The sequence below is a fragment of the Algoriphagus sp. genome (genome assembly GCF_024305035.1).
In the GTDB taxonomy this organism is placed as follows: domain Bacteria; phylum Bacteroidota; class Bacteroidia; order Cytophagales; family Cyclobacteriaceae; genus Algoriphagus.
In genome coordinates, this window is record NZ_JAMWZB010000018.1 from 1 (window position 1) to 57,671 (window position 57,671).

General features: G+C 39.6%; 43 protein-coding genes (1 of these 43 running past the window's edge). 4 read left to right on the forward strand and 39 right to left on the reverse strand.

Going from position 1 to position 57,671, the window contains the following annotated elements; genetic code table 11:
• The 30 genes from Q0L00_RS11495 to Q0L00_RS11640 form a co-directional block, all read right to left on the reverse strand.
• Nucleotides 1-619 (reverse strand): hypothetical protein (locus Q0L00_RS11495; protein ID WP_297337024.1); only part of this gene is annotated, 619 nt, incomplete at its 3' end.
• 14 nt (nt 620-633) lie between these two features.
• Entirely contained in the window at nt 634-2,598 is a 1,965-nt protein-coding gene (gene asnB / locus Q0L00_RS11500) for an asparagine synthase (glutamine-hydrolyzing) (protein ID WP_297337025.1), read from the reverse strand.
• Entirely contained in the window at nt 2,598-3,821 is a 1,224-nt protein-coding gene (locus Q0L00_RS11505; protein ID WP_297337026.1) for a hypothetical protein, read from the reverse strand. The genes asnB (Q0L00_RS11500) and Q0L00_RS11505 overlap by 1 nt, the downstream gene beginning before the upstream one ends.
• Before the next feature lie 2 nt (nt 3,822-3,823).
• The gene (locus tag Q0L00_RS11510) at nt 3,824-4,999 is read right to left on the reverse strand and encodes a glycosyltransferase (protein ID WP_297337027.1); all 1,176 of its coding nucleotides are present in this window, start codon (nt 4,997-4,999) and stop codon (nt 3,824-3,826) included.
• 44 nt (nt 5,000-5,043) lie between these two features.
• Nucleotides 5,044-6,906: an asparagine synthase (glutamine-hydrolyzing) gene (asnB, locus tag Q0L00_RS11515; RefSeq protein WP_297337028.1), complete on the reverse strand. Its 1,863-nt coding sequence runs from the start codon at nt 6,904-6,906 to the stop codon at nt 5,044-5,046.
• 9 nt (nt 6,907-6,915) lie between these two features.
• A complete protein-coding gene (locus Q0L00_RS11520; RefSeq protein ID WP_297337029.1) occupies nt 6,916-7,863 on the reverse strand; it encodes a glycosyltransferase in 948 nt (315 codons plus the stop codon).
• Nucleotides 7,850-9,109 (reverse strand): ABC transporter ATP-binding protein, encoded by a 1,260-nt coding sequence (locus Q0L00_RS11525; protein WP_297337030.1) that lies wholly within the window; start codon nt 9,107-9,109, stop codon nt 7,850-7,852. The genes Q0L00_RS11520 and Q0L00_RS11525 overlap by 14 nt, the downstream gene beginning before the upstream one ends.
• A 30-nt stretch (nt 9,110-9,139) precedes the next feature.
• Entirely contained in the window at nt 9,140-10,000 is an 861-nt protein-coding gene (locus tag Q0L00_RS11530) for an ABC transporter permease (RefSeq protein ID WP_297337031.1), read from the reverse strand.
• 281 nt (nt 10,001-10,281) lie between these two features.
• On the reverse strand, nt 10,282-12,630 hold the full coding sequence (locus Q0L00_RS11535; RefSeq protein ID WP_297337032.1) for a polysaccharide biosynthesis tyrosine autokinase: 2,349 nt from the start codon (nt 12,628-12,630) through the stop codon (nt 10,282-10,284).
• A gap of 1 nt (nt 12,631) precedes the next feature.
• The gene (locus Q0L00_RS11540; RefSeq protein ID WP_297337033.1) at nt 12,632-13,459 is read right to left on the reverse strand and encodes a polysaccharide biosynthesis/export family protein; all 828 of its coding nucleotides are present in this window, start codon (nt 13,457-13,459) and stop codon (nt 12,632-12,634) included.
• Nucleotides 13,460-13,507: 48 nt separating this feature from the next.
• Nucleotides 13,508-14,812 (reverse strand): nucleotide sugar dehydrogenase, encoded by a 1,305-nt coding sequence (locus tag Q0L00_RS11545; RefSeq protein WP_297337034.1) that lies wholly within the window; start codon nt 14,810-14,812, stop codon nt 13,508-13,510.
• Nucleotides 14,813-15,042: 230 nt separating this feature from the next.
• Nucleotides 15,043-16,740 (reverse strand): capsule assembly Wzi family protein, encoded by a 1,698-nt coding sequence (locus Q0L00_RS11550; RefSeq protein WP_297337035.1) that lies wholly within the window; start codon nt 16,738-16,740, stop codon nt 15,043-15,045.
• Between the two features lie 11 nt (nt 16,741-16,751).
• Nucleotides 16,752-17,747: an NAD-dependent epimerase/dehydratase family protein gene (locus tag Q0L00_RS11555; RefSeq protein ID WP_297337036.1), complete on the reverse strand. Its 996-nt coding sequence runs from the start codon at nt 17,745-17,747 to the stop codon at nt 16,752-16,754.
• Between the two features lie 4 nt (nt 17,748-17,751).
• Entirely contained in the window at nt 17,752-18,870 is a 1,119-nt protein-coding gene (locus Q0L00_RS11560; protein WP_297337037.1) for a glycosyltransferase, read from the reverse strand.
• Entirely contained in the window at nt 18,867-19,964 is a 1,098-nt protein-coding gene (locus tag Q0L00_RS11565; protein ID WP_363318538.1) for a glycosyltransferase, read from the reverse strand. The genes Q0L00_RS11560 and Q0L00_RS11565 overlap by 4 nt, the downstream gene beginning before the upstream one ends.
• A complete protein-coding gene (locus Q0L00_RS11570; RefSeq protein WP_297337038.1) occupies nt 19,924-20,871 on the reverse strand; it encodes an O-antigen ligase family protein in 948 nt (315 codons plus the stop codon). The genes Q0L00_RS11565 and Q0L00_RS11570 overlap by 41 nt, the downstream gene beginning before the upstream one ends.
• A 229-nt stretch (nt 20,872-21,100) precedes the next feature.
• On the reverse strand, nt 21,101-22,051 hold the full coding sequence (locus Q0L00_RS11575) for a glycosyltransferase family 2 protein (RefSeq protein WP_297337039.1): 951 nt from the start codon (nt 22,049-22,051) through the stop codon (nt 21,101-21,103).
• A 15-nt stretch (nt 22,052-22,066) separates the two neighbouring features.
• Nucleotides 22,067-23,158, reverse strand: coding sequence for a Wzz/FepE/Etk N-terminal domain-containing protein (locus tag Q0L00_RS11580; protein ID WP_297337040.1), 1,092 nt, complete (start codon nt 23,156-23,158; stop codon nt 22,067-22,069).
• A gap of 7 nt (nt 23,159-23,165) precedes the next feature.
• Entirely contained in the window at nt 23,166-24,041 is an 876-nt protein-coding gene (locus Q0L00_RS11585; RefSeq protein WP_297337041.1) for a glycosyltransferase, read from the reverse strand.
• Between the two features lies 1 nt (nt 24,042).
• Nucleotides 24,043-24,933, reverse strand: a complete 891-nt coding sequence (locus tag Q0L00_RS11590; protein ID WP_297337042.1) for a glycosyltransferase family 2 protein — start codon at nt 24,931-24,933, stop codon at nt 24,043-24,045.
• On the reverse strand, nt 24,926-26,092 hold the full coding sequence (locus Q0L00_RS11595; protein ID WP_297337043.1) for a TDP-N-acetylfucosamine:lipid II N-acetylfucosaminyltransferase: 1,167 nt from the start codon (nt 26,090-26,092) through the stop codon (nt 24,926-24,928). The genes Q0L00_RS11590 and Q0L00_RS11595 overlap by 8 nt, the downstream gene beginning before the upstream one ends.
• Complete coding sequence (locus tag Q0L00_RS11600) at nt 26,089-26,691, reverse strand: acetyltransferase (RefSeq protein ID WP_297337044.1); 603 nt, start codon at nt 26,689-26,691, stop codon at nt 26,089-26,091. Before Q0L00_RS11600 ends, Q0L00_RS11595 begins: the two co-directional genes overlap by 4 nt.
• A complete protein-coding gene (locus Q0L00_RS11605; RefSeq protein WP_297337045.1) occupies nt 26,688-27,767 on the reverse strand; it encodes a DegT/DnrJ/EryC1/StrS family aminotransferase in 1,080 nt (359 codons plus the stop codon). The genes Q0L00_RS11600 and Q0L00_RS11605 overlap by 4 nt, the downstream gene beginning before the upstream one ends.
• A complete protein-coding gene (locus Q0L00_RS11610) occupies nt 27,764-29,203 on the reverse strand; it encodes a lipopolysaccharide biosynthesis protein (RefSeq protein ID WP_297337046.1) in 1,440 nt (479 codons plus the stop codon). The genes Q0L00_RS11605 and Q0L00_RS11610 overlap by 4 nt, the downstream gene beginning before the upstream one ends.
• A gap of 1,262 nt (nt 29,204-30,465) precedes the next feature.
• On the reverse strand, nt 30,466-31,785 hold the full coding sequence (locus tag Q0L00_RS11615; protein WP_297337047.1) for a UDP-glucose/GDP-mannose dehydrogenase family protein: 1,320 nt from the start codon (nt 31,783-31,785) through the stop codon (nt 30,466-30,468).
• A gap of 24 nt (nt 31,786-31,809) precedes the next feature.
• The gene (locus tag Q0L00_RS11620) at nt 31,810-34,464 is read right to left on the reverse strand and encodes an SLBB domain-containing protein (RefSeq protein WP_363318539.1); all 2,655 of its coding nucleotides are present in this window, start codon (nt 34,462-34,464) and stop codon (nt 31,810-31,812) included.
• 220 nt (nt 34,465-34,684) lie between these two features.
• Nucleotides 34,685-35,113: an ArsR family transcriptional regulator gene (locus Q0L00_RS11625; protein WP_363318540.1), complete on the reverse strand. Its 429-nt coding sequence runs from the start codon at nt 35,111-35,113 to the stop codon at nt 34,685-34,687.
• 191 nt (nt 35,114-35,304) lie between these two features.
• Nucleotides 35,305-35,688, reverse strand: a complete 384-nt coding sequence (locus Q0L00_RS11630) for a hypothetical protein (protein WP_297337049.1) — start codon at nt 35,686-35,688, stop codon at nt 35,305-35,307.
• Nucleotides 35,685-38,111, reverse strand: a complete 2,427-nt coding sequence (locus Q0L00_RS11635; RefSeq protein ID WP_297337050.1) for a penicillin acylase family protein — start codon at nt 38,109-38,111, stop codon at nt 35,685-35,687. The genes Q0L00_RS11630 and Q0L00_RS11635 overlap by 4 nt, the downstream gene beginning before the upstream one ends.
• Nucleotides 38,112-38,254: 143 nt before the next feature.
• Nucleotides 38,255-38,821, reverse strand: a complete 567-nt coding sequence (locus Q0L00_RS11640) for a DUF2911 domain-containing protein (protein ID WP_297337051.1) — start codon at nt 38,819-38,821, stop codon at nt 38,255-38,257.
• Between the two features lie 210 nt (nt 38,822-39,031).
• Between Q0L00_RS11640 and Q0L00_RS11645 the strand changes: the two genes are divergently transcribed.
• Nucleotides 39,032-40,066, forward strand: a complete 1,035-nt coding sequence (locus tag Q0L00_RS11645) for an endonuclease/exonuclease/phosphatase family protein (RefSeq protein ID WP_297337052.1) — start codon at nt 39,032-39,034, stop codon at nt 40,064-40,066.
• Between the two features lie 56 nt (nt 40,067-40,122).
• Here the strand turns inward: Q0L00_RS11645 and Q0L00_RS11650 are convergent, their stop codons facing one another.
• Entirely contained in the window at nt 40,123-42,426 is a 2,304-nt protein-coding gene (locus Q0L00_RS11650; protein ID WP_297337053.1) for an MMPL family transporter, read from the reverse strand.
• Between the two features lie 186 nt (nt 42,427-42,612).
• Between Q0L00_RS11650 and Q0L00_RS11655 the strand changes: the two genes are divergently transcribed.
• A complete protein-coding gene (locus Q0L00_RS11655) occupies nt 42,613-43,407 on the forward strand; it encodes a thymidylate synthase (RefSeq protein WP_297337054.1) in 795 nt (264 codons plus the stop codon).
• A gap of 172 nt (nt 43,408-43,579) precedes the next feature.
• Here the strand turns inward: Q0L00_RS11655 and Q0L00_RS11660 are convergent, their stop codons facing one another.
• A complete protein-coding gene (locus Q0L00_RS11660) occupies nt 43,580-44,113 on the reverse strand; it encodes a dihydrofolate reductase family protein (protein ID WP_297337055.1) in 534 nt (177 codons plus the stop codon).
• Between the two features lie 613 nt (nt 44,114-44,726).
• Between Q0L00_RS11660 and Q0L00_RS11665 the strand changes: the two genes are divergently transcribed.
• On the forward strand, nt 44,727-45,152 hold the full coding sequence (locus tag Q0L00_RS11665; RefSeq protein ID WP_297337056.1) for a helix-turn-helix transcriptional regulator: 426 nt from the start codon (nt 44,727-44,729) through the stop codon (nt 45,150-45,152).
• A gap of 241 nt (nt 45,153-45,393) precedes the next feature.
• On the opposite strand, the gene Q0L00_RS19695 is transcribed toward Q0L00_RS11665, so the two are convergent.
• From Q0L00_RS19695 to Q0L00_RS11695, 7 genes are all read right to left on the reverse strand, one after another.
• Nucleotides 45,394-45,618, reverse strand: coding sequence for a DUF6597 domain-containing transcriptional factor (locus Q0L00_RS19695; protein ID WP_363318541.1), 225 nt, complete (start codon nt 45,616-45,618; stop codon nt 45,394-45,396).
• A gap of 3 nt (nt 45,619-45,621) precedes the next feature.
• Nucleotides 45,622-47,472: an FAD-dependent oxidoreductase gene (locus Q0L00_RS11670; RefSeq protein WP_297337057.1), complete on the reverse strand. Its 1,851-nt coding sequence runs from the start codon at nt 47,470-47,472 to the stop codon at nt 45,622-45,624.
• A gap of 24 nt (nt 47,473-47,496) precedes the next feature.
• Nucleotides 47,497-48,372: an ROK family protein gene (locus tag Q0L00_RS11675; RefSeq protein WP_297337058.1), complete on the reverse strand. Its 876-nt coding sequence runs from the start codon at nt 48,370-48,372 to the stop codon at nt 47,497-47,499.
• A complete protein-coding gene (locus tag Q0L00_RS11680; protein WP_297337059.1) occupies nt 48,373-49,506 on the reverse strand; it encodes a glycoside hydrolase family 18 protein in 1,134 nt (377 codons plus the stop codon).
• An 87-nt stretch (nt 49,507-49,593) separates the two neighbouring features.
• The gene (locus tag Q0L00_RS11685; protein WP_297337060.1) at nt 49,594-51,159 is read right to left on the reverse strand and encodes a SusD/RagB family nutrient-binding outer membrane lipoprotein; all 1,566 of its coding nucleotides are present in this window, start codon (nt 51,157-51,159) and stop codon (nt 49,594-49,596) included.
• 15 nt (nt 51,160-51,174) lie between these two features.
• Nucleotides 51,175-54,300, reverse strand: a complete 3,126-nt coding sequence (locus Q0L00_RS11690; protein ID WP_297337061.1) for a SusC/RagA family TonB-linked outer membrane protein — start codon at nt 54,298-54,300, stop codon at nt 51,175-51,177.
• Nucleotides 54,301-54,858: 558 nt separating this feature from the next.
• Entirely contained in the window at nt 54,859-57,021 is a 2,163-nt protein-coding gene (locus tag Q0L00_RS11695; protein ID WP_297337062.1) for a glutamine synthetase III, read from the reverse strand.
• A gap of 234 nt (nt 57,022-57,255) precedes the next feature.
• Here Q0L00_RS11695 and mtaB point away from each other — a divergent pair, with 234 nt between their 5' ends.
• Nucleotides 57,256-57,671, forward strand: the 5' end (the start) of a protein-coding gene (mtaB, locus tag Q0L00_RS11700; protein WP_297337063.1) for a tRNA (N(6)-L-threonylcarbamoyladenosine(37)-C(2))-methylthiotransferase MtaB. 910 nt of this gene lie beyond the right edge of the window; the window shows 416 of its 1,326 coding nt (coding positions 1-416); it begins with the start codon at nt 57,256-57,258; the stop codon falls past the right edge of the window.

Below are 57,671 nucleotides of genomic sequence, written 5' to 3' on the forward strand. Positions count from 1 at the left end.
CTTTGGCATAGATATATTCTGATTCGGACTGAACAATTAACTTCCGTTTTTTGGTATAAACCTGCTCAAAAAATGTTCTGGTAAAGCTTTGTTTTTTATAGGATTCTGGAACAATAATAGGGATGGTTCCCTCTGGATCAAAATTATCCAATGCCCTTAATTGAGTCAGCCCATCGATTAAAAAATGATAATAATTTTGCCAACCAAAACGAATACTAGCAGCGCTATCAATATATCGTGTTTTAGACGCTTTTTTTAAAAATTTGAAGGTACTGGGGCGTCTTTTGATTTGATCCCAAGGATCAACTGAATAGGGAAAGGAATACTTAAAGATTTTAAGTGAGGATGGAATGACCCAACCAAAATCAGGGTCAAGCCATACATTCTCTGCCTTAAAACGGTAAGATGAAAAGTTATCCAACATGAAGGAATAGCCTCCTTTGGTAATCTTTTTACTATCCAGATCCGGATAAAACCAATTCAGGTTCGCTAAATTAGTTTCAAATTTTTCCTCAATAATGTTGAGGCTCTGGGATACGATCTTCCATAAAGAATTATCAATGTAGGGCGTAATTATCCTAGCCTGAAGTCGATCACGAAAATTATATTTTCTAGCCATCTTGGATAATTAAATCAGGATTGCTCACTAGTATAATTCCTTTGCATTTGATTATACCAAAGCTTGAAGTTTAATATCCGCCAAGGACCATATTCAAAAGGAATTTTTGATTGACCGATTAGATGAACATAATCCTTCACCTTTTCGGTATTAAAGAATTCTGAATTAAGCCGATCAATAGGAAGATTAATCATCGCATCAAACCATTCTTTTCCTTCTGTTTTCAGCCAAGCTTCCTCATTTGATACAAATCCCATTTTATCCTTTCGGTCTAGAATTTGGTCTGGAACAGATCCTCGAAGAGCCGCACGAAGAATGGTTTTGCGCTCTCCCTTCCCATAAATGAATTCTTCTGGTAAACCTAGACTAAACTCGATCAGCCTATAATCCATAAATGGAGTCCGACTTTCAACCGAAAAAGCCATACTATTTCTGTCCTCATACCTAAGCAATGCAGGCAATGGGGCAATCCTAATTTGATTCGCCAAATTTTGAGTTAAATCGGTGGCTTTCCAATCGTAATCGGAAAAATCATCATGCTTCAACCAATCTTGTTTTGACCCATAGGAATAATTAAACTTCTTTGGAAAAATACGTGCAACTTTAGAGGGGATCAAATTTATCAAACCGCCAAGCAAAAACCCCTTCGGGAAATGACCTGTTGACTTTTTGTAAACCATTGACTCAGCAATAATTCTGGAAAACCTTCCTTTTTTTAATAATCCTGAATATAAAAATAAATCGTTCCCTCCATATCCTGCTAACTGCTCATCAGCACCTTGCCCATCAATCATTACAATCAACCCCGCTTTTTTTGCAGCTTGGAAAACTTTCCATTGTGCAAATTGCGATGAACTTCCAAACGGGTAGTCCATATGCCAAATCAAGGTATCCAACTCAGATTTTAGCATTTCAAAATCAGGAAAAGTCTGATGACTTTTTGCACCTACTTTTTGATTGACTATTTGGGCATATTTTGTCTCATCGAATTGAGGAATTCTACTCGAAGAGGTTACCGTTTGAAGGGTAATATCAGGATTTTGACCCTCCTTGAGAATTTCATCCATCAAACAAACCACTGCGCTACTGTCAAGTCCCCCACTCAAGGCACTTCCTACAGGGACATCTGACCTAAGCCTTAATCTTACTGCATCTTTTAAAAGAAACTTGAATTGTTCTTTCGCCTCTTGGAAAGATCCTTTGAACGGGCTAGGAGTTAGGGAATACCATTTATGGTCGTCCACTTTTCTTTCAGACATGTCGAATGAAAAAAACTGACCCGGCATGACCTGTTTAATTTGATTTTCGAACGTGTATTCGGAATGATCCAAAAAACCATAACGAAGGTATTGATAGGCTATTCTATGGTTCAGACTAAACTTGTATCCGGGTAGAATTCGGAGTTGCTTGACTTCTGAGGAAAAGGCAATAAAGTTTTCATTTTCAAAAAAGTAAAGCGGTTTAACTCCAAACCGATCTCTAACTGCAAAAACTTTTTTGATTTTACTATCGAAAATCAAAAATGCAAACATCCCATTAAATTGGTTCAAACAATTCGGACCCCATTCATCCCAAGCCTGAAGAATTACTTCTGTATCAGTTTGCGTTTGAAAGCTCCTACCTAATAACTTCAGCTTATTTCTGACTTCGATGTAATTATAAACTTCACCATTGAAACAAATACTCAGGTTGTTGAAAACCATGGGTTGATGGCCCTGGGGACTCAAATCCAAAATAGACAACCTCCTATGCCCAAAGGCAAGCTGAAAAGTATCTGAGTCCTTTAACTGTGGAAGTCCATGAAATTTAATGGATTCGGAAGAGGTTTCTTCATCTGCCAAAATCCGAACTCCAAGATCATTCGACCAGAGTAAATATCCTGAATCATCTGGGCCTCTATGCCTAATTACTTGGCAAACTTGACGTAATGGAATTTGCTGGTGCTTCTCTTTAAAAATAATTCCAAATATTCCGCACATTAGTTTTGATTTAAAATCTGGTGATAGTGGTATCGATGCCTAGAAATCATTTGTTCCCAAGTCAGTTTTTTGGCAGATTCCACGGCCAATAGAGATCGTTGATTTCTTGAGGTGGTGCTTAACCAAGAAAGGATTTCCTCAGCAATTTTCTCCATAGGATTTCCTTCAAATTCTTTTTCTAAAATTCCTGGATGATCCGAAATGGAAAGTCCACTCAAATCCGTTTGTGCCAAAACTGGTACTCCTGCTGCCAAATATTCACCAACTTTAACCGGTTGAGCAACTTGATTTACCAAATTTCTTTTTCGGATTAACAAACCTAAATCCACGTCTTTTAAATAATTCTGTACCAGCTTTTGATCAACTGAAAAAATCTCAAACTTCTCTTCCTCCCAAGCAAATCTTGAAATAATTTTTCTGAGCTCATCTGGCTGATGAGTAATAAACCGAAGCTTTACTTGTGAATTGAGCCTAATCAAACAGTCCATAAATGGCAGTACCAAATCTGGCAAATGTTGATAGGGAGCAGTCCCACCTAAATATCCGATCAAAAGTTGATCAGATGAGTTCTTTGAAGTGTTAGTTGAAATTGAATTTTCCGGGATTGCGCAAGGTACTGTCCAGCTGTTTTTCTCAAATCCAGACAATTTTTTAATCACTCTTCCTAACTCTGCTGACACGGTGCTTAAGCCATCCGCATAGTTTAGGTTTTGGTTCATTTGAGAAACTAGTAAAGCTGCTGAAGGGTCAGTAAGGAGTTCTTTCTCGTTAAAAACTACTTTATTTTTATTAAGCAAAAACTCCGCTGGCCAAAGCCCTCGAATATCAGCTACAAACCTATCCTGAGGATAGTTGGATTTAATTTTTAAAAATTGGGAGATCAAGTCGTCTCCTCTAAAATGGAAAATCACTGGTGATTGCCCCAATGATTTTCTAAAATAGAACATTAATTGAGTTTGCGGGAAATTAGCTAAGCGGTCGGCCCCGCCTAGTATTCGAATCGGGAGACTTGGAAAAGTTATCCTTAAATCCTTTAAATAACTGTTGAAATAAGAATCCCAATAAACTCGAAATGGAACTACAATCCAAACCTCTACTACCCTGGGACTATCTTCTCCCTTGATGGATTGTTGAATGGCTGCCTGTTCAAATAACTGGACCCGAACCAAGGGAGTCCGATATTCTTGATAGGATAGAACATGAACCAGATTATAATTCTTCACGTTCAAATAGCTAAAAAATTAAGTAATCGGGATGCATTTTTTTTATAATTCCCCACTTTTTTTTCCACCCAATATCGACTATCTGGCTTTTCAATAGATAGCCACTTGAGTTGATCCAATATTCCATCAACTAAGGCTAACTGATTTTTTGCGGGAACTAAACTTACTGATTTAGCAGATTCAAAAATTTCACGGTGCCCACCTACATCGGTTAAAACCAAAGGCAGATTAGTTGCTGCAGCTTCTAGCGCTACATTTGCCAAGCCCTCATTATAGGATGGAAGCACAAATAAATCTGCAGCTTGGTAAATCTCTGCCAATTCGGAGTGGGGAATTTGACCTAATAATTCCAGTTTATCCTCCATTCCTCGCTCCTTTGCCAAGGCCGCCAAATCTAATTTATCTGGAAAATTTCTTGTGACCGTAACGGCTTTGAGTTGAAGACTTGGATTAATGGATACCAAAATTTTAAAGGCATCCAACAGCTCAATCCACCCCTTTAATTTTACTGGAGTGGCCACACATAGCACTTGAATGTGATTTGGATCCCATCTGAATTTTTCTTTTAGGAGTAGTTTCGCCGGAGTACTTACTGGAAAAAACTTTACTAAGTCAACCCCATTGTATACCACCTCAATTTTTCTGGATTTTTTAGCCCCAAGCAGAGCTTGCGCATCCTGTCCCAGTTGATAGCTGTTGGCCAGGAGTAAATCAGCATGATGGTAAACTTCCTTGAGGTGATTGAATAATACGCTGTTGGACAATGGCCACTCGTGGATATCATCTCCTCTGCAAAAGGCAGCTAAAGGAAGGTTTAATTTTTGTTTTAGTAAAATACCAATCCAAGAGGTTTCCGTCCAAAAATGGGAAATGATCCAATCAAAGGGTTTTATTTCTTTATGGTTATTCAAATAGTTTAAAATCGAATTTGCCTCTCGTTCATAGGGATCTTCATTAAACCATCTTGAAGGCATTTTTATTAAAACCGGTACTTGATGGACTTGCACACCTTCAACATCGGATAAAAAATTAGATTTCAACTCATACCCTTCTCTCCAATAAGGATGAAACCGATGAAAGCCTAGTGGTGGATACCAGTTATAGGTTAGGATGACATGGCAGGAATGCCCTAAATCCTGGAGGGCTTTAATTTGTTGATGAATGAATATCCCATTCATCGGAGCAGATTTTCGCGGGTAATTTGGAGTTAAAAAAAGAAAATTCAATTCTTTTTAAAATAGTTGGCTAAGGATACCAAGCCAAATGCTTGAGAGGCATTAAAATCACCTTTTTTAATTGCAGTTTGAAATGCAATTAATTTTTCTGAATTCATAAAATCAAGGCTTTTTAAAAATTCAATTTCTTGCCCTAATCGAATATTGGTCTTATCATCTTGGGAGATCATTTTCTTTAAAGGTGCATTAAATCCCGTTTTTCCCCGTTCACCAAGATCGGCACCTAAATACTTTGTTACTAATTTTCGTAGAGGAAGTTTCCCATTTAAATCAGATCTTTTGAACTTGGAAGGAATTTCCATGGCTAATTCAACGAGTCGGTGATCAAGAAATGGGACCCTCCCTTCAATTCCTTGATGCATGGTCATTCGATCTACTTTAAAAAGCATTTCATCAACAAGACTTGTTTTTAAATCAACAAACAGCATCTTGTTAATTAGATCCTCATTATCGTACTCATTCCAGATTGATCCCATGCGATTGATATAGCGAAATGGATCAATTTTTTTTTCTAAACTAGCATCTAGAAAACTAGATTGAAATGGACCATAATTTAAATTTAATCGATCTGAATATTTAAAATGACTTGGGCGACCCAATTCTTCAAAAGCCTGATTCAAGGACTCTTTAGCAGTGAGTTTATAGCCCATTTTAAAAAAAAATTTTTGAACTTCAAGAGGCAGAAAATTAACATAAGGAGTAGGTGGAAAATGGCTATGCCTTGCATAACCAGCAAACAATTCATCGGCACCATCCCCTGACAACACAACTTTTACATGAGATTTTGCCATATTCGATATTCGAGATAAGGACAAGGCACTGGAAATCCCGAAAGGCTGATCCAAATATTTAAAGTGAATATCTAATCCATCAAAAAAATCAGAGGCTAGGTTAAATTTATGAAACTCACTATTTATTTTGCCTGCAGTTCTTTCCGCTATAATACTTTCATCCTCGGGTTCTCCTTCAAATCCAGCAGAAAAAGTAGGTATATTTTGATGTGAATTGGCAGCATAATATGAAATTAACGAGGAATCAATTCCTGCAGATAAAAATGAGCCTACGCTTACATCGGCTATCAAATGATCCTTTACAACTCTATTAAGTAAATCATCAATTGATTCAGTAACTTCATCGACACTTTTAAAGTTGTAATTTAATTTCTTAGGTAAATCCCAATAGCGCCATTCTTTTGAAACTCCATGTTGATCTATTTGCAAATAGTTACCCGGGGAAAGTGATTTAATTGATTCATAAATGGTATTGGGCTCAGGGACGTAACCCAAATTAAAATATTCAAAAAGCGAAGAATAGTCAATCTGATCAGAAACTAAGTCACTTTTTACCAAGGGATTTACTTCTGAAGCGAAAGAGAAAAATGAATTAGAAGCACTGTAATACAAAGGTTTAATTCCCATCCGATCTCTAGCCAGAATCAATTTGTTCACACTCTTGTCGTAAAGAGCAAAAGCAAACATACCTACCAGGGAATTCAAGGTAGATTCTATATCGCCTTTCTTTTCCTCGTAAAGATGCAAGATTACTTCACAATCCGAATGAGAACTGAATTGATGACCTAACCCTACCAGTCTTTTTCTGATTTCTAAAAAATTATAAATCTCCCCATTACAGATTAAAATCAAAGTCCCATCCTCATTAAATAAAGGCTGGGTACCATTTTCAGACAAATCAATGATTGAAAGTCTATTATGTACCAAACCAACAGAATCATCCAAATAAGTTGAATGTCCATCAGGCCCTCTGTGATCCAGCAAACTCCTCAATAATGACGTTGATTTAACAACATCTAGCTTTTTTGAAAAATTATAAAATCCTGAAATTCCGCACATACGTGAATACTAAATTGACACCAGAGGTTTAAAAATTTTTGCAAGATAGAATAAAACAAAATTTCGTAGTCGAATAAAAATATGATGGAATACGACCTTATTTTCTCCCTCTTTTAGTAAAACCCATGACCCATTCAAAAAGTCAAGAATTCCATAATTATCGAGTGAGATTTTTATTTTGTAATTCAATTGCTCAAAGAAGAGTTGTTTTTTTATTATTCTTAATTGAGTTTCAGTATACTCTCCACAGATCCTCGCTTCCTTTGAAAATTTAATCATCTGATTAACGTAATAAGACAGCCTTCTTTGAGACATCAACGAACTAGGGATAAACCGATAATAGGTCAACGGTTCATTAATATAGGACCAGGCTCCCATTTTATTTGCAATTCTTGACCACAAGAAGTAATCCTCTACTCCGTTCAAATTCGTATTAAACCCTCCCATTTCCAGAATTACCCTCCTTTTGATCGAAACGGTAGAAGTGCCAATTGGATTTCCTTTAATTAGCATATTAAAATCATGAGGCAAATCGTTTTGAACTTCAACTATCGTACTCGAAATATCAGAACCGAATTTTATAAATGCATGATGGATGGCGAATGCCTCCGGGTTCTGATTGATAAAATCATTTATTCGTTGAAGTTTTTCAGGGACGAAATAATCATCACAATCCAAAAAAACAACCCACTCACCCTTCGCTCTTTCTAATGCCAAATTTCTCGAGGAAGATACCCCTGTACCGAGCGATTGGTCTTTTTGAAAAAATTCCCCAACTAATTCTAATTCCCTTTTTAAGGAAAGGGCATAGTCATAGGAACCATCTGCACTATTATCATCTACGAAAATGACTTCGTAATCTTGAAATAATTGATTTTTAAGCGATAATAAGCATTCCCTAAGGTAGTCCCTTCCATTGTAACAAGGAATAATTATCGAATATTTAGGATCCTTCATACGTGCAGTCAAAATCCAAATTTATCCGGATTGTTCCTGGAGGAGTATTAAACAAACTACCTAATAAAGTATGCGTATTCTCCACTTCAAACACACATAATTCATTAATTGTAAGCAAGGAATATTGTCTATTATGCCCAAAAATTAATTTAAAGGAATAAAAACCTGCATTCAAAAGTTTACCCGGAATTTTACCTTTTAATCTGTACAACCCAAGTCGAGAATCAGAACTGGGAGCAAATTCAAAGGCCTGATGAAAAACAATACTCCCATCCATCATCTTTAATTCCAAGGTCACATCTTGTGTTCGATTAGGAATTAGATTTTCAAATAACATTTCAAAAAATATAGGAGTGTCACAAGTAATGGCATTCCCTCCACCCTGAGGATATATTTTGAAATCGTTTAATCGAATATTCTCATTTATAACCGGGAAAGAAATTTTAAAATCACTTGAACTCAGACTTCCTTGATAGGAATTAATAATTTCCGCGACCGGCCCGGATTCAGTTAATCTCCCATTTTTAAGTAAAATTCCTGTGGAACAAAGTTCTTGTACAGCAGTTAGGTTATGGCTCACAAACAATACCGTTCGCCCAGATTTGGAAAGATCTCCCATTTTCCCTAGACATTTTCGTTGAAATTCCACATCCCCTACCGCCAAAACTTCATCGACAATGAGAATCTCGGATTCCAAATGAGCAGCCACTGCAAAGGCAAGTCTTACATACATTCCCGAAGAATATCGCTTTACCGGCGTATCCACGTATTTCGCGACCCCAGAAAATTCGACAATTTCATCAAACTTACGTTTAATCTCATGTTTCTTCATTCCTAGGATCGCTCCATTTAAAAAAATATTTTCTCTTCCAGTAAGTTCAGGGTGAAAACCAGTACCCACCTCTAAAAGGGATGCTATTCTTCCTTTGACATTAACATATCCTGTTGAGGGCAGGGTAACTCTACTTAAGATTTTTAACAAGGTACTCTTACCAGCGCCATTTCTTCCTATGATTCCTAAAACATCTCCTTCATTTACCTCAAAAGAAATATCATTTAAGGCCCAAGCGTACCCACTTGTGTCAGTGCTTGTTCGATCATTCTCTGATCCAATTATTGAAAAGGGATCTTCTTTACCACGAACTTTGGAAATCCAACGCTGTACATCGTGGGATAAGGTTCCGGTTCCAATTTCACCTAACTTGTAAAGTTTACTTACCTTATCTGCTTTTATAACTGGTCTCACGTAATTTTCTTAATAGTATTTATTACAGAATTATACCGTATCAATAAATGACTTTTCAATTTTATTAAAAATTAAAGCCCCAAGACTTAATATAAATACCGTAAACCCAGTACTGTAAGCGAGCCATAACCAAGAAAAAATCCCTGAGCCTAAAAAGGCGTATTTAAACCCTTCCAAAATACTGGTCAAGGGATTAAACCAGAGTATTTGTTGATATTCAGGGGAAAGTGAGCTCATGGGGTAAATCACTGGGGAGGCATACATCAATAATTGAACGCCGAATGTAATCAGAAAGGTTAAATCTCTATATTTGGTAGTTAAAGCGCTACTTATCAGTCCAAAACCAAGCCCAAGGCCTCCCATTAACACAAGTAAAAGTGGCACAAAAACAATATGATAATTTGGAGATATCTCTGAACCTCTAATGAGGAAAACGATAAAAACAGCTAAAAATAGACCAAACTGAATTCCAAATTTCATTAAATTACTAATCACCTTACTTAAGGGAAGAATTAATCTAGGGAAATACACTTTCCCAAAAATAGTGGCATTTTCCGTAAAGGTTTTTGAGGTTTGAGTGAGCAACTCATTAAAATAATTCCAAATCGTAATACCGGATAAATAAAATAAAATCTGAGGTACTCCATCCGTGCTAATTCCTGCAAGATTTCCAAAGACAAACATGAAAGTAATGGTCGTTAAAATGGGTTGAATAAAAAACCACAAGGGACCTAGAATTGTCTGCTTGTAAACTGTTATGATATCCCGCTTTACAAAAAGAAATAATAAGTCTCTATAACTCCATACTTCCCGTAATCCTAAACGAAATGGTGATTCCGAGGATTGGATTTTAAAATCCCAATCGAATTGTTCTTCTTTTTCTTCTATCATCTAATTTTTTCGAATACCAGGAGTACAAATATTAAATTATGCCTAGTAGAATTAGGGGGGACTAAAAATTAGTAATGAACAAGAGGTGATTTCCCGACATTTTTATGGGCCATAACCTAAGCATACTAGTCAAACAGATGAATCTTTTAATGGTTAGGTATTACCACTCCCATAAAAGTCTCCAAACTAGAACCTATTCCTCAAATTGAGTCTAAGTAAAAAGTGGGGACTTATTTAAACACCCTGAGAAGGTAACCTTCTCCTTGGCCATTTTGGATAATTTATACTTTATCATCATCATAGTAGCCATAGCCGTAGCCATAAGTATACCCGTAGCCATAGGAAACTTTTTTACCATCTACCCCATTGAAAACTCCATAGATATTCTTTATCCCGTTTTTCCCTTTTAAACCGTTTAAGGCATCTACAAATGAGCGTTGGGAAAAATTCTGACGGAAAACAAAAAGGGTTAGATCTACATGGGCCAAAAGATCTAAGGTCTCACTAACTAATCCAACTGGAGGTGTATCCAAAATAATCACTTCATATTGACTTTTCAATTGATCTAATAACTGAGAAAAGCGCTCAGTGAAAAGTAATTCTGCAGGATTAGGTGGCGTAGGCCCTGAAACAAGAACGTCTAAATTTTCGTATTGCGTTTTTTTAATAATCTTGGACAAATCACTTTCCTGCTCACTTAGGTAAGTAGATAGACCCACGTCATTTTTCAGTTTAAAATCATCAAAGATCTTGGGCTTTCTCATGTCACAGCCTATCAAGACCGTTTTCTTTCCAGTCAAGGAATAAACCGAGGCTAAATTCATCGAACAAAAAGTTTTTCCTTCACCTGATATGGTAGAGGTCACCATCATGGTTAGTTGCTTATCGGCAGGTAAAATAAATTTAATGTTGGCCCTTAAAGATCTAAATCCTTCTGCTATCCCTGATTTTCCTTGCTCAAAAACTACCAAATTACTTTTTCGTTTGTTAAACAAAATCGTAGATAAGACAGGAACTTTCAATTTATTTTCCAAATAAGAAACGTCCTCGATTTTGGTTCTCAAAAACTCTCTTAGAAACACAAAGCCAATTGGCAGCATCAATCCTAAGAAAATTGAAATAATCATATTCTTAGCAAACTGAGGTTTAATTTGCTGTAAGGTAGAAGCCGGCTCAATAATTTTATTATCGGCTTTATTGGAAGCCTTCGTAATAGCAGCTTCCGCCCTTCGCTCCATCAAAAAAGTATAAAGACCCTCAGTCAAATCAAACTGTCTCCTAAACCTAATTAAGTTTTGTTCGGTCTCAGGAAGATTTCTAAAAGAGGATTCTATTCCTTCAATTCTTTTCTTTAAATCTTCTATTAAGAACTTGGAGTTTGTATCAACATTCGTTAAGGCTTCTCTTATAGATTCATTCAATTCTCGAATCTTTCGATCCGCTTCAATTACAATAGGAGACTCAGAGGTATTGGTTGCCAATAACTCTGATTTTCGGTTTTGAAGGGCTATTAAATTTGTAATCAAGGTATTTAGAATCGGGTCCTCAATACCTAAACCGGAAGGTACCACCAACTCTCTGTAATTCTCCCCTACTAAATAATCTCTTAATTTGCTGTAATAGGATCTTTTAAATTCCTCTTGACGGAGTTGTGTCTCATATTCCATCAACTGTTCATAGACCAAAGTACCTTCATTCTCCAGATCATAAATTTTATTATCCGAACGAAAGGATTGTAGTTGGCTTTCAAATAACCTTAAGGAATCGGCAACTCCTGCAACTTGTGAATCGATAAAATCCACTGTGCTTGCAGAAATTTCATTCTTTTCTCTTAATTCAATGTCTAAATAGTTCTGCATTAAATTATTCAGATAAATCTCTCCTTTAGCGGGGTTTGAAGTTTCTAAAGAAAGATTAAGAATGGAGGCATTCCTATCTAATCGTTGGATTTGTAATTTCCCTGAGTATTCCCAAACCAAAGAATTTAAATCCCTAAGCTTGATGAAAATTTCTCCTGACTCCTCTATTCCAGTTTTCTCAACTTTAATTTTAATATTATCTGTTTCGACCCAATCACCAAATTTAAAGGACTCTGGCTCGGGTATAATCGAAAGTGGAAAAACATTACCATCCGGAAGTATTTTTTGATAATTATCCTCCTCAAATGATAGCGTATAATTTTCCGAATCTTTCCAAGATAATTTGATTAGAGAATTTATCAATTGGGGTGATTTCCAATCAACCTCTACCAATACCGGAATATTTTTGTAGAGTTCATTATAGATGTAAGTTCCCTCTTGGTAATATTCGACATCAAAATCAAGTTTTTGAAGCGTTGTTCGGGTAATCGGCTTCGACTTAATAATGATCACCTCATTTTGAAGCCCTACATTTCCAGAATTGATAATATTGGGAGAATCAAAAAGCGATAATCCTGATTCTTTCTCTTTGATAAAAAATAAACTTGACACCTTGAATATCGGTGTCGTATACTTTGTCCAAAAGTATCCTCCTACAGAAAAAAGAAAGACAGAAAGTAAAATATACGGCCAAATCCTTAAGATTTTGGGAATAATGGTTTTTAAATCTAAAAAATTAGATTCTTTAAATTCGAATTCTTCTCCTTCCATCTTAATTGTTTGTCAACGTAATAATAAGTGCAATCGTGGATATAGCAGTGGTAAGAAAAGTTAAAGTCTGCAACACATTGGAACCAGTCCCGATTTCTCTAACTTTTAAAGGTTCTGCGTACAATACATCATTGGGTTTAATAAAATAAAACTCAGAATTCAAAATATTCCGATCATTCAAATCTAATTTATGAACCTTCGAGCCCTCTGGGTATTGTCTAATTAAAACAATTTCATCTCTTTTAGCTAAAATACTCAAATCACCTGCCGTGGCAATAGCTTCGAAAATTGTTGCTCGATTCTGAAGAATAGCCTGTTTTCCTGGATTATTAAATTCACCTAAGGCACTGAATCTGATTCCTCCCAATCTTACTCTTACAAAATAATTTCCTGGAGTTACAAAACGTTCGATTCTTTCTTCTATTAATTGCTTTGCTTCTTTAAGATCTTTTCCAAGAAGGTTAATTTCACCTACCAAGGGTAATTCGACATATCCATCTTCATCTAGGGAATAGCCGTTAATAAAAAAAACATCTCCACCGTTTTGTCCTCCCATCATTCCTCCATTCACATTTTCGGAGCCTGAAATTTGCAAAAGCCGATTTAAATTTTCGTCTTTTGTGGTCATTTGGATATCTACAATATCATTTGGCTGAAGTTGATATTCCACCGAATTGTATGGGAAATTCTCAGAGGTACTTACTAAAGCCCCTGATTCACCCTTTTCTTGCAGGTAAATAACTTTCTTATTAGACACACAGGATGAAAGGAAAAAAATGAAAATTAGGACTACACAAAATATTTCTGTGCATTTTTTGATGAAATTCATAACTATTTAGTGATTTAAGCCGCTCAAAATTAAAAACATTTTATTCGATCACAATCTTGCATCTATAAATTCTTTGTTCAAAATCCCTTTTACATCGTAAACCACATTCATGGTTGATTTTCTAATTGGAAGGTTTTGAAAATCCTTATGGGCAACAGCAAGAATGATGGCAGAGTAATGGTCAAGATTGATTCCGCTTTCTTTTGAAAGGATTTCAATTCCATATTCATGTCTTACTTCCAATGGATTAGCCCATGGATCGTAAACATCCACCTCCATATCGAAGGATCGTAATTCCTTATATATATCAATTACTCGGGTATTTCTCACATCAGGACAGTCCTCTTTGAAAGTAAAGCCCAAAATTAGCACCTTTGAATCAATCACTTTGAGATCTTTTCGCATCATCAACTTGATTACTTCAGTCGCTACATGTTTCCCCATACTGTCATTCAGCCTTCTTCCAGCAAGAATTATCTCGGGATGGTACCCCACTTCTTGAGCTTTTTGTGCAAGATAAAAAGGATCCACTCCAATACAATGACCTCCGACTAATCCAGGCTTGAATTTCAGGAAGTTCCACTTGGTTCCAGCGGCTTCCAAAACCTCTTGGGTATCAATCCCCAGCAAATTAAAGATTTTTGAAAGCTCATTGACAAAGGCAATATTTATGTCACGCTGGGAGTTTTCAATTACTTTTGCAGCTTCTGCTACTTTGATTGAAGACGCTTTATGCGTTCCGGCAATAATGACAGTTTTATAGAGTTGATCCACATATTCGGCTACTTCAGGAGTACTTCCTGAAGTTACTTTTAGGATTTTGGAGACTGTATGCTCCTTATCTCCAGGATTGATCCTTTCGGGGGAATACCCCACAAAAAAGTCTTCATTAAACTTTAAACCGGAAGTCCTTTCCAATACAGGTACACATTCTTCTTCTGTTACCCCTGGATAAACAGTAGATTCGTAAATTACTACATCACCTTTCTTTAGATATTTACCAATATTCTCTGACGCTTTGAGCATAGGGGTCAATACAGGGCGGTTGTGTTTATCCGTTGGAGTGGGTACGGTTACAATGAAAATGGAACAATCCTCCAAAAAATCTGAGTCATTGGTATTATAAAGGCCCACTTCTCCTACTTTTAGATTTCTTTTGGAAAGGACACCTTGCAAAAGCCCATCCTCAACTTCAAGTGTGAAATCATGGCCTTCCTTTAAGCTCTTGACACGTTCCTGATCTATATCGAAACCTATCACAGGGAATTTCTTTGCAAACTCTACTGCTAATGGTAGTCCAACATATCCAAGACCAATGATGGCAATTTTTGACTCATTTAATGGTTTAAGCATAACCTGGTTAAATAAAATTCGGTAAATAAACTAATAGCTTCGCCCTTTCAGTCCCAAGACTTAGCTCTAGATAATCACATTTAATTGATTGTAAGATTCTTATAAAATCCATTGTAGCAAGGATGGTGTAATACTTTTTGAAGGTAATAAAAAGTGAGTACCAAAATTGCTCAGAAATCAATTGTTGGCAAAACTAATGGATTTTTGGTGAAATAAAATCTTAAAATAAGCTAGTTTTTATGGAGGGGATAAATCAGATTAAACTGAGCAAATAAGGCTGTTTTATGAGTTCCTGAGGAAAAATCATTGGTTGACAGCTCATTGGATTCCCATTGGTAATTTGAACTTCGGATCAGTTGTATTTTGGAGCTGAGTAATAGGCGATTCCATTGATGATTCCAAAGTAATCCCAGACTGAGGTCAATCCAAGGCTTTTTTTCTGAGTTTTGACCAAATGCTCGATAAAAGAAATCTTGGTGATTTGCAAGACGCTCTAAAACTATCCCCTTTTTATTTAATCCATCAATCAGACTGACTTCTATAGTCTGTACATTTGAGCCTATCCCGGATCCGACTCCCAATGGCTGACCCTGGTTGCTAAATCCCCGCGCTCTATTGTGGGTATGCCATGCATATCCCCCTAAAAGTCCAGGGTACCGGATGTACCTATTAGTGGAAGATTGAGTATGGGTCATCTCACCACGAATTTGAAAATACCGATCCGCTGATTCAGTACGAATTAATTTATTAAATCCAAGTAAATAGGCTCTGGCATGTTCTGGATTTAAAATTGCCTCTCTCCAATTAAAGGCATGGTCTCTTCTTCCAAATTCCCCATACAATTCAAACCCTTTATTCGGAATTAAGAATCTAAAACTTACCGAGAGTTGCTGATCAAATCCATTGTCATCATATTGAACGGTATTTCCATTTTCGAAAAACCTTTCCTTTTGAAAAGCTTCAAAAACAGGGAAATAATCATTGAATGAATTACCCATAAATTGGGAATAGCGTTGAAAGGTACGCGAGAAGCCAAGGTAAAGACCTTTGATCCACTTCGGTTGGTAGGATATGGAAAGTCCATTTAGGTATTTATAATCTCCGTTAAACTCCTCAAAATACAACTCATTCAACTCGGAATTTTGTGAACCCTCAAAACCGGAATCTTTCAATTTTCCCGAAATTAGTTGACCCTCAAACTTTCCAAGAAAAGTTTTAACCGGTCTTACAGTGTTTAAACTAATGTGAGGAAATCCTTGCGCATTATTAGATAGGGTCAAAGAATTAAATTGACCTGGCCCCCACCAGATATTACGCGTGGAAACGCCAAGTTCAACCGAATGAAATCGGAAAGACAACCCAGACTGCCCCCACCAACTGGTAAAATAACTTCGATCTCCGAATCTTTCAGGTGCATCCCCGAAATTCCAATAATGAAACCTTGCCAATAAGGTTCCTCTGCTAAATTGATCTGAGAAGCCCTGAAAAGGTTTATTTTGAGCCCAGACAATTTCAGGCTGAATCTGAAAATGAATAAATGTAATGTTACCTGCAATGCCTCCGGAAAACAATTGCTGAAAACCCACATTTGGAATCATGGATAAATCTCCCCATCCATAGGGTCGATTGGAATTATATTGAGAAATTGAGCGAAATGGAAGAACAATAAAATTTAAATTTTTCTTTGGTGTTTTTTGAATGGAGTCATTTAAAAAATACGGATTGGAAAGATAAACCGGTCTAATCAAAAGAGAAAAATCGGTTGTCTCTTGATAATTGATTAGTTGATTCCTTCTGAATACTTCTTCATAAACTGGATCTCCAGCAGTGATGTACTGAGCATTAACAAGATGATGGCTAAAGAGATAAAAAATTAGAAGAAAAAACCCCTTTAAACCACAGGCTTTTCCTTCAGAAGAAAATCTCATTGAATCCAAATCTATTCGGTGTAAAAAAGCTCGTCCTGATGTTGATCAACAAATTCATACTTAACTGTATTGACAATGCCAGTTTTTAAATCAACAGGCGGAATAAAGCCGGATTTTTCAATGTTGCTTGAAAAGGCCGTATTGGAACAAAATTTTTTAACTCGAATTGCACTAATTGGGAATTTCCTGCCTGAAAGAGAGGACACAAAGTCTAAAGATTTGCCCATCATTAAACCTACTGAATACGGAATTTTTATATTCAATTTGGTTGATTTACCTAGAATTTTGTTAACTAAATCAACCAAAGTATTCATGTCAAGATCTGGCTTATCAATATAGTTATATAAATGAACACCCGCTTCAAAATTAATACTGTATTGTAAAAGGGCAGCAATGTTTTCCACATAAGCCATTGATTTTACATTTTCCCCACTCCCTACCATCATAAATCTTCCTGAAGCAATTTGATTCAAAAGATTGTAAACGTTTCCTCTATTTTGTTCACCAAAAACAACAGTAGGTCTTAAAATGGTAAGTGTCCGGTTGGAAGGATCTTTAGATTGCCAAGATCTAAAAACCTGTTCCGCTTCATATTTAGTTCTTCCATAATCATTGAAATAATTAATTTCACCCGACTCATCCGTATTTATTGGAGCAAAACCATATACTGCAACTGAACTTGTAAAAATAATTCGCTGAATATTCTTTGCTTCAGCAATTTCACATATCTTTTTTGCCCCCAATACATTAACTTCATCATAAAGTGAGATAGGAGTAACATTATCTCTATGCTCGGCAGCAAGATTTATCAATACATCACCGGTTATTGCTTGAAAGAGCTCGGCGTAATTTCTGACATCAGCCAGTGCCGTTTTATCCGGAAAAGTTTTACTGACAACTTTATCAATGATTTCAAAATCAATGGAGGATTGGGTAAACCTTTTGCAAAGTCGGGTACCAATAAATCCAGACCCGCCAATTACAGAAATTTTGTATGGTTGTAGCATCGTTTTATGAAATCATTTCGGATTGATAAACATCATCGTATTTATCGCACATCGTTTCAAAATCAAACCTTGAATTTAAAAGATTTTGCTGTGCATCCAGTTCAATATTCAGAGCTTCCTGATCCTGAAATTTTCTAAAAACCAGTTCCACAGCATTTTCTATAGTTGAAAAAAGGATTCTCTCTTGGGAGATATCAGGGACAATCAGCCTATGTGCCTGAATATCGGATAAAACTATAGGAAGCCTAACGGACATACCTTCCAAAACAGATATTGGCAATCCTTCATCTCTGGAAAGCGATAAAAATAGATCTGCACTTTTTAATTCCTGAAAGACATCATCAACCTTACCAAGGTATTTAATTTTACCGTTTACCAGGTCATTATTCTTGCTTATAACCTCAACCAATAAATCTTCATCCTCAACTCCACCAGCTATCTTAATTTCATATTTAATTTCCTTACCCTCAAGTAAATCACAAAATTTTAAAAGCTTATCGTATCCCTTCCTGAATTTAATATTTCCAACCATAATGATATTTAATTTCTTTAGCTTGTTAGGAAATTTAGTGTCCTTTCCAAGGGAATTTTTTTGGATTGAATTTTCAATAATTCGAAGCTTCAATCCAAATGCGCTTTTGAATTCATCCAAATCCTGAAGAGAGATCACTACCACCTTGTCAAAATAATTTCTCAACAAAAATTGATGGATGAAACCAAAAACCTTATTAGGAAAACTACCCCTATAATAATATCCATAACTATTTCTGAGAGAAGCTACTAAAATAATTTTGGAGTTGATCAAATGAAACATCCTCAAAAACCCGAGAATTAAATCAGCTCCTTTTAGTTGGGTCTGAATAACTGAAAAATCATTCTTTTTTATAAATTTTCGAAGATGAATAATAGCTAAAATCAAGGTAACTATATTCAGTTTTTTATTCAGTAAGTGAGTATATCTAGGACCCAACTCATTCCAAAAATTAACTTGGGCATTGGGATGGTCCCAAAGAGTTACTACAGAAGCCTCTTTAAAATGCTGTGTGGTCATCCTTTTTATTGAAACTTCAGCTCCACCTACTCCATTTGAATTTAATACGTAGAGGATTCTATTTTTCTTCATGAATTAAACTTTTTATTCAACATTAAATAGTGATCGAGAACATGATTTACCTGAAATTTATCATAGTACCTTGACGAAATAACTGGATAATCCGCGACAGCCTTAACCATTGAATTGGCCAATTGATCAGGAGAATTAACAGGAACCAGAAATTTTGCCAAATCCCCAACTAATATTTCGTCCGGTCCATATCGGCAATCTGTAGATACGACGGGAGTATGACAAATCAAGGATTCAATTAAAACCGTAGGCAATCCCTCATGATCCGAACAAAGTACCAACAGTTTTGCATTTTTAATCCAAGCATACGGATTATCCTGCCAATTTTTGAAAATCACATAGTCCTCTATTCCTAAATCTATTGCTAAGTTTTGAATGTTTTCTCTTTCAGGGCCTTCTCCCAACAAAAGTAATTTATTACTCTTGTAAAGTCTTGATTCTTTGAATGCTTTTAATAGCAAATCATGTCGCTTTAATTTGATAAATCTAGAAATATGGATGAGATAATTGCCTAGGGAGGTATCGGTTGATTCTTCAGCTAATCTTTGGATTTTATCAATTTGAAATGGATTGTAAATATACCCTACATTTATTTCAGAAAGTGAAAAGTAATTTATTAAATCGTTCTTAACTCCTTGGGAAACACCAATCATTCTTTTATTCTTAAAAATCAATTTGAGAAAAAACCTAGTCAAGAACGATTTATATTTAAAAGATAGTGCACCATGAACCACGGCATAGTGGTTTTTAACTCTTGCAGCCCAGCTTACAAAATTTGAAAAAGGCAAATGTGAAGTAAAAATATCCTCATCTGGATCATAATCAATTGTTCTCAAATAGCTCTTCAATTTGGAGGCTAAAACAAAAAAACCAAATCCTTTGGTTAGTAGATTCAGGTTGGAATTTTTATTGAGAATAAATAAGTTGATCTCGGGTGCTATCGGGAAAGAAATCCGATTGTAAAGGAGAATCAAATGAACCTCATATCCTCTACCGATAAATCCTTCACTAAGTGTAAGAACTATACGTTCAGCTCCTCCCCCTTCCAAAGAATTAACCAGGAATATAATCTTCTTGTTTTTCTCTGATTTCAAGCCGGGTTAGTTTAATTTGATAATAGCAACAATTGAGTATAATAGGGATAACTCCTAGGATACTATAAGGATACTGAAAAACAAATAATTCTTGACTAAATGAAAAAGCAATAAAAATCATGATCAAATAACGGTAAAGTCTATTTTCAATTCTAAATGAGCGTACTAAAATCACTAGATATAAAACAAATGAAATTATTCCATTATCAAAAAGCAAAGCAATGTACGAATTGTGAGGCTGAACATACCAGCCCCCTCTATAAAGATAATTTGACCTTACACTAGTAATTCCAGAGCCTAGAATAGGATTTTCAATGAACCCCTCGAAAGCAGCTCTCCACATTAGAAACCTGTTGTAAACTGTGGATAAGGACATCAAAACGTCAAAAATAGAAACCATCAGGATCGATACCGAAAGTATGATAGCCGCTACATATACAAAATGTAGTTTAACTTTACTAAACAGATAATAAAAAAATAGGAATATTAATACAAGTATTATTGTTTTTGAAAAAGATATAATAATTCCTGTGGCAGCTAAAAAAACAACAATTTGCTTCAACATATTTTTGAAAAATATCATACTCATCATTCCCCATATTACCATTCCAAAGGTTGCATAATTTTGATCCTGGGCATACCCTCCAAATCTTACCCCTAAAACACTTTCCTCCTCTTCCATTCCTCCTTTAATCTCACCTTGAAAAGGAAGTTGTTCAAACCCCAAAAATTGGAGAACCAAGGAGCTCCACAAAATAAAACCACTAATAAGAAAAAAATATTTTATCCATTTTTGATCAATCCTTTCCCAATACAATGCAAAAACGATTACAGCAATGAAGTTATAGAGATAAAGAATTACTGAGCTTAAAAAAATATCTTGCTTGGCTTCAAATGGATTAAACATCCAACTTAAATTTGAAAGAAAAACCAAAAACATCAATATAAAAAACAATACGATATCCTTTCTCTGTCCAACCACGTGAATAAACTTATTTTTAATAAAAAATATAAGCTTATTTAAAATCAGAAATAAAAAAAGAATAAAGTTAATGTACCGTAAGTCAACAAAAGGAACAAACTCTCTATTAAAGAGTAAAAAAATATAAATAAAAGAAGCTACATAAAATAACACGTTATGACAAAACTTTTTTGGAAATGGAAAAAACCAATTTCTGTATCAAGCCTGGCATAAGAGCCAAACTACCAAAGCCGAAATAGTGCACATAAGCTACATCAGCGTAAAAGTAGGCCATGTCAGCTACCTGTAATTTCCCAACCTTTAATTTTTTATTCAAACCAAATCGAATATGAAAGTTTGAAAATAATTTCAGGACACGAACTTGAGGACTAGATAGCTTATGATCTTGGTCAAGTAATTTTCTAACTTCCTGATAAATGCAATTATTGGCTATTTGAGGGATGGTATTGACCGTAACATGAGAGTCTTCTCTGTGATAAATGGCTGTAGGCTTTGGTTTACATACAAGCCGATCAGTCAAAAAAAGTAAATTCATCCATGTGGTAACATCCCCTCCCCGGATGCAACGATTTTCAGGAAAACCACCAATACCTTGAATTATTTTTTTCTTGATCGCTACAGTATTGGTATGAATTGGTGTTTTAAAATCTGCGCTCAACCTTAAAAATTGGATAAAATCCAAAACAACTATTTCTTGCTCTTTAAATTTTATAGAAAAGCCATTTAATTCATTTCTGCCATCAGGAAAAGAATCATACCAACCGGTACTGACCACCCCCTTATTGTCTTGGTGAATTAATTCCACAATTGATTTCAAATGATTGGGTAACCATTCATCATCGGCATCAAGAAATGTAATCCAATCAAAACTTGCTTGCTTTATCCCATCATTTCTTGCCGCATAGCCTCCCGGCCCAGCTGTTCGCCTTTTAAAAATTTTTATTCTAGGATCAGAGATATTATTTAGTAAATCTATTCCCCCATCGATCGAGGCATCATCAATAATTAGTAATTCAAAGTTTTCAAAATCTTGATTGAGGACAGAGTTTACCGACCGAAGGATTTGAGAACGGTTATTATGTACTGGAACGATAACAGAAATCATAAAATGAGTACCAAGTTATTCCTCAAAAAGATAATTTGATATCAGGATATAAGAAATAGCTAAAAAAGCTCCTAAAACCACAGATCCAATTAAAATAAATAACATATTAGGCCCTGACTTACCTTGTGGTACACTTACAGGATCAATAACCGAAAAAATAGGAGTGTTTTTTGAAACTTGGATTTTAGCTTGCTCCAATTGTTTTGCTAGATCAGAATATACAGAAAAAACAAGATTATACTCAGATTCCAATCTTTGTAACTCTGTTTGTGCAAAGGCAGTGACAAGTCCCTGATTCCTATCTTTAAAATTAGCTAATCGTGACTGGGATTTCTCAAATTCCTCTTTTTTCTCATTATACTGTTTTTGGATGAACTCATATTGTACTTTAGCGTCGGCAACCTTAAAGGCTATTAATTCATCTTGAAGTTCTCTTTCTACCAATTTAGCAATTTGAGCCGCAAGAATTGGGTCTGACATGGTGACCGATAAGGTTACGACCCCTTCTTTTAAATTCGGTGAGATTTCTGTTACCTCTTGTATCTTTTTTAAAGGAAAACGATCTTCTGAATTAATTTGAAGAATGGTTTGCTCTACTTCGGGTTTCTCAACCCCAGCTACAGCTACAGGATTCCTAAAAATACTTTTAAGGATATTGGGGAGACCCAATGTATATTTTTTCAAATAAAATAATCCTGAGGGTTTATAATATTCATTAAAATATTGACGAATCGTAATACTATCTTTTGATTCGGGAATGTGGACTTGAAAATCAAGCAGTTTTAATTTAAAAGGAAGACTTTCCGATATCTTAGGATAAAGAGAAGGAGGAATACTAGAACCTCCCGCCCCTCCATTTCCAAGATTAATTCCCGCCAAAGATGCAAGACCACTCATATTTCCTCCAAAGGAGCCTTGGTCTCGAGTTTGGGGGATAAATGTAGTAGATGAAGTGTATGTTGTTTCAGATAGAAAACCGAACATGATTCCTATAAACGCAAAGGCAAGGGTAATCATCATTAATGACTTTCGTTTTCTTTTGAGGAGGAAAATAATTTCCTTGAGATTGATTTCCTCTGCATTCTGCTTGGTTGCCTTATTTTTCATTTTTTTATTAACTTCTCTCCAATTCCTTTTTTAGAAAAATGATTCGAATTAATTCAGAAAAAGCAGCAAATTCGATTCTCCATTTTACAAAAAGTACCACAACTCTTTCAGTCAAAGGAATATTTTCAAATTTGCTTACTGTTTTAATGGGTGCCAAAAAAGCTACTAGATGTGAAATTACTCTTTTTGTCAAAGATAAATTTCTATATGTTAAGTGATAATACCCTCCTATTGTCCGTCGTCTTTTTACACACAATTCAGTTATTGATTTCCGCGCAGGGTGACGGACAACTACATCTTTTACAAAAACTATTCGCTCTCCTGCACCAACTACGGCAGAGGTCCATTCCATATCTGCTCCTGAAAGCTTACTTTCATCAAAAAACCCAAACTTTAAAAAAAGATTACTTCTTACAACTAAATTTGCCGTAACTGATTTATTGAATTTGCGGATATTCTCCTGTTGTCTAAAAGCATAATGTTTTTCAAAAAGAAAAGCTAAGTCATTACCATCCTCTTCTTTGAATAAGTCTATCTGCCCCCCTAGCAAACCAATCTGAGGATTGGTATCCAAAAAACGAATGGCGTTTTTCAGCCAATCGGGATCTGCGATACAATCAGAATCAATAAATGCCAACAGGGGGGTTTCTGCCAATTTAATTCCAGTATTTCTAGCTGCATATGACCCTTTTTTCTCCTCTCTTACCAAATACCCATTGGAGGGGAGGTTGAGATTGTTAACCTGGGAATAGGGATCATTGTCAATAATATAAATATTAAATTTTTCTTTAGCTATGGATTGTTTGTTCAAAGAAGCAAGACAGATCTCAAGCCTATCCCAATCTCGATACGTAGGTATAATTACTGAAACTAACGGTTTCAATCTACTCAACCTTTTGATTTGCCTTTTTTCCAAGTTCTACTCTGAATCTTAGAACTTCGATAGCCTTTAAAACTTGACCTACTCTAAGAAAAAATAAAGACATTCGACTAATTTCTCTACCGAAATAATCCTGCATTAAACCTGCAATATTCCCTTTAGAATTTTTATATAAACTTCGGTAGAACATAAACTTTGCCCAAACCTTACTACTTGGTTTTTCACGATCATATTTAAATTTAATCGATTCGGAATGGATCCTCCTGAGGCAATGGACTTGATCACTGGTAAGGTAAGATGGATTTTCAAGTATTACTCGCGTATAAAACTCTCTTTCTTGTCTCCTATGAAGTAACTCATCAAATTTAATTTCAAACTTTTCCAAAAATCTTTTTTTAAAAAGTGGACCAGGGGTTAAAAAAAATACTTGGTAGGTTAAAAAGTCTTCAATTAGGTTAGAGGATTTTAAGGGATAATCTATAAGGTCTAAAGGTCCATTTTCATCAAATCTCCCCATTTTTGAAACCACAAAATCAAGCTTATGATTCGAATTTAAAAGTTTAACTTTTTCTTCCAACATGGTCGGAAGCATCAAATCATCAGAATCAAAATATTGAATGTATTCCCCATGACTATGCTCAAAAGCAACATTTCTACAAGCAGCAGCTCCTTTGGATCGGTCTTTTGGTCTAGAGAAAATTTTTACTCTAGAATCATGAAAAGCAATATCCTGTAAAACTTTCAGTGAATCATCCGTTGACCCATCATCTACTAATACACACTCCCAATTCGTATAGGTTTGATTTTGGATGCTTGATATTGTTTCCCCAACCAAATTTTCTCGATTGAATACAGGAATAAGGATGGAAACTAAGGGATTCAGAATCTTATTCAAACGTGTCGATAAGTTTTACCAAATCTTTGGTTTTTTTTAGATAATTTTCTTTAAGAGACATTTGCCTCATCAGTTCTCTATTTTCCATTTGAAAATCGAGAGATAGAGGTCTGTCAAAATGTTTTTCTTTCTTAAAGTCATTAAAATCATAGAGATGAAAACCTTTCTTTTTCAATTCTTCCAAAATAGGATTCTTAGGATGCAAATATATTTTTATTCCCAAGGCTAACCCCATGTAAATATTTCCTAAGGCCTGTTGTCTTTTACTACCAAATAATCCGAAACCACAAGTCCTCAATTTTCTCAAATATTCTTCAAAGGGAATAAATTCTTCTAGGGGTTCAAATTGACTTTGAAATCTTCTTGATCCCTCCTCTTTAATGATTTCTTTAAAATGAACAGGAAAACCATAGCTCAATGGAACCAAAACTTTGTTTTTCTTTAAACGCTTGGGAGTAAGCAATTCAAAACAATCCAAGTGGTTATTGGTAATTGAGGCACTATTTCCAACCAAAAAGTTGGTGCCTGTTACATATTCTGAACCTATACTTTTAAAAATTTCATTGCCAAGTTCATAATTCCAGTCGATATACTTCGCTCTAAACTCAGGGTGCCTAGATTTGATTTCTAAATACTCCTTTTCTAAAACAGGTGCAAAATAATCGACTCTTTCAAAGTTTTTTATTTGACTCTTTGATTTCAAAAAAGACAATATTGGTAAATATTCATTGACTTTCAATCCAAACTTGATTAACCCCTTTTTATTATTATACCAATACTTTATAGTCTTTTTACCAAGATAGCGTTGCATATAATAATCGATCAAAGGGTAATAATCAAACCCATATCCAAACCATATAACTTTGATCGATCCATTTACAGAGTGCAATACCTTAAGCTCCGTGGGGGATAGTCCATGAAAAATCATAGCCTGGTATTGAGACAAAAAATCCTTATCAGCACACTGTTTTATTGCTCTAGAGAGAGATATGGAATGAATTGCATCATGTTTGATTTGAGTAATTGGTTTAGGATTTTTTTCGTTTTGCAAGATCAAGTAGTCATTTTGACCAGGGCAAACTTGTTCAAAACAATGAATTGCAAAATCCAAAAATTTATTATCTCGGGAAATATGCAATATTTGATTAGTTCTTCTCATTTAGCTGGAATACCCTTCACTGTTTGACCAGAACATACTTTTTTGGTCACTACAGCTCCCGCCCCTACATTCACTTGGTTTCCGATTTTTACTCCTGGCAAAATCACAGATCCCGCACCAATTCTACAAAAACTTCCTATCTGGACGTTTCCTAAAATTAAGGCTCCTGGTCCTACCTCTACAAAGTCGCCTAATTGAGCCTCATGATGGACATGTGCACCGACATTAATAAGACTACCAAGTCCAATAGTAGCTAATGGCCCGACAAATGAACCTGTCATGGCATCAAATCTTCCTGAAGCCGAATCACTTATTTGACATGTTTTGGAGAGAAGAGGCTCGTATTTACCTCCGAGCCTCGTGAAAAGATCATAAAACTTCTTTCTAATGGTAGGATTACCGACGCCAAGGGAAAACTTTGGCTGTCTTACCAATTCATTCTTTAGCATGTCTTCATCCTTTATCACCTGATATCGACCTTGCAAGAAGATGTGCCCTCCATCTATATCATCAAAAAACTTAAATTCTTGATTGCTCAAGATTTTGATCCATTCATCAAGCACTTCCAGTGCGTGCCCTCCTGCCCCTGTTATAATCATTTGATAGATAAAGCTTTGTAAAGAAATCTACCCACTAAATCTTGTTCTTCTCTAGTTAAATCGTAATATACTGGTAAGCAAAGAATTCTTGACGAAATATCGTCTGAAACTGGAGTCTTTCCAGTGACATAGGATAACTTGGAAAGGCTTGGATAGAAATACCTTCTTGGGAAAATCTGGTTATCCTCTAATATTTTTTTTGCCTTAAGAGTAATATCTTCTGAATCAAAGACAACTGGAAAATAGGCATAATTAAACCCTTCATAATCCTGAAGCTTTATCGTTTTTAGAGGAAGCCCTTTGAGAATTTTCTGGTAGTAATCTGTTTGTTGCTTTCTTTTGACCAATATACTATCGATAAAACCAAGATTGACCAGCCCCATCGCTGCATGTAGCTCTGAATTTTTACCGTTGATTCCAACGCCCATAAATTGCTCAGGACCATCATGACCAAAATTTCTAAAATAAGCAATTTGTTCGGCTAACCCTTTGTCATTGGTAAAAACACCTCCACCCTCTACCGTATGAAATAATTTTGTGGCATGAAAACTTGTTGTACTGATATCTCCAAATTCAAATACAGACCTTCCTTGATACTTAGTAGCAAAACAATGTGCAGCATCATAGATCACTTTTAAGTGATATTTCTTAGCAATTTTTTGAATCGAATCAATATCACAAGGGTTCCCAAAACAATGAGTAGCCAGAATACCAGTTGTTTTGGGCGTTATTGCATCTTCAATTTTTTTGGGGTCAATATTTAGCGTATCAGGGTCTATATCAACATAAACAGGCGTACAACCTTCCCAAACAAGACTACTCGTAGTGGCCACATAAGAGAAGGGAGTTGTGATTACTTCCTCCTTTAATCCCAGCGCTTTAATGGCTAATTGGATGGCTATAGTACCATTGGAAACAAACAAAACATTATCCACGTTTAGATAATCCTTTAATTTTAGCTCCAATTCATTGACCAAAGGACCGTTATTGGTCAACCAGTTTCTTTTCCATATCCCTTCTATATACTCCTGATATTGAGAAATAGGAGGTAAAAACGGCTTAGTAACAGGAATCATTTTTTAAGTATCAGGTTTTTAAAATCCATAAAAGGCTGAGTTTGCGCTTTCCACGAGATCAGAAAATAAATTGAAATCCCTAGAAGCCCACCAAAGATAAGGTGAATCCAATCCAACAATTCAGGATTGCGTACAAATTCTAATACTGTCCAACCTCCTAAACCAGCTAAAGTTCCAACTACAAATATGGATGAAATATCCCTCAGCTGACTCCAGACCGAATAATTAATAAATCGGCCACTATAATAGGAGTTAATAAAGAATGAAATAACATTTAAAATCACCTGGCTCCAAATCAAAGCCATAATCCCAAAAGGATATGCTATGAAAATCCCTATCAGTGTCAGACTTTTTTTTATAATCTCCAATTTAAGATACAAGTCACTTCTTCCTTTTATTTTGAGTATGTTCAGGTTGTAGGAGTGGATGGGGTACATTAATCCAATGAAGCAAAGAATCTGAAAATAAGAAACAGCAGGAAGCCATTTTTCTGTCAAAACAATTTTAAAAAGTGGTTCCGCAAGCACAGCTGAAAGCACCATGACTGGAGTAAGCCAGAATAATACTTGTTGCATTACCCTTCTGTAGGCAATTTTCAATTTTTCATCCTCATTTTGAATTTCCACAAACATGGGAAAAGTGACCTTAGAAAGCGTAGTTGAAATATTTTTGACGGGAATTTGTTTCAATGAATCTGCCTTGGTGTAAAATCCTAATTCATCAACAGAAAAAAACTTCCCTATCACTAAATGATAAACATTGGAAAATACAGAATTTAGAATGCCAGCTAAAGTGAGCTTCGAACCAAATCCAAAATGATAACGAAACCTTTCCCAATCTATAATCAATGAAGGCCTCCATTCAGAATAAAACCAAAATTGAATACTTATAAGCAAATTCTGAATAATATTCATCCAGACCAAAGCCCATACCCCGAAACCCTTAAATGCTAAAAAAAGTCCAACTACTCCACCTAAAATAGTAGAGGGAATTGTCGCCTTCATTTCAGTCTTAAAGTCCATCTTCTTCACCAAACGGGTTCGCTGAACTGCCGAGAAGGGAAAAATCAGAAAAGTAAGACAATAGATTTTAATAATCTGCTCCAAAACCGGCTGATTATAAAAATCACTAATCCAACCAGATGAAATAAACATTAAAAGATAAATCAAAATTCCAACTGCCAAATTGATAAAAAAAACTGTTGAATAGTCTCTTTGATCTGCATTTTTGGTACGAATTAGACTGGAGGTCATACCAGCATCAATCAAACTATTCCCAAGCGCAATAAATAAGGCTAACATTCCAATCAGCCCAAAATCTGAGGGTTCTAATATTCTTGCCAAAAAAATAGTCACAAAAATGGAGGTTAATTGAACCCCAAATTGCTGAAATAGGCTCCAAAAAAAACCTGTTAGCGTTCTTTTTTTTAAACTCACTTGGCCAGTACTTCTATATTTTTTTTACTTGTAGGAAAATCCCTCATAACTTCTACCTCTGCATTTTTCACCTCCTCATTACCAATTTCTAATCCTGGTAATAAAATCACTCCAGCTACTATCCTTCACATTTTCCAACCTTAATTCCCGCCAACAATCTTTTGTATTGATTCTAATTTCACATATAGGAAGTATTTGCGCTCTCGTAATTACCAGAACTCCTCTCCCGACCTTTGACTCAGGCCCACAAAACACAAACGCCTTTAAATCGGCTGAACTGAATTTTAAGCACTGGTTTGGTGGAAGAACTATCCACAGCAAAAAGTCTCTTTCTGATTTCCCCAACTTTCCACCTAAGTTCTTTCTAATTACTCAAGCTTATCAAAACTGAGGAACCATTTGAATATAGTCCTTCAAAATAGCCTCATCTTTAATGATTTTCCCTAAACGAAAAATAATCCTTTTTCGAAACATCTTATTTAAAAATTAAATCGATTATTCTGAATAACGTATGAAAATCAAGAGTAAATAAACATCCAACCATTGAGCTCAGGCATCACAGGCATCACTTAAAATCAATTTTAATCGGGTAGGAAAAACAAGATTAGTTCCCGTTTCGATCTCTTACACCACCGTACGTACCGTTCGGTATACGGCGTTTTCTTGGTTTTACACCTCAAATGGCTTGTTTAGCGTTGTTTCCAGTTTTCTTCCAATGGAATCACTCCTATCCATCCTTCGGATTCCGTCCTATTCTTTTGGTAAGGAGCCTGGTTTCCGAACATCTGATCCTTTTCCTTTCGGTACTATTCTTCACTACCATACGGCAAGATTTGGACCTTCCCAAACCAACTCGTGATCCGGTACTTTACCCTCGGTTGACTCCGCATGACCAGCTTTACACCGTGCTTTCCCAAACTTGAGGGATTTTCACACCTCCATGAGGTCTCCCCTGGTAAGGCAACCCACTTTCACTCCATGTTCCCTCCTCATTTACACTCCGATGTCCGTGAAATCTTTGGACTTTGACTGGTTTGGCAGTCTCATCCCATCGGTTATGTTTGATAAGGTTCGTATTCCTCGGGGTAGCGATTTGCCGCCAGCTTCCTTCAGATTCCACTTCGCAGTGGACCCCCTTGCCTTGGGCTCGTGGTTGGCGATTACAAACCCCCACAGTGGACTTTTACCACCTAGTTGATTGCCATGCACGGTACACAAATAAAAATCTCCTTGGAAAATCACCAAGGAGATTTTGTTATGTTTTATTTTGAACCTATACCATAGTGTGTAATCCCTAAAGAATCGAGGTATTTCTTGTCGTAGATATTTCTGCCGTCAAACACCACCTTGTTTTTAAGAAGCTTTCCGACTGCTTCCCAACTGGGAATTCGAAATTCGGACCATTCGGTGACCAAAAGTAAAGCATCTGCATCCACACAAGCATCGTATGCATCACTGCAATAGGTCACTTTATCAAAAATGTAATGTTCACGGGCTTCCTCCATCGCTTTGGGATCATAAGCTCGGACCTTAGCCCCGGCAGCTCTTAATTCATCAATAATGACAGCAGCGGGAGATTCGCGCATATCATCGGTATTAGGCTTGAAACTTAAGCCCCACATGGCAAAAGTTTTTCCGGAAAGATCTTCACCAAAATGCGCTTTCACCTTTCCTGCCAAAATATGTTTCTGATCATCATTGACATCTTCTACGGATTGAAGCACTCGTAAGTCATAGCCATATTCCTTGGCCGTTTTGATGATGGCTTTGACATCTTTGGGAAAGCATGAGCCCCCATAGCCCACGCCGGGATAAATAAATTTATTTCCAATCCTCGGATCCGAACCTATTCCTTTTCTGACCATATTGGCATTGGCCCCTACGCGTTCGCACAAGTTGGCAATATCATTCATAAAGGAAATTTTCGTTGCCAGCATCGCATTTGCCGCATACTTGGTCATCTCAGCTGACGGAATATCCATGTAAATGATTCGCTCCCCACTGAGTTGAAAAGGCTTATACAGCCGCTGCATGATTTTTTCAGCACGTTCATCGTCTACTCCGATAACTATACGATCAGGCTTCAAAAAGTCCTCCACAGCCGCTCCTTCCTTTAAAAACTCCGGATTGGAGGCTACGGCAAAAGGAAGATCAGCACCTCTTTTTTCCAAAGCTGTTTTAATGGCTTTTCTTACTTTTTCGCCTGTGGTTACCGGTACCGTGCTTTTGGTAGCCACCACAATGTAATCACTCATTTTCTGTCCGATCTCATCAGCGACAGCCAACACGTATTTCAAATCTGCAGAACCGTCCTCACCAGGAGGAGTACCCACCGCAATAAAAGCCACTTCGGCACCTTGAATAGCTTCGCCCAGATCGGTACTAAAATGCAATCTGCCGCTTTTATAATTCCGGACTACAATTTCTTCCAAGCCAGGCTCATAAATGGGCATGATCCCATTTTTAAGCTTTTCAATTTTTTTGGCATCAATATCCACGCAGGTCACTTCAATTCCCACGTCTGCAAAACAAGCACCTGAAACCAGACCTACATAGCCTGTGCCTACGACAGCAATTTTCATAAAATTATAAGTATGTTAAGATTATTATTGGACAAGTCTTTCAATCAATATCCCCAAAGTCGCTAGACTGGAAGCAATCCCAATCCAACCTGCTGCACTCATTCGCTCTCGTTCAGGCTTTTGAGGAACAACAATTTCTGCTCCTGGCTCAATAACAGGATAATTCTTAATTCCCAAAAAGCTACGGGTCTGGGCCGCATCACCATTGGCATAAATCACATAGGCTTTGGATTTTCTGGCCTTTTCAGTGAATCCACCCGATTTGGAAATATAATGTTTTAGTGTTTTACCCTTTTCAAACCGCGCAGTAGTCGGTAACAAGACCTCCCCAACCATTCTCACAGTTTGAAGTTGCTTAGGAATCTGAAGGATGTCTCCTTCCATCAAAATCAAATCTTCATCCGAACCTGGATTCTGCATGATAGATTCCAAATTGATCCCTACTAATTCTTCTTCTTTATACCTGGATTCATTTAGTTGAGGATCAATAGAAAGCGAATCGGAAAAAACCATGGTCTGATCCAAACTTAACCGATTTTCAGCTTCTTTGTCTTTTCGCTCTTTCTTTTCTTCTTCTATTTTAACGAGCTTTTTATCAATCCGCTCAAAGAGCATTTTTTCAGCCTCGTTGAGATTTCTGTTGGTTTCTGGATTCAATCGCTCCCACATTTGGCGGAGATTTTCTTCTCGGATCTCTTCTTCGGTTTGCCCTTCAAAATATACTGTTCTTCGAATCAAATTAGCTCCTTTCGGATAGGCAAAAGCGGATAATCCCCCTGCCCGCTTGATCACATCTGAAATTCGTTCATTGGCATTCTTGATCACAAATTCTCCGGGATATTGGACCTCTCCTCGAACAGACACGATCTGTTCCCGTTCAAAACCCGGGCTTCTACGGATAAATACATGATCAAAAGGGCTCAGCGGTAAATTTTGCTCCTCTTCGGATAGCTCCAAATTAGGATTGATGGTAAGGGTGGAGATTTCTGCAATTTGTCCACTCTGCGCATCTCGGACTCTGCGTGCAATTTCAATAGAACTATTCGCCGCAGATTCCAAAAATCCACCGGCTCGGAGAATTAAATCTCCTACCGTCATTTCAGAAGCAAAGGGATAGGTTCCTGGAAAATTTATTTCCCCGCTGATTTTGACATAAAATTCCTCCTGAATATCGTATCGGCTGGGGATGAACAATAAATCTTCATTTTTCAATTCCACATCTTCAATATCCCCATCCATAATGCCTTGTAAATCCAAGGGAATGGCTCCTAAGGTCAAATCCTTATTGGTTCTATACAAGGTAGCCCGCTGCGTGAACGCTTCAGGTCTCAACCCTTCTGCCTTTTCCACCAAAGCTTTCACAGTCATTCCTTCTACCAAGGAAAATTCACCTTCACGAACCACCGAACCTACGACCTGTACCCGATTGGTGTACCGGTCCAACACTTCTCCTATGAGCACCTCATCCCCGTCTTGCAAGCTAAATTGATCAAACTCTGCTGAAGAAACGTCCAAGACTTTTCTGAGGTTTTCCTCATAACGTCTTATGGTAATTCGATCCTTAAACGCTTTAGGTGAAAACCCTCCAGTAAAAGAAATCAGCTTTTCAAGGGTTTCTCCGGGTTTGGTTTCAAAATACCCTTCTCTTCTTACCGGACCAATGACTTCTACCCGGGATTGATAAGGGGGAACGATGATCACATCGTTATCCTGTAACCTAATGTTTGAGGATTGATCCCCTTGGGTCAAAAAGTCATAAATGTCTACGGTGGCCTCCAATCGGGAATTCCGGTAAACTTGTATCGTTCGAAAAGCCCCATTTTCATTGGGACCTCCTGCAGCGTACAGCGCATTGAATACGGTGGCAAAAGAAGGTAAGGTGTAAGTTCCCGGTTTGGTCAATTCACCCACCATCGAAACCTTTATGGATCGAATATTTCCCAACCTGACCTGCATAAAAGTATTGGGCGAACTCCCCAAAAGCCCCGAGTAAATTCGTCCCAAGCTTGCTTTTAACCGAGAAGTAGCGGCTTCTACACTGGAGCCCCCTACCGAAACCGGACCTACATTGGGAATAAATACCCGCCCTTCTGGACTTACGCTCAAATCATAGGATTGCTGAGAAGCGCCATAGATATCAATCAAAAGCTGATCTCCCGAGCCGATCACATAAGAAGGTGGCGTGGGAATATTTAAACTGGGATTGAAATTAAGCTGTCGATTATGAAACAGCTTAAATCCAAAGATCTTCTTTTGTTCTGGGGTCAGATCAAAATAAGGGTCAGACCTTCGTAAGGAATCAAAAATCTCATCCGTGGATTCTTGCATTTCGAACGATCTGCCCGAACCCACTTGCCCCATGGATTGGCCAGAACCCGTATTTCCTCCTGACAAAAACTCATTGATCCTTCGACCAAGTTTAGAAGCCTCTGCTGGGGACATTCCCCGCTCCTGAGCCAAGGCCACGAGTTGGGAGGGATTGATGCCATTGGATTCTGCCCGCTGGATCAATTGTCCGATTTGTGCATTGGAAAGGTCATCCACCCGGATATTTTGGATATCGGACAAACTCTGAGCCCAGAGACCCAAAGTAATAAATAGCATACAAGCCGAAAGCCCGAAAGCTTTCCAGATGCTTGGTTTACCGATTTGTACAGTGGCTAAAATAAAACGTTTCAAGGATGAAAATAGGGTTGATTGTGCAAGTTAAAACTTTTGGTCAATTACTTAGTTTTATGGATATCGAATGAGAAGAATCTAGGAGGTTAAGAATCTTAGGTATAGATAGATATAAGATATACAGGCTAGTTAGGCTTGGTTCCTCTCCTTTTTCATACAGCTTCGCCCTTTCGGTCCCACTGGAACCTAGCAATCACCATAAACGAATCGTGGGAATCGATTAGATGCCCACTGTTTTATCAAAAAGAACCAGCCCATACGAGTCGATTCGCATGGATCGGAAGGTAAATATCACCTTTCTATTGATCAACTCCTCTATTCTTTTGGTCAGCCCTTTGATATACTCATGGTTCAAATCATCCCCGACCACAACCACATCAATCTTTCCGGAATCTACCCCACGAGAAAGGTCACCGACGAGCAAAACCTGCTCAACCTCACCCATTCGTTCTAGAATTTGCTCCAAAAGCATATCTAGTCCAAGGTATTTTCGGATGATATCTCGGATATTGGTGAAGAATGGATGATGGGTGTTGGCCTGATAGGCGATTTTATTTTTGTCGGAATGCTTCAACAAAATCCCTGCCTGAGTTAAATTATTAAGTTCCTTTCGAATCGCATTGGTGGATTCACCAAATTCTTCAGCCAAACCCCTTAGATGGCTTTGATTGCGATCATTCACAAAAAACTTAACAAGAAGCCGTAGACGGGTTTTTGATGTGATTAAAGATTCCAGCATTAAAAATCACTAGTCAGAAGTGAGTAACAAAGGTACTCATTCGACAGAAGTGACAAAATCTTTTTTTTCTAATTTGAGTTAAATTTTTTCACCTCAAAATCCTAATAGGATACCGGCCCACGGTAAATATCCTTGCGCTCCCGCTGAATTAACTTTCGAAGTAAACTCCCAGATAATCCTGAAAATGAACCCAGTAGAAAACCCAAAACGCCCGTTAATACCAACATGGCTATCCCCGACCCTACACCAAATATCTCTGCCATATTATCTGCCAGATCACTTCCGGTAGAAATGCTGATAAACAAGCCTACACCTATCCAGGCGATGCCCATCCCCAAGCCTGCGGCAAAAAATGAGATGGAACTGCTTGAGTTCTTCCAAAAACTCAAAACACCTAGCAAGATCATTACTCCCCAATAAGGAAGCCAGGGATTGGCCAGTAAAACCAAAAGGATGACCAAGATAAAGAAGCCTAGAAATTTCATTGTGTGGGTAGTAATTGCGTTGAAAATAATAACGAATCCAATTCTTGCTCTCCTCTCAAATTAAAGTTGAGGTATTCCCCTTTTGCCCATTTATCAATGAAATTTTGATAAAATCTACTTCCCGGATTTCCGGACTGCCCTCCGGGATAAATCCCAACCGCCTGGACTTCTTCTTCAAGCTCGACCACCATCCTCCAGCTTGCTCCATGTCGTGATTTGGTTGCATTTACGATCCCAGCTCCTCCTCCAGTGTATACATTTTTTACCGAAAAGGATTCAAATTGAGGAACCAAATGATTAATGGACGTTTGCTTGTAGTTGGCCCAGGAATAATCCCCTTCTTCGGATTCCCACTTGGTCATTTGATTGACCATTTCCTCAAATCCCTTTTTGACATGATCTGCAGCAGTTTCTTTTGGGGATGTATCTTTATGATCAAAAAAGTCAAAATCCGGCTCTTTACTCATCAATTGGCTGGTGTGGTAAGTGTTGGGCAATAGGACTGGATACCGGGAACTGGACAAATTCTTCCATAATAGCCCAAAGGTCTGATTCCACCAGGTATAAAATAAGGAAGGTGCTTTTTGATTCGGATCTGCATAAAAATCCCAATCCTTGAGCTCAGTAAGGTATTTTTTGGCTTGCTCGCTTTTTTGGTAATCCTCTCCCAATAGCTCCAACATAATCGGAAGAGATTCCGAGGCATGAAGGTAAAAATCATCAAATTGTAATTTTTTCATATCCTCTAGGGTAATTTGATCCATGACTTCGAGCTGGGCGTTGATCCTTCGGTTTCGATACTGCTCATAGCTGTGATCAAACACATAATAGGGATAAAGTGAATCCACGGGATGCTGATTAGCCGAGGAAACAAAACCCCGGTCTGGATTTAAGGTAGCCGGATTTTGTTCATTAGGAATGTAGGTTGTCCACTCCATTTTTGGATCTTCTCCATTCATAAAATATTTTCCTTGCTCCTCCCATTTTAACGGAAACTTTCCCTGTATCCGCATGGCAATATCTCCGCTTTTAGAGGCAAAGACAAAGTTTTGAGCTGGAGCGGTAAAGTGATCCAAAGCTGCTTGATAGTCGTCATGATCCTTGCTTTTATTGAGGAGCAAAAAGGTCTTTTGCTCATTGGAACCTTGGTGCATGGTCCACTTGAGCGCAAAGTTCACATCCTGGCGTTCAGCTTTAAAGCTTCGATCATAGACCACCGGGCCATAATGGGTGTAGATCACCGTATCCACAAAGGGCTTTTCTACTCCTTTTATTTTGATTTCTTCGATTCGATAGGTAGCCTCTCGCCATTCCTGTCCATAACGATAGGCGGATCGGGAGTCATCCTGAAAGGTGATTTTGTACCAGTCCCTTGCGTCTTTGGTCGCATTGGTGACACCCCAAGCGATCCACTCATTAAAGCCAGAAATGACACCCATAGCTCCGGGCAAACTGGCTCCCTTCACGCTGTACTCTGGGGTACTTAGCTGCAAGGAGTACCAAATTGAGGGTAAATTCAATCCCAAATGGGGATCATTGGCCAAAATCGGATGTCCACTTTTGGTTTTCCAACCCGAAACCGCCCAGTTATTGGACCCTGTTCCTTCCTCGGGTTGAGGAAGTGGATCTAAAAGTAGTGTGGTATCCGGATAGGCTATGGAATCGGGTCTGGTTATCGATAGGGGCTCAAAATCCCAGGTTTTCCCAGACTCAATCACCGGAACCACCTCTTCAGGATAGTCGGGAAAAAGCTTGTTTACTAATTCTTCTCCCAGAATTTTTCTAAGGTTCGTGTATTCCAAATCCCGATCCCCGACCAACATATCCGTCATGTATTTAAGCAGTAACAGGGATTTGGTGGGTGTCCAGGGTTCTGGCTTGTAGTTGAGAATTTTATATTCCAATGGAAGGCTGGCCTGATCCAGACTTTCAATATAGGCATTGACTCCTTCGGCATACGCTACTAAAAAGCGAAGGGTCTCCGGATCGTTTTCCTGTAAAAATTTCAACCCGACTTCCGACCCATAGCCCAATCCCTTTCGACGGTTCATGCGATCCAGCTCCAAGGCAACTTCCCCTACGAGCTCAGAAATCCGGCCTGCCGCAGCCATCACCTGAAACTCCATTTGCCAAAGGCGATGCTGGGCAGTCACAAAACCTTGAGCCCGGTATAAATCGAGCTCATTTTCAGCAAAAATATGGGGAATCAATTGCTCGTCATAACGTACGGTTACTGGAGCGGAAAGTCCATCAATAGAGATTTCCTCCTGGGCCAATTCATCCTCACTGTAGGAATTTTGCCAAAATCCGTGATGGGGGTCCAGCAAACGACCCAAAGGTGGAAGCGGCCCCACTTGAATTGCGGATAGGTATCCTAGGCCCAGAACGATCACCAGGACCAGGAAGAAGCTAAAATACTTCATGAATTAAGTTTGGGTTCAAAGCGAAAATAAAGGAAAGTTTCCATTTTACTTCATCGACCAATCTGAATCCTAAAAAAAAGCCTCTGGTTTGCAAAACCAAAGGCCAACTGATTAATTCGAGGTCTTATCTGTAGATGGTCTTATCACTGGATGGTGATCGGAAGTTTTAACTTTTCCCATCGGACCACCAAGCCTGGATCTTCAATATCTATGGAAAGTCGCTCTTGGATAGTGGATTCCCAAACCGGACTCACTTCTACCCTAAGGACATCATTTTTTTCATCGTATTGGAAATGCCCATGCTCCAAATCCCAGTCTGAATTGAAAATTACCGTCCAGGTTCCCGATGATTTGGGGATGGTAAACAAGGAATATTTCCCAGGAGCTAAGGTCTCTCCTTCGATGCTCATTTCTTGAGTAAGCTCTACAAAGGTCGCCTCATTGGCCCCCGTCCTCCAGACCACATCGTAGGGGACTAAATCTCCCCAAATGGTTCGGTCTTTGACTGCCGGCGATCCATACTGGACCTTAAATTCTTTTCCATTGATCTGGCCACTTTTCACCTCCAATGGGCTGGGACGATCACTTTCATCAGACTCTTGGTTTTCATCCACGGTCACTTTCTCTTCGGAGGAATCTGTTTTGGATGAACAGCTCCAGCCTGCCGAAATCAAAAATGCACCGAGGACAATCAAAACAATTCTTTTCATAGTAGTAGCTTTAGGGTAGAAATAAACTAATAATGTGCCAACCTTCAAAATTGCAGGGTTTCAAAATTTTTGAAATTCCTCAATTCTGGGTTTAAAGGATTTCATTTTCGGATTTCCTTTTGCTTCTTTACGTAAAGATCATCGATTTGGATTAATAATTGCACCGAGAATCCCAAATCCCCAAGATCTCGCTTATCCCTTTTCCACAGCATGAAATACCTCATTGGATTTATTTTTAGTTGTACCCTCTTGGTTTTTGGCAGCGTTTACGTTTCCCCTGAGGACTTTCCTTACGTAGGGCTTCTTCCCTTTTTTATACCGGTCGTTTACCTGTTGAATGTGTTCTTGTTTTTGCTGCTCATTCTTTCTTGGAAAAGAACAGCCATTCTCCCGTTGATTGTACTGATTTTGGGTTATCGCTTTGTCCAGATCACCTTCCAACTCAATCCCAGCGAGGATAATCCTCAAGGCTTACGCGTGCTGACCTATAATTCCCATCTCTTTGATTACAAGACCCGGACCGAGGGAAAGTTTGATCCCAGTGTCTACACTTGGCTTCAGGATTTTCCAGCTGACGTCAAAGTATTCCAGGAATTTTATCAAGATTACACGACCCCATCCCGCAATTCGATCAAAATTCTGGGCCAAGACAGTGGCATGGAGCATTCCTACCAAATTATTGAAGGAAATGCCAAAAGAAGATCCTACGGAATGGCTATTTTTTCAAAATTCCCGATTGTCAATGAAGGCAAAATCTTTGACAACAACCGGGCAAATGGCGCCATTTTCGCCGATATCATCTATGAGTCAGATACGGTCCGCATTTACAATGTCCACCTGGAGTCCATGCAGATTAACTCCGAAGTGTTGGAAAATATTGACGGGGTTAAAGAAAACTACCGACAGACCCTGGGCAAACTCCATCGGGGGAGTTTGGCCCGAAGCAAGCAATTGAAATTGCTCGAAGAACACCTATCCAACAGCCCATACCCGGTCATTATTTTGGGGGATTTTAACGAACTGCCCTACTCGAACACCTATTTTCGATTGAGCAAAAACTATGTGAATGCCTTTGAAATCGCAGGAAATGGATTTGGGTTTACCTATAACAGGATTCTTTTTTTCTTGCGAATCGATCATATTTTCGCAAGCCCTGATTTAAAACCGCTTCAATTCAAAACGCACAGAGAGGTTGACTACAGCGATCACTACCCGGTTTCGGCCACCTTTGAGCTTTCGAATTAAGCCTGTCCTTATCGTAGCACGACAAGGATGAAGCCATTCTCTTCGTCTGGCCTGCCTTAGTTTTGGCGTGCTTCGCTTCGTTTTTTTTGTTTCTGCTGGATGAGCGTCTTCATCGGTAAAAGCAATACGGGCAACAAAATCAAATCGGCTAGCAATGCAAAAAACAGGGCAGAAGAAATCAACAAACCGGTGTAAAAGGTCACGCCAAATTGACTGAAAATTAGCATCGAAAAGCCTAAAATCAACACCAAACTGGTCCAAATAATGGCTTTCCCCGTTTCCAAAAGGGTCCTTTTGATCGCATAAATCAGGGTTTTTCCCTTGGCCAATTCCATCTTTAAGCGGCTCATAAAATGAATGCTATCGTCTACAGCAATCCCAAAGGCAACCGTAAACAAAATGGCTGTGGTCAACTTAAACTCTACACCCAAAAAATACATTAATCCCAACATCCAAATCAAGGGGACCACATTGGGAAGTAATAAAATCACCGAAATCCGCCAGGACCTAAATAAGTATCCCGCTATCGCACCCACTAACAGAAAGGCCAATCCCAAGCCTCGGGCCATCTGCTGGGTAACCGACTCATGTCCCTTGTCGATTAGAAAAGAGGTGCCGGTCCATCGAACTTCCAACAGCTCCTCATCAATTTCTTGCCTCACGAAATGCTCAAACTCTTTTCTGATTTTACCCATTCGGTAGCTCCCCAGATCAGCGGTACGGGCGCTAATTCGGCCTTCTTTATTATCCCTACCCAGTACTTGTTTTTTATCACTTTCGGGCAATCGGGATAAAATCCGTTTCAAGCGCTCATATTGACCTTGACTGGGAAAAGCATAGGCTTTTTCATCGCCTTGGTTTTGGGCTTGGTTTAGCGTTTTTACCAAAGAATTGGGAGAAAGAATCGTCAAAGGTCCTAACTGCTTTTCCAAGTAGGTTTCCACTTTTTCGACTTGGGCAAGCAGCTCATAATCCAAAAGACTTTGACTGCTATCCTTCACTGAAAGGTAAATTTCCAACGGATTTGAACCTCGGTAGTTTTGGTCAAAAAATTGGAAATCGGCTTGAATCGGATGATCTGAAGGCAAATTATCCAATAAGAATCCATTGATTTTCAATTGGGAGCCTAAGAATAAAGAGCCCGCAGTAATTAGGAAAAACACCAAGAGAATCGCCTTTCGTTTTTGCAGGACCAAACTCACTACTGGGCGTAAGGAAGCAAAAAATTTCCCACTAGAGGTCGGGATTTTTCGTTTGGCCCCCAACAGCGAAAGTAAGCCCGGAAGAAAGAGGTAAATGGCAAAAAACATCAACAAGACCCCAATTCCCGTGCTCAATCCAAAGTTTTTAAGTGCGGGAACGGTGGTGAAATACAGCGATAAAAATCCCAATGCCGTCGTCAAAAAAGTCAACCAAATGGGGATGATCAGTTCTTTAAATGTGTTCTTGATGGCTAGCTGAAATTCGTTTTCGAGTGTTAAGAAATGAATCAAATGGGTAAATAAATGAATACAGGCACTCAAGCCCACAATCAGAAATATCGTGGGTTGCATCACTGACATGAGCGCAAGCTTTTGCCCCATCAATACCATTACCCCAAAGGCAAACAGCATCCCCATCAAAATGACCGTCACGCTACAGATGACTATCCAGAACTTTCTAAAGATCAAAACCAAAAGAAGGATAATCAGCGCAATGGATAGGGTTAAAAACAAGCCAAACTCCTGTTGCATCAAGCTTACAAAATCACCCTGAGTTTGGATTTTGCCGGCCACTGCGATTGGCTCCACCTCAAACCGCTCAAATACAGCTAAGATTTGCGCATAAAGCTGATCTCCCGCTTCCTTACTTAAGGAAGGCTTATTCCGGATCAACATTAAAAAACTGTCTCCTTTTTCAGAAATTAATGTTCCCTGGTAGGCTTCCAGATCCCCTTGCAGATTCACTCCTTTTTCCAAGTCTCTTGAAATTAGCGGCCGGGTGCTTATTCCAAAGACTCCGATACGGGGAACTTGAATGGAAAAAACCGAAATTACCGAATCTACCCCCTGCAGCTCTTGAAGCTCATCAGAAAGTTGGAAAAAGCGCTCGAGCACTTGCTCCTCGCTCCAAAAACCGGAATCAGCTGCAAAAGCGGACAGCAGGTAATCGTTGTCCGATCCAAATTTTTTGGTGTACTCGGTATAAAAGCTCAAATCCTCATCCTGCTGAGGAAAAAATTGCTCAAAATCGTAATCAAAAACTGGACTTGGCCTCATGGCCAAAAGGAGGAGAAAAAGTGCAAATCCAAACCAAAGTCTGGTTCTGTTGGCCGATGGGCCAAAGTTACCGATCGAGAATGGGCCGCTTTGTTGTTTCACTGTATAGGTAAGTAATTCGGAGGCCGTTTGGTTTTATTTTTGGTCAGTCTGAATCCCTATTCGGGGATTGCTTTTTGCCGATCCGAAATCAAAAATCCGATTCCTTTGGTTGCATTCGCCAACTGGGATTTCAGAAAATCAAGGGAAGATAGTATCTTGTCGACCACAATAAAAATTTATGTTCCCATGAAGCAATACCATGACCTGATGCAGAAGATTTTAGACGAAGGAGTTCAAAAATCAGACCGGACGGGAACAGGTACACTCAGTATTTTTGGCCATCAGATGCGCTTTGATCTCTCTGAAGGTTTTCCGGTAGTCACCACCAAAAAGCTACACCTTCGGTCCATTATCATTGAGCTGTTATGGTTTCTTCGGGGGGAATCAAATATTGGGTATTTGAAAGAAAATAAGGTTTCCATTTGGGATGAATGGGCGGATGAAAATGGAGAATTGGGTCCGGTCTATGGCTATCAATGGAGACATTGGCCAGATGGAAAAGGCGGAGAAATCGATCAAATCAAAAACCTGATTCATCAACTCAAAACCAAACCAGACAGCAGAAGACATATCGTGAGCGCATGGAATGTGGCCGATGTGGACCACATGGCTTTACCACCTTGTCACACGATTTTTCAGTTTTACGTAGCCGAAGGAAAACTTTCCTGCCAGCTTTATCAGCGCAGTGCAGACATCTTCTTAGGCGTACCGTTCAACATTGCTTCCTATGCGCTTTTTACGATGATGATTGCCCAGGTGTGTGATCTTGAACCGGGAGATTTCATCCACACCTTTGGAGATGCCCATTTATACCTCAATCATTTAGATCAGGCAAAATTACAACTGAGTCGAGACCTCAGGCCTTTACCCCAAATGAAAATCAATCCCGCGGTCAAGGATATTTTTCAATTTACCTACCAAGACTTTGAGTTAGTCGGATATGATCCCCATCCCCATATCAAAGCTCCAGTTGCTGTCTAGGAATGAAGAAGTTGGATCCAGTTGAAAGGGAAAATTTGCAGGTCAACTCATCAAGGAAAAGAGGAATTGGATACGCTAACTTTCAGCCGATCACAGATGTATAAAAAGAGGACTAACGCCCAATTAAGCACGTCAGCCCCTTCATGAAAAACCGATGTTGGCGGTTCGGTATTTATTTCTTCCGCTTGTAGTGGAATTGTGCTAATCCAGTGGCAAATGTTTTGACTTTGATAAATTCAAGTATTTGTTCAGGTCTTCCATCTTTAAAAAGTCTTGTTCCATTGCCTAATAAAACTGGTACAACCGAAATTATTAGCTCGTCTAGTAAATCGCGTTTTAATAGTTCATTTATTACTTCCGCACCACCGTCACAATAAATATTTTTTCCTTTTTCGGACTTTAGTCGTCTGACCAATTCAGTGATGTCTCCTGTATAGAAAATAGTTCTGCCTATTTGTGGTCTTTTGGTCCTTGTAATGACATATACATCTCGCTTTCCGTTGTCGTAATGAGATGAGCCGATTTCTTTAAGCACATAATCATAGGTTCTTCTACCAATAATTAATGTGTCAATCGTGGCTGTAAATTCTGCATAACCATAATCTTCTCCTTCTTTTTCGACGAGTTTTAAGAAACTCAAGTCGTCATTAGGTTTTGCGATGTAGCCGTCTAAACTTGTGGCAATGAAAAGAGATATTTTTCGCATCTGTTTGAAATTTTTAATGTTCTGGCAAAATTAATTTTAGACAACCATCTATCCATTGTAAAAATCCGATATTTTAAGCAGTGATGGTGAGAGTCCTGTATTTCGCTTGATTTCATTATTAAGATGTGAATGGTCATAATAACCACACTCAAATGCAATATCTGATAAACTACGATTTTCACTCGAGTTTTTAATTATGTTCAAAGCATTTTGAAAGCGAATAATGTTTGTATCCATCCGATCAACCCATATGGGTTGATCGGATGGATACGAAGTTTCACCATGACAGACGATTGTGATTTGCCCATTGTGATCATGTTTATTGGAAAAATCCTGAACCTCATAATCAATTCTTGTCGAGGATTCAGTAACCATTAGTAGGCAATAATGCTGATGTTTTACCTGTTTATTTCCAAAGCATCCAGTTATTTCATTTTGTATGGTTTGTTTTCCAAAGGAGATTATCCGAACTGGTTGAAATTTTTCAACCAGTTGCTCAAGAAAGCCCTTGAAATGCGCCACACGATCTTGATCGGATCTTAACAATTGAATTCCACATAAACTTCATTTTTGGCAATTTCTTTTGCACTGGCACGGTATTCAACCACTAGGAATGGTTTTTTACATCGAATTACTTGTTTTTTATCATAGCGATTTTTCTATATTTGTGTATATGGAGACAGCGAAAAAAGCAAATAGCACACATATAGGAAGGAAAATTTCCCTTATCAGAGAACTAAAGGGTATGAAGCAAGATGCTTTAGCCTTTGAGTTAGGGGTATCCCAACAATTGATATCAAAAATTGAAAATAGTGAGACAATTGATGATGAGCTTCTCACAAGGGTAGCAGAGGTTTTGGGGGTAACTAAAGAAGGAATTGAAGCGTTTAGCTTAGAAACTGTCTTCAATAATATCAATAATTTCCATGATAGCTCTATTCAAAACAACTTCAATCCAATTGATAAAATTGTTGAGCTATACGAACGTTTGCTAAAAAGCGAACAGGAGAAAATTGAAATTTTAAAAGGCAGTAAATGATTTTTCGCCACAGCCTGTGGCAAAATTTGGGTCAATCAAAACATCCTAGATATCTGGATCCTGCTTATTTTTTCAACAGGCTAATGAATAGACAAAGCCTCAAAATTAAGCCTCTGTTTGAAATAAAGGAATTGGATTTTTCAAACTCTACTGTTTCGTTAGCCAGCTCATTTTGTGAAGCGTAGCTATAAAAATTTAAAAAAGTTGCAGGTTTTAAACAAACACCTACTAGGAATGTATCCTAATCAATAAAGCTATCCTTAAATGAAGTCATTGCCCCAACTACATACGTTTTCCCAAATTCCATTATAGTCGAGCCATTGTCAGTCAAACAAGTATTTCCCAAATTCATTACAATACCAGCACAGCCATCGGGAAAAACACGTTCTCTTTGTCTTTCAGCTTTGTTTCCTTTGAGTTCCCAATAGAAATGAATATAGGGTTTTAATTTTTTGTAGGGTTTTATTCCTTAGGGCTTTATTCTCCCCTCCCAGTTGAGTTCTTTTGAAAAAGGATCCAACAGCTCATCTAAGATCACCGCAACTTCCTTTCGAGTCAGAAGCCTGTCGGTAGTAAAGGATCCAGGCAGACCCCTTCTTTTCCAGGCCTCAGCAATTTCTAACAGGGAGGTTTTCCTTCCAGTTAACTCGAGTAGTTGCTTGAATCGCTCGCCGGTCAAATAATCCCCAGAAGCTCCCCAATAATCTGCTAAGCTTGGATAAATGGGTCTCAAGCCTTCCACCAGCTCAAATTCAGTCACCTTATTTTCGGGATAAAACCAGGTTTGATTGGCCCAGAGATAAGGTACTCCCGCTCCTTTTAGAATGCCGGTAGCCCCGATTCGTTGGATGGCTTGAAAATGCGCGTCCTCTGGATTCACATCGATGTAGGGCATCAGATAGACCTGCTGGGAAAGCAAGACCTGCTGAACTTCACGGATGGAAACTTCGGATGGGGCTTTTCCTGATTTCGAAGCGATCGTAGCCAACGTCCCTGCAGCCTGGCCAATGCCTAAAACGACGGGTTGAAGACGGGAAGCCCCGTTGACGATATTGGATACAGAAATGCTTTTTTCCGCCAAAATCAAGCCGGAATGATTCTCCGGAATGAGTGCTCCAAGAGGCACATTGTAGGAAGGCACCCGGATTTTAATGAAATCGATCTCCGGAGCATCGGGCCTTTCCTTGTGATGATGGTCAATGGTATAATCTCCTACTGCTATTCCCGTGCGGTACAGCGGACTAGGCGCCTGAAAGGGGTCCCGTACAAAGGGTAGGGTAAAATCAACCAGTCCTTGGAAACGTCTGGATTCCCGATGATAAGGAATCATGGGCAGTCCGTCCTCTGTCGGATATTCATCGGTTGCAATGCCCAGATGGGTATAGCCTAGCTCCTGTTGAATGTAATAGATAAAGCGAAGGCTTTTCTGCTTGGCTTTTTCCAGTTCAATGCTTCGTTCCTCTGGGCTTAACTCGACTAGATTGACGTAATAATCATTTCCACAGTTGGGCCAGTTGATCATGTATTTGCCATTGGGGAGTTTCCCATACCCTATCATTTTATCACAGTCCAGCGTAGGGTCTTGATCGGTAATTGGGTCTGCATGAGCACAGGCACAGGCAAATTCCTCTGGATCATAATTTTTGGGTTTGGGGATGGTCCGGTCTTCCCCTTTTCCAAAATCTTGAAGGGTCACCACATAGGTTAAATCCTGAATAATGTCATTTCCCGTTTCTGGGGCAAAGGACTCTCCGATTTCCGAACGGGCGTCCATCCCCAGTCGATAAGGAATTCCTTGCGCAGCTGCCACATCGCCCAATTCCGTCGCGTCTATGACCAGGGGGGCTGAGGCAGTTTTGGATTGGCCATCCACCCGGTAAGTCACTGTCCACTTTTGGTTTTCAAAGTGGGCTGCTTGCCATTCGCTTTGCAGCGAAACGGTCAAATGAGGAACCGAAGCCGCTATCGATTGGAAAATCTGATTTCCTACCTGAGGTTCAAACAGGGTATTGCTCACCCAGCCGGTGGAAAGTGCAGCTTGCGACCCATAATGCGCAATTAAGCTATCCCGAAACTCTCCCCAAATCCCGGAGGGTAAGCGATGATTGCCGTCAATGGCAGAAACTCCTGCCGCGGTCAGCATTCCCCCCAGCCACTCGGTCGGCTCGATGATCAGTGTTTTGGCGCCCAATCTACCAGCGGAAATACCCGCTGAAGTTCCACTCGCACCTCCTCCCACGATAATCACATCGTAGCTTTCTTGGGCAAATGAGCTGCTGAATAAAAGGGCGAAAAAAATGGTCAAATAATTTTTCTTCATAGTTGCGTTGAATCTAGGATAGGTCTAACTAAATCTGGATGGGCTTTTTTTCTCCTCCTGGGAAAGGGCCGCTCCGATTAAAGCGGAATGATCGCCGAGCGTGGCCAGGTGGATCGGAATGGAAATACCTCGCAAGGCTAGGAATTCGAGGGTAGCGGGAAGGAAGTGAGCGGAAGCAAGGCTGATTTTTCCACCTAAAATTACCCCTTGGGTTTGTAGTCGAATCAAATAGGGGAATAAGAATTCGCCTAGGTTGCGCCCAAATTCGCTAAAGATGAAGGCTCGATGTGCTGGGTCGATCGATGGGTCCAGTAAATCCTTCACTCCGGATAAGGATATCCCCCACTTTTGTTGGACAAATTGGATAAACCATGCCGTGCCCAAATAATCTTCAGCGATTCCATCTTTAAAGGGAGCCCGCCAAAGTTGGGCGTCTTTGACTACTTCTTCCACCTGAATGGCTGAACCCAAGCCTGTTCCCAAGGTCAACCCGATGGAATTTGAAAAAGCTGACCCAGCTCCTACTCGACTTTCTGCAATCAAAAACGCCTCCGCATCGTTGGTAAAGGAGATATGGCCAGGCGGAACGCTAAGGCGGTCAGCGAGCAGTTTTTTAACCGACTGTCCAAATAAGGCGTTCATTTTTCCCTGATCTTGGATCAAGCAAATCCCTTCCTGATAATTAAACGGTCCAGGCATGGCAATGGCAATCGGAATAGCCTTCGCGTAGCCCTTGACTGACTGGATGGCTTGTGCCCAAGCCTCAATGATGGATTCGGCAGTGGCAAAGGTGTCCACCGCTTGTTCATAGAAGTCACCGGCTTCTACCCGATCTCCAACGTTGTTGACCAGGCCCGCAGCAATATGGGATCCTCCAATATCTACTCCGATGATCTCCATTTACTCAGGCGAATTGGAGTTCAGTTCCTCATGGATCACGTCTAACAACTGTCTGGTATTATCCTCGGAAAGCTCCCAAAACATGGCTCCTCCCAGGGAATTGGTTTTAATAAAGTCCATTTTAGCTTTCATGGACTCAGGATCTTCATAGGTAATCCAGGTGGAGTCTTGGGCCGAATAAAGGTAGGGAGCCGCTGCTTTCTCATCCCAAAAGCGCTCATAAGCCGAAGTTTTCGTCAAGGCATAAATCTGATGATAAGGCAGTCCCATTTTAAATTTTCCGGATTGGAATAGCCCATGATCAGTCGGATCCACCTGTTCCCACATTCTGCCATAAAACGGTACACCCACCACGATTTTTTCTGCGGGGACTCCAAATTCAAGGTGTTCTTTCACCGTGGTTTCTGCGGATCTTCCTTTTGCTCCGTTGGGAAAAAGATTGGCATGATGCCCGGTGACCTCATCCCCTGCGGTGTAAAAATCATAGGCCATGATATTGATAAAATCCAAGTATTGCTGGGCTTTCCCCAGGTCATTTTCCTCCAGGTATCGACGAAAGCCCCCAGAGGCGATGGTCGTCAGGTAATGTTTTTGGTGTAGGTTGCCTAACGAATCCAGTGCTTCTCGAACACTTTTTAGTAGGGCAACAAAATTCTCCTTATCCTCTGGACGATAGGGATTGTTATCCCCGGGAATGCTGGGATATTCCCAGTCAAAATCCAATCCGTCCAGTTGGTGTTTAATTAAAAAGTCCACTCCGGATTGTGTCAGCTGATCGATTCCCTCCGGAGTCAGCACGGCATCAGAAAATCCTTTGGAGTGCGTCCAACCCCCTATGGAAATCAACACCTTCAGATCGGGATTTCTGTCCTTAAGTTGATTCAGGGTAATCAAATTCAAGGAATCCCGCTCCCGGTTATCCCCGATATAGCTTACTTGCCCGTTGGCTACATCGGCAAAGGCATAGTTGATATGGGTTAATTTTTCGGCAGGAATTTTCTTGGGATTAATTTTTTTCCAACCGGCCACATAACCGACCACATGGTAAGCTTTAGCTGTCGGGATTTTGGTTTCTTCTGCCTTTTTACATCCCACAACCACCAGCAGGGCGAAAGCAAGTACAATGTTTTTCATACAAATCAGGTTTGGGCCTAAAGTTAAAAAAAGACAGAGGTTTTGAACTCAATCAAAACCTCTGTCCAAAATTAAATTAACGGAAAATTAATTTCCTCCGTCCCACCACATGCGGGTGGCAAAGCTGTCTCCTCCCATTCGGGAAACGGCAGCCTGGTAATTTTCCGGATTGGAACCGATCTCATTTTCCCAATATCGTAATCTTCTAGGAATGAAATTCCCTTCAAAGGCATTGGGATCTTGGGTAGGAGTCAATTCAGGATAACCTGTTCTTCTCCAGTTGGACCAAGCTTCGATGGCATTTAGGAAATTGGCTGCCCAATATTCTTCTCCGATTAATCGAAGTTTGTCCTCATTGGAGGCCGCATCAAATCCTCTTCCGGAAATGTAGGCTGCAGTCTCTTGGGCGTCTACGGTAAAGTCTTCATCGAAATATACCCAAGAATTGATCGCCGCGGCTACACCATTGGAGAAATGGGTTCCGGCATCCGAGCTAATCCATCCTTTCACGGCCGCTTCTGCTCTCATGAATTCCACCTCTGCATAGGAAATCAAATAATACGGATCATTCCAATCGAGGTATTTTAAATTGAGCATGGAGAAGTTTCGCTGAACGATGGAGAATCCATCCAAAGTACCTTCAGGAACGGCTTCGCCGATATTGGTAGATGTGTAGCCATTGGGCATTCCGATCTGTGCCTCAGGATCCGTAATCCAGGTAGCGGGTACTTCAGGATCGCCCACCCCTCCGGTTAGGATCATTTTACGCGGATCATCATTGGCATTCATCCAGTCCATCATCGTGGCAGAAATTTTACAATCTCTAGAATACTTGTAGGTGTTCCAGTAGCCGTCGTTCAATCCGTTTCGATTCACTCCTTGTGGTCCTGAATCATATTGGATAAAGGCAATGTCCTCATTGGAAGTAAAGGCGCCACTGTTGTTGGCTTCAGTAAACACCTGCTGAGCAGTGGTAGGATCTACCTCACTCATTCGCATGGCAATACGCATCAACAAGGCATTGGTGAATTTTCTCCATTTGCTGATATCTCCTCCATAAAGAAAATCCTGAGCTCCTAAGGAATTGGCTGATTCAGAAAAGCGATCTCTTGCCGCTCTTAGGTCCGCAATCATCGCAGTATAAATTTCCTCTTGACTATCGTAAGCCGGGAACCAATTCTCTTCCCCTTCTAGTCCTTTTCCCGCTTGGAAATAGGGAATATCCCCATAGATATCAGTCATTCGATGCAAGTCAAAAACACGAAGTACGGTTGCTGCGGCGTTGAGATTGGCTTGAGCAGGGTCGCCGTCGGTCCGGGTAATGACATGAGTCAACAGTCTTACCACGCCCGTGTAATGGGTCTCCATATAGGCTCCCGAATACTGGGCATTGTAGAAGTACTTATCCCCACTGAAGTATCCAGCGGTGGATGCGGTCTGCTGCACCATGGTTGAGGCATAGAGCATGGCAATTCTGGTATTCTCATATTCTCCACCTATCGCCAAAGTAGCTCTGGAGAAGAGGTAAGACATATCGATATCGGTGGCTGCGTTTTGGTCAATATTCAGGTCCAAAAGCTCTGACTCACTACAAGAGGCAAAAGTCAGCGAACCTGCCATTACCATTACTGCCAGTTTATTTGAAATTTTCATAGTTCTGTGTTTCAATTAAAAGTTGGCTGACAAATTAAATCCAAAGCTTCGGTTGGTAGGAAGACCAAAGTATTCCAATCCTTGCGAGTTGCCGTCCACTGCATAGGCAGATTCCGGATCCACATTCGGGATATTTGACCAAAGCAAGGCCAAGTTTCTACCTACAACGGATAGTGACAGGTTGTTAAATGGAGTTTTGGAGGTAATTGCACTTGGGAAAGTGTATCCGAACGAAAACTCTCTCAACTTGGCAAATGAGGCATCATAGACGATGTTTTCAGTCACCATCGCATAGCGCTGCCAATACTGATCGATCAAGTATTCAGCAGGATTGTTAGGATTTGCTGGAATGGTCCAGGTATTTGCTTCTCCATTTGCTGTCACTCCACTGACGGTAAGACTTCCATCTCTACCGATCAAAGTTTCTTCGTGCAAGCCATTATTGTAGGCAAAATAGTTGGTACCCGATACCATGTGTCCACCCTGACGGATGTCAATCAAGGCATACAAGCGGAACCCTTTCCAAGTTACCGTATTGCTCAAACCAGCAGAAATCGGATGTCTTCCTTCTGCGATGGTTTCAAAACCCTGCGTGGTTACCGGGAATCCATTTGCATCATAGACCGGTTGACCATCTACCTGCAAATGTTTGTATCCGGCAATCATTCCCAAAGGATACCCCACAATGTGTCGGATATTTTCCCGCATCAATCGAGATTGACCTAAGTTGATGAAATCAATCGGCTCGCCAGCAGCATTGGTTCCCAAGCTGAGCACTTCGGAAATGTTATTGGCAAAGTTGAAGGAAAGATCCCATCGTACCGCTCGGGCGATTGGGGTCACATTCAAAAGCATTTCAATCCCTCGGTTATTTAACTCTCCGATATTGACCGTAGTGGAACCAAAACCTGAAGTGGCTGAAATCCCGGTTGCCAAAATGTCGCTTCGGGTGGTTCGATTGTAATAGGCAATATCCAAACCTACGCGGTTGTCAAAGAATCTCAAATCCGCTCCGATTTCGTATTCGCTGGATCGGTAGGGTCCCAAATTTTCATTTGGAATGGAACCATTGTTGATTTGGCCCAAATTTGCGCCCAAGTGTCCCGCTCCAACTAACCCATAGGTCAGGTTAAGGGCATAAGGATTAGGTGCTCCACCTCCGGCTTCACCCCAAGATCCTCGGATTTTAGCAAAAGTAATGACATCAGGAAGAGTCACCATATCACTGATCACTGCACTCAATCCCAAGGAAGGGTAGAATAGTTTGCTATTCTCAGGGGACAAGGTTGAAAACTGATCCTGCCTTGCTGTGGCGTTCAAAAATATCATGTTTTTGTATCCCACATTGGCGGATCCAAAATAGGAATTGATTCCGTATTCCGAGAAGCCGTAGGTAATGGATGGGGCCCGCACATTATTTACTGAGCTGAAGAAAGGAACCACCAGGTCATTTCCTCCACCTCGAAGACTTTCGGCAGTTCTTCTCATTCGGTTACCACCGATGAATCCATCCACATCAAAGTCTCCGAAGGTCTTATTGAACCCAATGAATAAATCGGCATTGTCCTCACGGATGGTCCGCTCGGTCAAATTGTAATCTCCCAGTGGCTTGTATGCCGTACCATAAGGCTCTGAAGTTCGATCCACACGAGATTGGAAATCCAATCCGATTCTACCTTGCACATACAACCAATCGGTGATGTCATATTTTAAGGACATATTACCCAAGAATCGGTTGGTTTCATCCTCACGGAAGAACTGATAGGCTGCCCAATAGGGGTTGGTCTGGAATACATTGGACTGGTAGCGAAGCTCGGTTCCATCCTCGAGTGCTCCCGGCTTGTCGGTGGTTCCTCTCATCACATCCAACGGCAAGTTGCCTGGTCTGACCAGCATAGCAAAGTTGGCATTACCCGGTGAATCGGAAAGTCGAGGTCGGTTTTTAGCAAATTGATTCGAATATTGACCGGTGGCCGCTAAAGTGAATTTGCCATGCTTGCCATTGATATTGGCATTGACGACTCTTCGCTTGAATCCGGCATTGGGTACAATGTCCTTGTTATCCAAGTCAGAGAATGAAAAACGGTAATTCGCTTTTTCATTTCCCCCATCGAGTGCCACTGAGTTATTCCACGTATAGGAAGTCTCAAAGAAATCGGACAGCTGTTCCCCGGTAAAGGCATAGGGACGCTGCACCCCATCAAACTGAACAGAAGGAACGCCATCGTAAGCTGCTCCCCAGCCGTTATTTCCGGTATTCAGCGCTTCATCTTGGGTAGTAGGTCTTCTGCCGTCAATTCCCGGACCATATTGCCGCTGAAAATTGGTCTGATCCCAAACCCGGTCAAAGGTGATGTTGGAATTTACAGAAACCCCAATTCCTGTCCGCTGTGCCCCACTTTTGGTGGTAATCAAAATCACCCCGTTGGCAGCTCTTGCTCCATAGAGGGCAGCTGCGGCATTTCCTTTAAGTACGGAGATATTTTCGATATCATCGGGGTTGATGGAGCTCAATCCGTCTCCGGAGTCATTTCCACCCCACATCCCTGCATTACCCAGATTTCCGGATTCGATGGGAATCCCGTTCACCACATAAAGGGGCTGATCATTCCCGGTCAAGGAAGATCCACCACGGATAACCACTCGGGTTGACCCGGCAGCTCCTGTAGCGGGTGGCGTCACATTCACCCCGGCTACTTTACCCGAAAGGGCATTACCGAAGTTGATCGCACGGGATTCGGTGAATTTATCACCGCCCACCTGGGTAACTGAGTAGCCCAAAGATTTTTGATCCCGCTCCATACCAAAGGCAGTAACCACTACCTCGCTCAGGTCAGAGATATCTTCGCCCATGGCTACATCGATGATCGACTGATTGCCGACCACAATTTCTTGGGCTTCAAAACCAATAAATGAAAATACCAAGACCGAATTGGTCGTGGCGTTAATGGAATACTTACCGTCCACATCTGTGGTCGTACCGGTCTGGGTGGTTTTGTCCAGAACTGTTACTCCGGGAAGGGGTAAGCCATCTCCGGAGCTAGTGACTGTACCTGTCACTACGCGATTTTGAGAGAAAGCTTCGAAACTCACGAGTAGAATCAGCGCTAACCCCCATAAGAAAGATAGAATTTTTCTCATAGTTGGAAATAAATGGTTTGAATTAAGTTGAATTGGAAATCCGGGAAAACCCGGTTAGGGTATGTTAAAACTGGGCACTTTCTTTTTGCATGAAATTTGGTTTAATGAACAAAACTTAGTCTTTATATCCGGTAAACAACTGATCAGCCTCCCCTTAATTTGGCGATCAGACCAATGGCATTATTCTATTCGGGTAAAGCTAAAGATTTCAAAAATCTTTCAAAAACAATTCTATGATTTTTTTATACAAAAAACTGATTCTTTTTTAATTTTTTTTTAAAAGTTACAAAACTAGTATCTTATTTTTTTACTTAACTCGAATTCTTCATGAACATTTTTGACCCCAAGGCCTAATTTAATTCAAAAAAACTCAAGTCTTTACGGGACTTTAACCATTTTTATTCATGTTTATTTTAAAAAAACAAAATTATTTCCTGAAAAGAGTAAAAATTGGATCTATTACTTTTAAATAATTTTGAATCCTTTAAAAAGGGTTTTTCGCCACTTAAAAAAAAACCGCTCCTTTTTTGAGGAGCGGCTTGGTATCAATTGGCTTGCTTATCGAATGAAGAGCATTTCACGGTATTTGACCAGTGGCCAAAGTTCATCGTCCACGAGTAACTCCAGCTTATCGACCGCATATCGGATTTTATCAAAGAAGGCTTCTTTGACCTCTGTTTGATATCCTTTTGCACGCTTGATGATGTCTTCCTCTTTATTGAGTTGACGACGCGCGTCGATCATGGCGGTCACGTTGGACTTCACCGCTTCTATATGACGGGACACATCCTTGATCGTTTCAATTGCGGCGGAATTATCCAATCCCAGACCTTTTAAGCCATTGGCATTTTCGATCAACTTGTTTTGGTAAGAAATTGCCGTAGGGATGATATGGTTGAGAGCCAAATCCCCCATTACCCGGCTTTCGATCTGTACTTTTTTAATGAAGTCCTCCAACATGATTTCGTGTCTTGCAGTGACTTCCAAGGGATTCATCACATGATGTCGCTCGAATAGCGCTTGCACCTCTTTTTTCTCGTACACATCGAGTGCTTCAGGAGTAGACTTCAAGTTGGCTAAGCCACGCTTCTGTGCTTCTTTTTCCCACTCTTCGGAGTAACCGTCACCCTCAAATCGGACTTTTTTAGACTCCTTAATGTATTTTCTAAGCACATTGACAATCGCAATTTTCTTTTCTTTGCCACCGTTCATCTCCTTTTCGATGTCCTTGGTCAATTGCTTCAGTGTTTCAGCAACGATGACATTAAGCACGGTCATCGGACCAGCCACATTGGCATGGGAACCGACAGCGCGGAACTCAAACTTATTTCCGGTGAAGGCAAATGGAGAGGTTCTGTTTCGATCGGTATTATCCAAGATGATTTCTGGGATTTTAGAAATTCCCAGCTTCATGTACATGTTATCCCCTTTCTCGATTTTGATGTTGCCGTTTTTCTCCAACTCATCCAATACCTCAGTTAAGGTAGCACCAAGGAAAACCGAAATAATGGCTGGCGGAGCCTCATTGGCACCCAATCGAAAATCATTTCCTGCTGAAGCAATGCTGGCTCGCAACAATCCTGCATGATCGTACACGGCTTTAACGGTAGCCACCAGGAAGGTTAAAAACTGCAGGTTTTCCCGGGCGGAATTACTAGGCTGAAATAAATTCACTCCGGTATCTGTGATCAAGGACCAGTTGTTGTGCTTTCCTGATCCGTTTACTCCTGCAAAAGGCTTTTCGTGGAACAACACCTTCAAATCATGCTTCTCAGCAACCTTATCCATCACATCCATCAATAATTGATTGTGATCGGTTGCCTTGTTGATTTCTTCGTAAATCGGCGCAACTTCGAATTGTCCGGGAGCTACCTCATTGTGACGGGTGGCTACTGGAATACCCAATTTGAGGGCTTCGATTTCGAAATCCATCATGAAGTTTTTTACCCGGGTAGGAATGGATCCAAAATAATGATCCTCCAACTGCTGTCCTCGTGCCGGATTATGTCCAAATACGGATCTTCCTGCCATGACTAAATCGGGTCGGGCGGAAAACAAAGCCTTATCGATCACAAAATATTCCTGCTCTACGCCAAGTGAAGCCGAAACTTTACGCACATTGCGGTCAAAAAGCTGACAGATCGGCAAAGCCGCTTCATTGATCGCTTCCATGGACTTTAACAAAGGTGTCTTGTAGTCAAGCGCCTCTCCGGTGAATGACACAAAGATCGTTGGAATACAAAGGGTTTTTTCAAATATGAAAATGGGGGAAGAAGGATCCCAGGCAGTGTATCCTCTGGCCTCAAAAGTAGATCGAATGCCTCCATTGGGAAAAGAAGAAGCATCCGGCTCCTGCTGAACCAATGCAGAACCTTTGAATTTTTCCAAGCCTGCATGCGCATCAAAAAAGGAATCATGCTTTTCGGCAGTGGATCCGGTTAAAGGTTGAAACCAGTGTGTGTAGTGCGTAACACCTTTGGATAAAGCCCAAGTCTTTACAGCGGATGCTACTTCTTCTGCAGTGGCGGTATCGATTTTGGTTCCCTTATCGATAGCCTCCATGATTTTTTTGTACACCGAGGGTGCCAAAGACTGCTTCATCTGATCACCGCCAAAAACGTTGACCCCGAAGAAGTCTGAAATTTTAGGAGAAGGAGGAGTCACCTGAACTCGCTGTCTTGCCTGTACCATGGACAGGGCTTGTTGTCTTAGTGTTGCCATTTCTACAATATGTGGTTTAATATTACCCCAGCAAAAATAGAAAAATACTTGTAAATTTTGCTTTCTGGATTTTTTTTGAGCCTATTTTTTCGAAAAATTACACTTTTTCTAAAAAATTATGGTGAAAATTCACCCAAATGATGAAAAAACATGCGATTTGAGGTCGAAAATTGGAAAATTGAAAACAAGTAGAGATTGCTTACCTTTGTGTCCTTGTAATCAAGAGGAAATTAAGTGAAAAAAGTAGCCTTTTATACCCTGGGATGTAAGTTGAATTTCTCCGAGACGTCCACGATCAGTCGCCAATTCGAAGATCGCGGCTTTCAGAAAGTGGATTTTCAGGAAAATCCCGACATTTTCATCATCAACACCTGCTCGGTCACCGAAAATGCGGACAAAAAATGTAAGAAAATCGTCAAAGAGGCTAAAAAAATATCCCCTAATTCTTATGTGGCCATCATTGGCTGCTATGCCCAGTTAAAACCCCGTGAAATTTCAGAAATCAAAGGCGTAGATGCGGTATTGGGTGCTGCGGAGAAATTTAGACTCCATGAGCTGTTGGGTGATTTTGCCAAAGAGCAGGAAGCCAAAGTGCTGGCCAGTGAAATCACCGAAGCCAAGACCTTTACGAATGCCTATTCGATCCATGA

What these genes read in the sequence shown, in the direction of transcription:
- Q0L00_RS11690 (WP_297337061.1), bottom strand. Translation starts at nt 54,300, where the DNA reads ATGAGAAAAATTCTATCTTTCTTATGGGGGTTAGCGCTGATTCTACTC.
- Q0L00_RS11580 (WP_297337040.1), bottom strand. Translation starts at nt 23,158, where the DNA reads ATGAAAAATAAGGCAACCAAGCAGAATGCAGAGGAAATCAATCTCAAG.
- Q0L00_RS11600 (WP_297337044.1), bottom strand. Translation starts at nt 26,691, where the DNA reads ATGATTATAACAGGGGCAGGAGGGCACGCACTGGAAGTGCTTGATGAA.
- asnB (WP_297337025.1), bottom strand. Translation starts at nt 2,598, where the DNA reads ATGTGCGGAATATTTGGAATTATTTTTAAAGAGAAGCACCAGCAAATT.
- Q0L00_RS11640 (WP_297337051.1), bottom strand. Translation starts at nt 38,821, where the DNA reads ATGAAAAGAATTGTTTTGATTGTCCTCGGTGCATTTTTGATTTCGGCA.
- Q0L00_RS11655 (WP_297337054.1), top strand. Translation starts at nt 42,613, where the DNA reads ATGAAGCAATACCATGACCTGATGCAGAAGATTTTAGACGAAGGAGTT.
- Q0L00_RS11605 (WP_297337045.1), bottom strand. Translation starts at nt 27,767, where the DNA reads ATGATTCCTGTTACTAAGCCGTTTTTACCTCCTATTTCTCAATATCAG.
- Q0L00_RS11595 (WP_297337043.1), bottom strand. Translation starts at nt 26,092, where the DNA reads ATGAGAAGAACTAATCAAATATTGCATATTTCCCGAGATAATAAATTT.
- Q0L00_RS11680 (WP_297337059.1), bottom strand. Translation starts at nt 49,506, where the DNA reads ATGAAAAACATTGTACTTGCTTTCGCCCTGCTGGTGGTTGTGGGATGT.
- Q0L00_RS11560 (WP_297337037.1), bottom strand. Translation starts at nt 18,870, where the DNA reads ATGAAGAAAAATAGAATCCTCTACGTATTAAATTCAAATGGAGTAGGT.
- Q0L00_RS11545 (WP_297337034.1), bottom strand. Translation starts at nt 14,812, where the DNA reads ATGCTTAAACCATTAAATGAGTCAAAAATTGCCATCATTGGTCTTGGA.
- Q0L00_RS11530 (WP_297337031.1), bottom strand. Translation starts at nt 10,000, where the DNA reads ATGATAGAAGAAAAAGAAGAACAATTCGATTGGGATTTTAAAATCCAA.
- Q0L00_RS11575 (WP_297337039.1), bottom strand. Translation starts at nt 22,051, where the DNA reads ATGATTTCTGTTATCGTTCCAGTACATAATAACCGTTCTCAAATCCTT.
- Q0L00_RS11645 (WP_297337052.1), top strand. Translation starts at nt 39,032, where the DNA reads ATGAAATACCTCATTGGATTTATTTTTAGTTGTACCCTCTTGGTTTTT.
- Q0L00_RS11555 (WP_297337036.1), bottom strand. Translation starts at nt 17,747, where the DNA reads ATGCTACAACCATACAAAATTTCTGTAATTGGCGGGTCTGGATTTATT.
- Q0L00_RS11550 (WP_297337035.1), bottom strand. Translation starts at nt 16,740, where the DNA reads ATGAGATTTTCTTCTGAAGGAAAAGCCTGTGGTTTAAAGGGGTTTTTT.
- Q0L00_RS11635 (WP_297337050.1), bottom strand. Translation starts at nt 38,111, where the DNA reads ATGAAGTATTTTAGCTTCTTCCTGGTCCTGGTGATCGTTCTGGGCCTA.
- Q0L00_RS11670 (WP_297337057.1), bottom strand. Translation starts at nt 47,472, where the DNA reads ATGAAGAAAAATTATTTGACCATTTTTTTCGCCCTTTTATTCAGCAGC.
- Q0L00_RS11695 (WP_297337062.1), bottom strand. Translation starts at nt 57,021, where the DNA reads ATGGCAACACTAAGACAACAAGCCCTGTCCATGGTACAGGCAAGACAG.
- Q0L00_RS11630 (WP_297337049.1), bottom strand. Translation starts at nt 35,688, where the DNA reads ATGAAATTTCTAGGCTTCTTTATCTTGGTCATCCTTTTGGTTTTACTG.
- Q0L00_RS11665 (WP_297337056.1), top strand. Translation starts at nt 44,727, where the DNA reads ATGGTTTTTTACATCGAATTACTTGTTTTTTATCATAGCGATTTTTCT.
- Q0L00_RS11685 (WP_297337060.1), bottom strand. Translation starts at nt 51,159, where the DNA reads ATGAAAATTTCAAATAAACTGGCAGTAATGGTAATGGCAGGTTCGCTG.
- Q0L00_RS11615 (WP_297337047.1), bottom strand. Translation starts at nt 31,785, where the DNA reads ATGAAAATTGCTGTCGTAGGCACAGGCTATGTAGGTCTGGTTTCAGGT.
- Q0L00_RS11510 (WP_297337027.1), bottom strand. Translation starts at nt 4,999, where the DNA reads ATGAATGGGATATTCATTCATCAACAAATTAAAGCCCTCCAGGATTTA.
- Q0L00_RS11535 (WP_297337032.1), bottom strand. Translation starts at nt 12,630, where the DNA reads ATGGAAGGAGAAGAATTCGAATTTAAAGAATCTAATTTTTTAGATTTA.
- asnB (WP_297337028.1), bottom strand. Translation starts at nt 6,906, where the DNA reads ATGTGCGGAATTTCAGGATTTTATAATTTTTCAAAAAAGCTAGATGTT.
- Q0L00_RS11675 (WP_297337058.1), bottom strand. Translation starts at nt 48,372, where the DNA reads ATGGAGATCATCGGAGTAGATATTGGAGGATCCCATATTGCTGCGGGC.
- Q0L00_RS11540 (WP_297337033.1), bottom strand. Translation starts at nt 13,459, where the DNA reads ATGAATTTCATCAAAAAATGCACAGAAATATTTTGTGTAGTCCTAATT.
- Q0L00_RS11660 (WP_297337055.1), bottom strand. Translation starts at nt 44,113, where the DNA reads ATGCGAAAAATATCTCTTTTCATTGCCACAAGTTTAGACGGCTACATC.
- Q0L00_RS11570 (WP_297337038.1), bottom strand. Translation starts at nt 20,871, where the DNA reads ATGTTTAATCCATTTGAAGCCAAGCAAGATATTTTTTTAAGCTCAGTA.
- Q0L00_RS11520 (WP_297337029.1), bottom strand. Translation starts at nt 7,863, where the DNA reads ATGAAGGATCCTAAATATTCGATAATTATTCCTTGTTACAATGGAAGG.